This window comes from Mesorhizobium sp. WSM4823 (genome assembly GCF_055811195.1).
This window is the reverse complement of sequence record NZ_JBVVQL010000005.1, coordinates 346396-402091: the sequence shown is the minus strand read 5'-3', so window position 1 is coordinate 402091 and position 55696 is coordinate 346396. Positions and strand designations below refer to the sequence as shown.

General features: G+C 62.3%; 59 protein-coding genes and 1 tRNA gene (2 of these 60 running past the window's edge). 41 read left to right on the top strand and 19 right to left on the bottom strand.

What is annotated here, in order from left to right; translation table 11 throughout:
• From AC0L26_RS16760 to AC0L26_RS16740, 5 genes are all read left to right on the top strand, one after another.
• Positions 1 to 532: the 3' portion of a thymidylate synthase gene (locus AC0L26_RS16760; RefSeq protein ID WP_473633522.1), read on the top strand. 263 nt of this gene lie to the left of the window's left edge; 532 of the gene's 795 nt are visible here — the last part of the coding sequence; its start codon lies beyond the left edge, outside the window; its stop codon occupies positions 530 to 532.
• A 275-nt stretch (positions 533 to 807) separates the two neighbouring features.
• Positions 808 to 1605 (top strand): molybdate ABC transporter substrate-binding protein, encoded by a 798-nt coding sequence (gene modA, locus AC0L26_RS16755; RefSeq protein WP_473633521.1) that lies wholly within the window; start codon positions 808 to 810, stop codon positions 1603 to 1605.
• A 16-nt stretch (positions 1606 to 1621) separates the two neighbouring features.
• Positions 1622 to 2326 (top strand): molybdate ABC transporter permease subunit, encoded by a 705-nt coding sequence (modB, locus tag AC0L26_RS16750; protein ID WP_473633520.1) that lies wholly within the window; start codon positions 1622 to 1624, stop codon positions 2324 to 2326.
• Positions 2323 to 3435 (top strand): molybdenum ABC transporter ATP-binding protein, encoded by a 1113-nt coding sequence (modC, locus tag AC0L26_RS16745; protein WP_473633519.1) that lies wholly within the window; start codon positions 2323 to 2325, stop codon positions 3433 to 3435. Before modB ends, modC begins: the two co-directional genes overlap by 4 nt.
• Before the next feature lie 90 nt (positions 3436 to 3525).
• A complete protein-coding gene (locus AC0L26_RS16740; RefSeq protein ID WP_473633518.1) occupies positions 3526 to 3897 on the top strand; it encodes a winged helix-turn-helix domain-containing protein in 372 nt (123 codons plus the stop codon).
• Between the two features lie 4 nt (positions 3898 to 3901).
• On the opposite strand, the gene cobF is transcribed toward AC0L26_RS16740, so the two are convergent.
• Positions 3902 to 4678: a precorrin-6A synthase (deacetylating) gene (gene cobF / locus AC0L26_RS16735; protein ID WP_473633517.1), complete on the bottom strand. Its 777-nt coding sequence runs from the start codon at positions 4676 to 4678 to the stop codon at positions 3902 to 3904.
• 129 nt (positions 4679 to 4807) lie between these two features.
• On the opposite strand from cobF, the gene AC0L26_RS16730 reads away from it, so the two are divergent.
• From AC0L26_RS16730 to AC0L26_RS16695, 8 genes are all read left to right on the top strand, one after another.
• Positions 4808 to 5821: a DUF4424 domain-containing protein gene (locus AC0L26_RS16730; protein ID WP_473633516.1), complete on the top strand. Its 1014-nt coding sequence runs from the start codon at positions 4808 to 4810 to the stop codon at positions 5819 to 5821.
• Complete coding sequence (locus AC0L26_RS16725; protein ID WP_473633515.1) at positions 5821 to 6339, top strand: dihydrofolate reductase; 519 nt, start codon at positions 5821 to 5823, stop codon at positions 6337 to 6339. Before AC0L26_RS16730 ends, AC0L26_RS16725 begins: the two co-directional genes overlap by 1 nt.
• A gap of 143 nt (positions 6340 to 6482) precedes the next feature.
• Positions 6483 to 7586 carry an FtsH protease activity modulator HflK gene (hflK, locus tag AC0L26_RS16720; RefSeq protein ID WP_354490730.1) on the top strand — a complete coding sequence of 368 codons (1104 nt, stop codon included), beginning with the start codon at positions 6483 to 6485 and terminating at the stop codon, positions 7584 to 7586.
• The gene (hflC, locus tag AC0L26_RS16715; RefSeq protein ID WP_354490732.1) at positions 7586 to 8530 is read left to right on the top strand and encodes a protease modulator HflC; all 945 of its coding nucleotides are present in this window, start codon (positions 7586 to 7588) and stop codon (positions 8528 to 8530) included. The genes hflK and hflC overlap by 1 nt, the downstream gene beginning before the upstream one ends.
• A 6-nt stretch (positions 8531 to 8536) precedes the next feature.
• Complete coding sequence (locus AC0L26_RS16710) at positions 8537 to 8725, top strand: DUF2065 domain-containing protein (protein ID WP_473633514.1); 189 nt, start codon at positions 8537 to 8539, stop codon at positions 8723 to 8725.
• 149 nt (positions 8726 to 8874) lie between these two features.
• Positions 8875 to 10389 carry a DegQ family serine endoprotease gene (locus AC0L26_RS16705; RefSeq protein WP_352932176.1) on the top strand — a complete coding sequence of 505 codons (1515 nt, stop codon included), beginning with the start codon at positions 8875 to 8877 and terminating at the stop codon, positions 10387 to 10389.
• A gap of 71 nt (positions 10390 to 10460) precedes the next feature.
• Positions 10461 to 10868, top strand: a complete 408-nt coding sequence (locus tag AC0L26_RS16700) for a putative toxin-antitoxin system toxin component, PIN family (RefSeq protein ID WP_473633513.1) — start codon at positions 10461 to 10463, stop codon at positions 10866 to 10868.
• On the top strand, positions 10865 to 11125 hold the full coding sequence (locus AC0L26_RS16695) for a type II toxin-antitoxin system HicB family antitoxin (protein WP_192355700.1): 261 nt from the start codon (positions 10865 to 10867) through the stop codon (positions 11123 to 11125). The genes AC0L26_RS16700 and AC0L26_RS16695 overlap by 4 nt, the downstream gene beginning before the upstream one ends.
• On the opposite strand, the gene AC0L26_RS16690 is transcribed toward AC0L26_RS16695, so the two are convergent.
• Positions 11126 to 11689, bottom strand: a complete 564-nt coding sequence (locus AC0L26_RS16690; RefSeq protein ID WP_473633512.1) for a GNAT family N-acetyltransferase — start codon at positions 11687 to 11689, stop codon at positions 11126 to 11128.
• Positions 11686 to 12588, bottom strand: coding sequence for a phosphoserine phosphatase SerB (serB, locus tag AC0L26_RS16685; protein ID WP_473633511.1), 903 nt, complete (start codon positions 12586 to 12588; stop codon positions 11686 to 11688). Before serB ends, AC0L26_RS16690 begins: the two co-directional genes overlap by 4 nt.
• Between serB and miaA the strand changes: the two genes are divergently transcribed.
• A complete protein-coding gene (gene miaA / locus AC0L26_RS16680; RefSeq protein WP_473633559.1) occupies positions 12578 to 13546 on the top strand; it encodes a tRNA (adenosine(37)-N6)-dimethylallyltransferase MiaA in 969 nt (322 codons plus the stop codon). The two genes, serB and miaA, sit on opposite strands and share 11 nt — an antisense overlap.
• 104 nt (positions 13547 to 13650) lie before the next feature.
• A complete protein-coding gene (locus tag AC0L26_RS16675; protein WP_473633510.1) occupies positions 13651 to 14442 on the top strand; it encodes a GGDEF domain-containing protein in 792 nt (263 codons plus the stop codon).
• 217 nt (positions 14443 to 14659) lie between these two features.
• Here the strand turns inward: AC0L26_RS16675 and AC0L26_RS16670 are convergent, their stop codons facing one another.
• Entirely contained in the window at positions 14660 to 16498 is a 1839-nt protein-coding gene (locus tag AC0L26_RS16670) for an ATP-binding protein (RefSeq protein ID WP_473633509.1), read from the bottom strand.
• A gap of 154 nt (positions 16499 to 16652) precedes the next feature.
• Here AC0L26_RS16670 and AC0L26_RS16665 point away from each other — a divergent pair, with 154 nt between their 5' ends.
• From AC0L26_RS16665 to AC0L26_RS16650, 4 genes are all read left to right on the top strand, one after another.
• Positions 16653 to 17219, top strand: coding sequence for a helix-turn-helix domain-containing protein (locus AC0L26_RS16665; RefSeq protein WP_473633508.1), 567 nt, complete (start codon positions 16653 to 16655; stop codon positions 17217 to 17219).
• 4 nt (positions 17220 to 17223) lie between these two features.
• The gene (locus AC0L26_RS16660; RefSeq protein WP_473633507.1) at positions 17224 to 17532 is read left to right on the top strand and encodes a hypothetical protein; all 309 of its coding nucleotides are present in this window, start codon (positions 17224 to 17226) and stop codon (positions 17530 to 17532) included.
• Between the two features lie 49 nt (positions 17533 to 17581).
• Complete coding sequence (locus AC0L26_RS16655; RefSeq protein ID WP_473633506.1) at positions 17582 to 18109, top strand: GNAT family N-acetyltransferase; 528 nt, start codon at positions 17582 to 17584, stop codon at positions 18107 to 18109.
• 267 nt (positions 18110 to 18376) lie between these two features.
• Entirely contained in the window at positions 18377 to 18901 is a 525-nt protein-coding gene (locus AC0L26_RS16650; protein ID WP_352932161.1) for a DUF1269 domain-containing protein, read from the top strand.
• 52 nt (positions 18902 to 18953) lie between these two features.
• Here the strand turns inward: AC0L26_RS16650 and AC0L26_RS16645 are convergent, their stop codons facing one another.
• Positions 18954 to 20756 (bottom strand): NAD(P)-binding domain-containing protein, encoded by a 1803-nt coding sequence (locus AC0L26_RS16645; protein WP_473633505.1) that lies wholly within the window; start codon positions 20754 to 20756, stop codon positions 18954 to 18956.
• 461 nt (positions 20757 to 21217) lie between these two features.
• On the opposite strand from AC0L26_RS16645, the gene AC0L26_RS16640 reads away from it, so the two are divergent.
• The 10 genes from AC0L26_RS16640 (at position 21218) to AC0L26_RS16595 (ending at position 33364) form a co-directional block, all read left to right on the top strand.
• Complete coding sequence (locus AC0L26_RS16640) at positions 21218 to 22378, top strand: PcfJ domain-containing protein (RefSeq protein WP_473633504.1); 1161 nt, start codon at positions 21218 to 21220, stop codon at positions 22376 to 22378.
• A 293-nt stretch (positions 22379 to 22671) separates the two neighbouring features.
• Positions 22672 to 24453, top strand: a complete 1782-nt coding sequence (locus tag AC0L26_RS16635) for an acetolactate synthase 3 large subunit (protein WP_473633503.1) — start codon at positions 22672 to 22674, stop codon at positions 24451 to 24453.
• A gap of 84 nt (positions 24454 to 24537) precedes the next feature.
• Positions 24538 to 25110, top strand: a complete 573-nt coding sequence (gene ilvN / locus AC0L26_RS16630; protein ID WP_095483396.1) for an acetolactate synthase small subunit — start codon at positions 24538 to 24540, stop codon at positions 25108 to 25110.
• Between the two features lie 149 nt (positions 25111 to 25259).
• Positions 25260 to 25856 carry a LysE family translocator gene (locus AC0L26_RS16625; RefSeq protein ID WP_473633502.1) on the top strand — a complete coding sequence of 199 codons (597 nt, stop codon included), beginning with the start codon at positions 25260 to 25262 and terminating at the stop codon, positions 25854 to 25856.
• Between the two features lie 167 nt (positions 25857 to 26023).
• A complete protein-coding gene (locus AC0L26_RS16620; RefSeq protein ID WP_473633501.1) occupies positions 26024 to 27250 on the top strand; it encodes an efflux RND transporter periplasmic adaptor subunit in 1227 nt (408 codons plus the stop codon).
• Positions 27247 to 30408 (top strand): efflux RND transporter permease subunit, encoded by a 3162-nt coding sequence (locus AC0L26_RS16615; RefSeq protein ID WP_473633500.1) that lies wholly within the window; start codon positions 27247 to 27249, stop codon positions 30406 to 30408. The genes AC0L26_RS16620 and AC0L26_RS16615 overlap by 4 nt, the downstream gene beginning before the upstream one ends.
• Positions 30409 to 30474: 66 nt before the next feature.
• The gene (nthA, locus tag AC0L26_RS16610; RefSeq protein WP_473633499.1) at positions 30475 to 31080 is read left to right on the top strand and encodes a nitrile hydratase subunit alpha; all 606 of its coding nucleotides are present in this window, start codon (positions 30475 to 30477) and stop codon (positions 31078 to 31080) included.
• The gene (nthB, locus tag AC0L26_RS16605; RefSeq protein ID WP_473633498.1) at positions 31077 to 31736 is read left to right on the top strand and encodes a nitrile hydratase subunit beta; all 660 of its coding nucleotides are present in this window, start codon (positions 31077 to 31079) and stop codon (positions 31734 to 31736) included. Before nthA ends, nthB begins: the two co-directional genes overlap by 4 nt.
• Positions 31723 to 32091: a nitrile hydratase accessory protein gene (locus tag AC0L26_RS16600; protein WP_473633497.1), complete on the top strand. Its 369-nt coding sequence runs from the start codon at positions 31723 to 31725 to the stop codon at positions 32089 to 32091. The genes nthB and AC0L26_RS16600 overlap by 14 nt, the downstream gene beginning before the upstream one ends.
• A 145-nt stretch (positions 32092 to 32236) precedes the next feature.
• Positions 32237 to 33364, top strand: coding sequence for an ATP-dependent DNA helicase (locus tag AC0L26_RS16595; protein ID WP_473633558.1), 1128 nt, complete (start codon positions 32237 to 32239; stop codon positions 33362 to 33364).
• 28 nt (positions 33365 to 33392) lie between these two features.
• Here the strand turns inward: AC0L26_RS16595 and AC0L26_RS16590 are convergent, their stop codons facing one another.
• Positions 33393 to 33797: a SpoIIAA family protein gene (locus tag AC0L26_RS16590; RefSeq protein ID WP_473633496.1), complete on the bottom strand. Its 405-nt coding sequence runs from the start codon at positions 33795 to 33797 to the stop codon at positions 33393 to 33395.
• A 113-nt stretch (positions 33798 to 33910) separates the two neighbouring features.
• On the opposite strand from AC0L26_RS16590, the gene AC0L26_RS16585 reads away from it, so the two are divergent.
• Together AC0L26_RS16585 and AC0L26_RS16580 are read left to right on the top strand one after the other, a co-directional pair.
• Positions 33911 to 34651 carry a pyridoxine 5'-phosphate synthase gene (locus tag AC0L26_RS16585; RefSeq protein WP_473633495.1) on the top strand — a complete coding sequence of 247 codons (741 nt, stop codon included), beginning with the start codon at positions 33911 to 33913 and terminating at the stop codon, positions 34649 to 34651.
• Between the two features lie 103 nt (positions 34652 to 34754).
• Positions 34755 to 36668, top strand: a complete 1914-nt coding sequence (locus AC0L26_RS16580) for a potassium transporter Kup (RefSeq protein ID WP_473633557.1) — start codon at positions 34755 to 34757, stop codon at positions 36666 to 36668.
• A 53-nt stretch (positions 36669 to 36721) separates the two neighbouring features.
• Here AC0L26_RS16580 and AC0L26_RS16575 read toward each other — a convergent pair whose 3' ends face one another.
• Positions 36722 to 37612, bottom strand: a complete 891-nt coding sequence (locus AC0L26_RS16575) for an SDR family oxidoreductase (protein ID WP_473633494.1) — start codon at positions 37610 to 37612, stop codon at positions 36722 to 36724.
• Positions 37613 to 37748: 136 nt separating this feature from the next.
• Between AC0L26_RS16575 and AC0L26_RS16570 the strand changes: the two genes are divergently transcribed.
• Together AC0L26_RS16570 and AC0L26_RS16565 are read left to right on the top strand one after the other, a co-directional pair.
• Positions 37749 to 38153 (top strand): winged helix-turn-helix transcriptional regulator, encoded by a 405-nt coding sequence (locus tag AC0L26_RS16570; protein ID WP_473633493.1) that lies wholly within the window; start codon positions 37749 to 37751, stop codon positions 38151 to 38153.
• 89 nt (positions 38154 to 38242) lie between these two features.
• On the top strand, positions 38243 to 39481 hold the full coding sequence (locus AC0L26_RS16565) for an FAD-dependent oxidoreductase (RefSeq protein WP_473633492.1): 1239 nt from the start codon (positions 38243 to 38245) through the stop codon (positions 39479 to 39481).
• On the opposite strand, the gene AC0L26_RS16560 is transcribed toward AC0L26_RS16565, so the two are convergent.
• The gene (locus AC0L26_RS16560; protein WP_473633491.1) at positions 39429 to 40205 is read right to left on the bottom strand and encodes a glutathione S-transferase family protein; all 777 of its coding nucleotides are present in this window, start codon (positions 40203 to 40205) and stop codon (positions 39429 to 39431) included. The genes AC0L26_RS16565 and AC0L26_RS16560 overlap by 53 nt on opposite strands.
• 98 nt (positions 40206 to 40303) lie before the next feature.
• Here AC0L26_RS16560 and AC0L26_RS16555 point away from each other — a divergent pair, with 98 nt between their 5' ends.
• Positions 40304 to 40762, top strand: a complete 459-nt coding sequence (locus AC0L26_RS16555) for a MarR family winged helix-turn-helix transcriptional regulator (protein WP_473633490.1) — start codon at positions 40304 to 40306, stop codon at positions 40760 to 40762.
• Between the two features lie 34 nt (positions 40763 to 40796).
• On the opposite strand, the gene AC0L26_RS16550 is transcribed toward AC0L26_RS16555, so the two are convergent.
• Positions 40797 to 41225, bottom strand: a complete 429-nt coding sequence (locus tag AC0L26_RS16550; protein ID WP_473633489.1) for an anthrone oxygenase family protein — start codon at positions 41223 to 41225, stop codon at positions 40797 to 40799.
• Positions 41226 to 41387: 162 nt separating this feature from the next.
• Here AC0L26_RS16550 and AC0L26_RS16545 point away from each other — a divergent pair, with 162 nt between their 5' ends.
• On the top strand, positions 41388 to 42041 hold the full coding sequence (locus AC0L26_RS16545) for a TetR/AcrR family transcriptional regulator (protein ID WP_473633488.1): 654 nt from the start codon (positions 41388 to 41390) through the stop codon (positions 42039 to 42041).
• 137 nt (positions 42042 to 42178) lie between these two features.
• Positions 42179 to 43198 carry a ketol-acid reductoisomerase gene (ilvC, locus tag AC0L26_RS16540; RefSeq protein WP_473633487.1) on the top strand — a complete coding sequence of 340 codons (1020 nt, stop codon included), beginning with the start codon at positions 42179 to 42181 and terminating at the stop codon, positions 43196 to 43198.
• Positions 43199 to 43376: 178 nt separating this feature from the next.
• Here the strand turns inward: ilvC and AC0L26_RS16535 are convergent, their stop codons facing one another.
• On the bottom strand, positions 43377 to 43661 hold the full coding sequence (locus AC0L26_RS16535) for a PilZ domain-containing protein (RefSeq protein ID WP_352932121.1): 285 nt from the start codon (positions 43659 to 43661) through the stop codon (positions 43377 to 43379).
• A 203-nt stretch (positions 43662 to 43864) separates the two neighbouring features.
• Entirely contained in the window at positions 43865 to 44443 is a 579-nt protein-coding gene (locus AC0L26_RS16530) for a BA14K family protein (protein WP_352932119.1), read from the bottom strand.
• 166 nt (positions 44444 to 44609) lie between these two features.
• On the opposite strand from AC0L26_RS16530, the gene AC0L26_RS16525 reads away from it, so the two are divergent.
• Together AC0L26_RS16525 and AC0L26_RS16520 are read left to right on the top strand one after the other, a co-directional pair.
• Complete coding sequence (locus AC0L26_RS16525) at positions 44610 to 45722, top strand: endonuclease/exonuclease/phosphatase family protein (protein WP_473633556.1); 1113 nt, start codon at positions 44610 to 44612, stop codon at positions 45720 to 45722.
• A 172-nt stretch (positions 45723 to 45894) separates the two neighbouring features.
• On the top strand, positions 45895 to 46623 hold the full coding sequence (locus tag AC0L26_RS16520) for a hypothetical protein (RefSeq protein ID WP_473633486.1): 729 nt from the start codon (positions 45895 to 45897) through the stop codon (positions 46621 to 46623).
• 92 nt (positions 46624 to 46715) lie between these two features.
• Here AC0L26_RS16520 and AC0L26_RS16515 read toward each other — a convergent pair whose 3' ends face one another.
• The 4 genes from AC0L26_RS16515 to AC0L26_RS16500 form a co-directional block, all read right to left on the bottom strand.
• Positions 46716 to 46958, bottom strand: a complete 243-nt coding sequence (locus AC0L26_RS16515; protein WP_352932113.1) for a hypothetical protein — start codon at positions 46956 to 46958, stop codon at positions 46716 to 46718.
• A gap of 128 nt (positions 46959 to 47086) precedes the next feature.
• Positions 47087 to 48304 carry an ABC transporter permease gene (locus tag AC0L26_RS16510; RefSeq protein ID WP_473633485.1) on the bottom strand — a complete coding sequence of 406 codons (1218 nt, stop codon included), beginning with the start codon at positions 48302 to 48304 and terminating at the stop codon, positions 47087 to 47089.
• Entirely contained in the window at positions 48301 to 49014 is a 714-nt protein-coding gene (locus AC0L26_RS16505) for an ABC transporter ATP-binding protein (protein ID WP_473633483.1), read from the bottom strand. The genes AC0L26_RS16510 and AC0L26_RS16505 overlap by 4 nt, the downstream gene beginning before the upstream one ends.
• Positions 49015 to 49018: 4 nt before the next feature.
• Positions 49019 to 50308, bottom strand: coding sequence for an efflux RND transporter periplasmic adaptor subunit (locus tag AC0L26_RS16500; RefSeq protein WP_473633482.1), 1290 nt, complete (start codon positions 50306 to 50308; stop codon positions 49019 to 49021).
• 114 nt (positions 50309 to 50422) lie between these two features.
• On the opposite strand from AC0L26_RS16500, the gene AC0L26_RS16495 reads away from it, so the two are divergent.
• From AC0L26_RS16495 to AC0L26_RS16485, 3 genes are all read left to right on the top strand, one after another.
• Positions 50423 to 51334, top strand: a complete 912-nt coding sequence (locus tag AC0L26_RS16495; protein WP_473633481.1) for a PhzF family phenazine biosynthesis protein — start codon at positions 50423 to 50425, stop codon at positions 51332 to 51334.
• 104 nt (positions 51335 to 51438) lie between these two features.
• A tRNA-Lys gene (locus AC0L26_RS16490) sits at positions 51439 to 51514 on the top strand.
• Between the two features lie 384 nt (positions 51515 to 51898).
• Positions 51899 to 52072, top strand: coding sequence for a hypothetical protein (locus tag AC0L26_RS16485; protein ID WP_473633480.1), 174 nt, complete (start codon positions 51899 to 51901; stop codon positions 52070 to 52072).
• 87 nt (positions 52073 to 52159) lie between these two features.
• On the opposite strand, the gene AC0L26_RS16480 is transcribed toward AC0L26_RS16485, so the two are convergent.
• The 4 genes from AC0L26_RS16480 to AC0L26_RS16465 form a co-directional block, all read right to left on the bottom strand.
• A complete protein-coding gene (locus tag AC0L26_RS16480; protein WP_473633555.1) occupies positions 52160 to 52696 on the bottom strand; it encodes an MgtC/SapB family protein in 537 nt (178 codons plus the stop codon).
• 107 nt (positions 52697 to 52803) lie between these two features.
• Entirely contained in the window at positions 52804 to 53814 is a 1011-nt protein-coding gene (gene cobT / locus AC0L26_RS16475) for a nicotinate-nucleotide--dimethylbenzimidazole phosphoribosyltransferase (RefSeq protein ID WP_473633479.1), read from the bottom strand.
• A gap of 24 nt (positions 53815 to 53838) precedes the next feature.
• Positions 53839 to 54606, bottom strand: a complete 768-nt coding sequence (locus tag AC0L26_RS16470) for an adenosylcobinamide-GDP ribazoletransferase (protein WP_473633478.1) — start codon at positions 54604 to 54606, stop codon at positions 53839 to 53841.
• Positions 54603 to 55696, bottom strand: the 3' portion of a protein-coding gene (locus AC0L26_RS16465) for a cobyrinate a,c-diamide synthase (RefSeq protein WP_473633477.1). It continues 220 nt past the right edge of the window; only the last 1094 of its 1314 coding nucleotides appear in the window; its start codon lies off the right edge, out of view; it ends in the stop codon at positions 54603 to 54605. Before AC0L26_RS16465 ends, AC0L26_RS16470 begins: the two co-directional genes overlap by 4 nt.

Here is a 55696-nt window from a genome sequence, read left to right as displayed (position 1 = left end):
CGACCTCGGTCCGGTCTATGGCAAGCAATGGCGCTCCTGGCCGGACGGCCATGGCGGCGCCATCGACCAGATTGCCAATCTCTTGAAGGAGATACGCAAGAATCCTAATTCCCGACGGCTGATCGTTTCAGCGTGGAACCCGGCCGAAGTGGAAGCCATGGCGCTGCCGCCCTGTCATTGCCTGTTCCAGTTCTATGTCTCGGAGGGCAGGCTTTCCTGCCAGCTCTACCAGCGTTCCGGCGATATCTTTCTCGGCGTGCCGTTCAACATCGCTTCCTATGCGCTGCTCACCCTGATGGTGGCGCAGGTGACGGGGCTGAAACCCGGCGATTTCGTCTATACGCTAGGCGATGCTCATCTTTACGCCAACCATTTCGAGCAAGCGCGCGAACAGTTGCGGCGCATGCCCAAGGCGCTGCCGACGCTGTGGATCAATCCGGAGGTGAAGGACCTATTTGCCTTCCGCTTCGAAGATTTCCGGCTGGAAAATTACCTCGCCGATGCGACAATCAAGGCGCCGATCGCGGTGTGAGCCGCAAACATCGAGCTTAATCGACCCCATCTCGAAATCGCTCGGCTGCTGTCCGCCCGTCGATGCCCACAACATCCGATTGTTTTGACCCACGGCATCGGCCTGTAGCGCCGCGCTGTATCCACCTCAATTGATCGCGAGCGGTGGCAACAACACGCAATGCCATTGGCCGGGCCATTATCCGGGCCAAGTCTGGCAAAAAGCCTTCCTTTGTTATATTCATGTGGATATATCGATTAGCAGACTCGCTGATCGAATTTTCCGGGGAGAGTTTCATGCTGGTGCGCAAGGGTTTCGGATTGAAGGCGGCCGCCATTGGCGGTTTCACGATGATGTTGATCGCCGCTATGCCGGCTGCCCACGCGGATGACAGACTGATCGTCTTCGCCGCGGCGAGCATGAAGAACGCCCTGGACGCCGTGAACACAGCCTGCGAGGCCGATGTCGGCGAGGCGGCGATCGTCTCCTATGCGGCAAGTTCCGCGCTGGCCAAGCAGATCGAGGGCGGCGCTCCGGCCGACGTCTTCATCTCGGCCGATCTCGACTGGATGAAATATCTGTCCGACAAGAAGCTGACCAAGCCGGATACGGAAGTGAAATTGCTCGGCAACCAGATCGTGCTGGTGGCGCCGAAGGATTCGACGGTCGAAACCAGGATCGAGAAGGGTTTTGATCTTGTCAGGTTGGTCGGCGACGGCAGGCTTGCCATGGGCGATTTCAAGGCGGTGCCGGCCGGCAAATACGGCAAGGCGGCACTTGAATCGCTCGGCGGCTGGTCCTCGGTGGAAGGCAAGGTGGCGCAGGCCGAGAATGTGCGCGCCGCGCTCAAGCTGGTTTCGACAGGCGAAGCAGCACTCGGCATCGTCTACGCCACCGACGCCCATGCCGAGCCCGGCGTCAAGGTGATCGGCACCTTCCCGGAGGATTCGCACCCCCCGATCGTCTACCCGGTTGCCGAGATGGCGGATTCGAAGGACAAGGATGCGCCGGCATTCCTGAAGTGCCTGCAGTCCGCCAAGGCTGGCGCGCTCTTCAAGGCGCAGGGTTTTACAGTTCTGACGCCAAGCAACTGAGGCACGACGCCGAGAGATGAACTGGCTGCTGGACCTCACTCCCGACGAATGGAATGCGGTCCGGCTGTCGATCAAGGTGGCGACGGTGGCAATGATCGCCAGCCTGCCGCCTGGCATATTGATCGCGCTTGTGCTTGCCCGTGGACAATTCTGGGGCAAGACGCTGCTTAACGGGCTGGTGCATCTGCCGCTGATCCTGCCGCCGGTGGTTACCGGCTATCTGCTGTTGCTCTCTTTCGGCCGGCGCGGCCCAGCCGGCGCCTTCTTCGCCGAGCATTTCGGCATTGTTTTCTCTTTTCGCTGGACGGGTGCCGCACTCGCCTGCGCCATCATGGGCTTTCCCTTGATGGTGCGGGCGATCCGGCTGTCGATCGAGGCGGTCGACCGCAGAATTGAGGCGGCGGCCGGAACACTCGGCGCCAATCCGCTGTGGGTGTTTGGGACCATCACGCTGCCGCTGATCCTGCCCGGGCTGATCGCCGGGGCGATCTTGTCGTTCGCCAAGGCGATGGGCGAATTCGGTGCGACGATCACCTTCGTTTCCAACATTCCCAACGAAACGCAGACGCTGCCGTCGGCGATCTATACGTTCACGCAGGTGCCGGGCGGCGATGCCGGCGCCCTCAGGCTGACGCTGATCTCGATCGTCATCTCGATGGCGGCACTTGTCGCTTCGGAGGTGCTGGCGCGTCGCGTCGGCAAGCGGATGGACATCGAATGACTGTAATGGTCGACATCAGCCATCGGCTTGGTGATTTCGGGGTCGAGGCCCGCTTTGAGAGCGCCGGGCGGTTGACCGCGCTGTTCGGGCCTTCGGGCTCCGGCAAGACGTCGCTGATCAATATGATTGCAGGTCTGATCCGGCCCGACAAAGGCCGGATCGAGGCTGATGGCCGTGTGCTGGTCGATACGGATGCGGGCCTGTTCATGCCGAAGCACAAGCGCCGCATCGGCATGGTGTTCCAGGACGCGCGGCTGTTTCCGCATATGAACGTTGCCAGCAATCTGCGCTACGGCCGCTGGTTCACGCCGACGGCAGAACGCTATGCGGATATGAATGCGGTTGTCGACCTGCTCGGCATCGGTCCTTTGCTTGACCGGCGGCCGGCAAAGCTCTCCGGCGGCGAGAAACAGCGCGTGGCGATCGGCCGGGCGCTGCTCGCCAGCCCGAAAATGTTGCTGATGGACGAACCGCTGGCTTCGCTCGACGAGGCCCGCAAGGCGGAGATCCTGCCCTATATCGAGCGGCTACGCGACGAGACGAAAATCCCGATCGTGTATGTCAGCCATTCGATCTCGGAAGTGGCGCGGCTGGCAAGCGACGTGGTGGTGCTGGCGCAAGGTAAAGTCGCTGCTTGCGGCCCGACCGGGGCGATCATGCAGCGGCTCGACCTGTTGCCGGCGGAAGAGCGCGGCGAGGGCGGTGCGGTGCTGGATACCGCGGTGCTGCGCCACGACGAAGTCTTTGGCATGACCGTGCTTGGCTCGGCGGCGGGCGAGATCCGCGTGCCGCGTCTGGCAACTCCGGTCGGCGCGCCGGTACGCATCCGCATCCGTGCCCGTGACGTGATGATCGCCACCGAACAGCCCACTGGCCTCAGCGCGCTCAACATCTTGCCGGGCACGATCGTGGCGATAGAGCCGGGCGGGGGACCTACGGTCGAGATCGGCATCGACTGCAATGGCGCAACCGTGCTTGCCCGAATCACCGAGCAATCGCGACAGACGCTGAAACTTCGGCTCGGCCGAAAGGTCTACGCCGTGGTCAAGACGGTAAGCTTCGACCGGGCGAACACGAGCGCCGGCCTGCCTGTCGAGGCGGAGGGATGACCGGCTGATGACCGTCGCTATATCGATTTGGAATAGCGGTATTGCTGGAGAGGTTCTAGTATGGCTGCGGCGTGACTGCGGAGGAGTGGAATGCCGTCGCTGAGCTTGCGGATAAACCTCGATCCAGACGGGCGCATCGGGCCGGGCAAAATCGAGCTTCTGGAGCAGATAGCCGCCTTCGGCTCGATCTCGGCAGCGGCGCGCGGTATGGAAATGTCCTACAAGCACGCCTGGGATCTGGTCGAGGACATGAACCGGGTGTTCGGCAAGCCGTTGGTCGCGGCGCAGACCGGCGGGAAAAAGGGTGGCGGCGCCCAGTTGACCTCGGTGGGGCTTGCGGTGGTCAGCCGCTTTCGCGCCATCGAACGGGCTGCCGCTTCGGCGGCGGAAACGCATATGGAGGCATTACAGGCGGAAATCGACGCGGGTGAGGTCGGTGGAATTGGTACCGGCCGAGCGTAACCCCTTATTCCTCCTCCGGCTCGCCGGGCTTGCGCAGCAGATACGTATCCATAATCCAACCCTTTTTCTGGCGGGCTTCCTCGCGGGTCTTTGCGATTTCGTCGCCGACGTCGCCAAGGCGGCCGGAAATGAGGATCTCGTCTGACGTGCCGAGGTAGGCTCCCCAGTGGATGACGAGGTCTTTGTCGTCCAGCGTGTTGAAGGCGCATTTGCCGTCCAGCATGACGACGGTGCTGCCGGCATTATCGGGCAAACCTTCCTCGGTGAGCCGACGGCCGGTAGTGAGCAAGATGGAGTCGCCGATGCGGTTCAGCGCCATTTTGTGGCTGGCGGCGAGCACCTGGACGGCGGTGATGCCGGGAATGACGTCCAAAGCGAATTCGACATTGCCCCTGAGGCGCACGCGCTCGAGGATGCGCAGCGCGCTGTCATAGAGCGAGGGATCGCCCCAGATCAGGAAGGCGCCGCAGCCATCTTGCGAAAGCTCATCGCGGATCAGGCCCTCATAGATCGCAGCGATCGCCTCGTGCCAGTCATCGACGGTCGAGCGATAGGAGGGCGCCGGCTCGGCCCGCACCGGCACGTCGAATTCGACGCGACGCGAGTTTGGATTGGTGACGAATCGGTCGCAGATCTGGCGACGCAGTTCGGCGAGATCGTTCTTCTTCGCGCCCTTGTCGGGAATGAACAGCACCTCGGCGCGGTTCAAGCCGTCGATGGCCTGCACGGTCATATGGTCGGGATTGCCGGCGCCGATGCCGATAACAAGAAGCTTGCGCATAGGCGAACTCCTGCCCGATCCGAACGTCGGTGTCCAGACAAGCCATGGCTGTGCGCAAGCGCGGAAGGGCTTTGAAGCGCGACATCGAAACGGCTAGAGTCATGCCGGTATTTCGCCAAGGGAGCTTCCATGTTCCGTTATGTCCTGACCGCAGCGCTGGCGCTCCCGGCCACGCCCGCATTCGCCAATGATTCGATCGCCGAATTGGGAACGGGCGGCCTAATCCTGTCGCGCAGCGACGCCGTCGCCATGGAGAGCGAAGATCTCTACATTTCGCCGGAAAAGGTGACGGTCAACTATGTCTTCCGCAACAACACCGACAAGGACGTCGACGCGATCGTCGCCTTTCCGATGCCCGACATCGAAGGCGACCCCAACGAGATGCCGGCGATCCCCGACGGCCAGAGCGACAATTTCCTCGGCTTCGAGGTGACGATCGACGGCGTGGCGGCAAAACCGCAGCTCGAGCAGAAGGCGTTTGCGCTCGGCATCGATATCAGCGCCGATTTGAAGGCACAGAACGTGCCGTTTTACCCATTCGGCGATGCGGCCAAGGTGGCATTGGCAAAGCTGCCGCAAGCGGTTGCCGACGATTGGGTCGATCGCGGCCTCATCATCGAGGACACTGCCGACGACGGTTCCGGCATGAAGACCGTTTATGTGCCGTTCTGGCAATTGCGCTCGACCTATTGGTGGCGCTCGACCTTTCCAGCCAACAAGGCAGTCCGCGTCGCCCACCGCTACAAGCCGAGCGTCGGCGGCACGTCCTCGGTCAGCTTCTTCTATGACGGCCAGTTCCAGGGTCAGTATGCCGCCTACAAGAGCCGCTACTGCATGGACCAGACGTTCGAGAATGCGATCCGCAAGGCAGCGAAGGGCAATCCCGATGGCACTCCGAAATATTTCGAAAACCGCATCGCCTATATCCTGACCACTGGCGGCAACTGGGCGACGGGCACGATCGGCAAATTCAAGCTGACCGTCGACAAGGGCGATCCGAAGAACCTAGTCTCGTTCTGTGGCGAAAACGTCAGGAAAGTCGGGCCGACGCGCTTCGAGATGACGGCAGAAAACTTCTATCCCGAGCGCGACATCAACATTTTGCTGCTGGTGCCTACCGGCGGCGATGGAAGCGGCGGCTGATGGACGTCGCGATCTATGTCGCCATCGCCGAGAACGGCGTGATCGGGCGCGATGGCGGGTTGCCGTGGCGGCTTTCCAGCGATCTCAAGCGGTTCAAGGCCGACACGATGGGCAAACCTATCATCATGGGTCGCAAGACCTACGAAGGTATCGGCCGGCCTCTGCCCGGAAGGCTCAACATCGTGGTGACCCGCGACGGGGCCTGGCGCGCCGAGGGTGTCGAAGTCGTGCATTCGCTCGACGACGCGATCGGTCTGGCGAAGGTGCGCGGACGCTGCATGGCCGGCGCCGACGAAATCTGCGTTATCGGCGGCGGCGAGATTTATGCCCAGGCGCTGCCGCTGGCCGACCGCTTGCATGTCACCCATATCCTTGCCGAGGTCGACGGCGACGCGCATTTCCCGCCGATCGACCCGGATTCGTGGCGCATCGTCCGCTCGCAGGACGTTCCTGCCGGTGAAAAGGACAGCCATGCGACACGCTATTCGGTTTACGAGCGACGCCGCGACGTGCATTGAGGGACGATAAAAGGGTCGCGACGGTCCAAGACGGACGGCGACGACAACCGATCGCGTTGAAAGCGTGCTGTCGCGTCCCTATAGAAGGACGATACTGGATTTTGCGTCGTCAGGCCGGCGCGTGAGGGAGCGAAAGGACATTCATGCCCTGGAATGACAAAAGCGGCGGAGGCGGCGGCCCGTGGGGCGGCGGCAACAATCCAGGACCCTGGGGGCAGGGACCGAAGGGACCCAGCGGTCCGCAGGGCTCGCCTCCCGATCTCGAAGACATCATCCGGCGCGGCCAGGACAGGTTGCGGCGTGCTTTGCCGGGAGGCGGTGGCGCCAGCCCAGCCGTGTTCGGGCTGATCGCGGCAGCGCTCGTCGTGCTGTGGGCGTTCAAAGCCGTCTATACCGTGCAGCCGGACGAGGTTGCGGTCGAACTCAGATTCGGCGTGCCAAAGGCGGAGCTCTCGCAGCCCGGCCTGCATTTCCATTGGTGGCCCATCGAAACGGTCGAAACCGCCGTCATCGCCGAACAACTCGTCGATATCGGCGGCGGCACGACCTCCGGCAACGGCTCAGGCCTGATGCTTTCTGGTGACCAGAATATCGTCAATGTCCAATTCTCTGTCGCCTATCAGGTCTCCGATCCGAGGGCCTATCTGTTCGATGTGTCCGATCCCGACGGCATGCTGCGGCAGGTCGCCGAAAGCGCCATGCGCGAAGCCGTCGGCCGTCGGCCGGCGCAGGACATCTTCCGCGATGATCGCGAGGGCATTGCTGCTTCCGTGCGCGAAATCATCCAGACGACGCTGGACGGCTATAAGGCCGGCCTGAACGTCAACGCGATTTCGATCGAGGATGCCGCGCCGCCGCGCGAAGTGGCCGACGCCTTCGACGAAGTGCAGCGCGCCGAGCAGGACGAGGACAAGTTCGTCGAGCAGGCCAACCAGTATTCCAACCAGAAACTCGGCCAGGCGCGCGGCGAGGCCGCACAGATCCGCGAGGAGGCGGCCGGCTATAAGAACCGGGTCGTGCAGGAGGCCGAAGGCGAGGCGCAGCGCTTCATCTCGGTCTATGACGAATACGCCAAGGCGCCTGACGTGACGCGCCAGCGGCTTTATCTGGAAACGATGGAGAGGGTCCTGAAGGATTCCAACAAGGTCATTGTCGAGCAAGGCAACGGGCAAGGGATCGTTCCCTATTTGCCGCTGCCGGCATTGCAGCAGAAGGCGCCGGCGCCGGTCCTCGGAGGAAACCAGTGATGGCCAACCGTCTTCCCATCATTGCCGTCATCGCCGCGGTTCTCCTGTTCCTGCTCTATTCGTCGGTCTTCGTCGTCAATGCTCGCCAGCAGGCGCTGGTGCTCAGGTTTGGCGAGATCGTCGACGTCAAGAGCCAGCCGGGCATCTATTTCAAGGCGCCGTTCGCGTTTTTCGATGCTGATAGCGTGCAGTTGATCGAAAACAGGGTGCTGCGCTTCGACCTCGACAACATCCGCGTCCAGGTTTCGGGCGGCAAGTTCTATGAGGTGGACGCCTTCATCGCCTATCGGATCTCGGATCCGCGTGTGTTCCGCTCCGCGGTTTCCGGTCAGATCGAGCTGGCCGAGGCACGGTTGAGGACGCGTCTCGACGCCGCCTTGCGCCGTGTCTACGGTCTGCGCGACTTCGAGGCAGCGCTCTCGGAAGAGCGAGCCGTGATGATGCGCGAAGTGCGCGATCAGCTGAGGCCCGACGCTACATCGCTCGGCCTGCAGATCGAGGATGTCCGCATTCGCCGTACCGATTTGACGGCGGAAGTCTCGCAACAGACATACGACCGCATGAAGGCTGAGCGTCTGGCCGAAGCCGAGCGGCTGAGGGCACGCGGCAACGAGGCGGCGCAGCGCATCAGGGCTCGCGCCGACCGCGAAGTGGTGGAGATCGTCGCCGAGGCACGGAGGGAGTCTGAAATCCTGCGTGGTGAAGGCGAAGCTCAACGCAGTGCCACCTTCGCGAACGCCTACCAGCGCGATCCGGCCTTCTTTGATTTTTACCGATCGATGAATGCCTACGGCACGGCGCTGAACAGCACCGGAACGACGATGGTGCTGTCGCCGAATTCGGAATTCTTCCGTTTCTTCCGCAATCCCGCCGGCGGGGATACGCCGGCAGCGCCGCCCGCAGCACCTGCTGCACCAGCAGCGCAGCCAGGCACCGGCCAGTAACGGCCGGTGCAGGATTTTCTGGCAGCAATAGGCCTGGTTCTCGTCGTAGAGGGCCTGGTCTATGGCGGCTTTCCCAACCTTGCCAAGAAACTTGCCAGCGAAGTTCTGACAACGCCGGAGAATGCGCTGCGGATCGCCGGCCTGGCCGCAATCGCCGTTGGCGTCGGCCTCGTCTGGCTGGTGCGCGGCGGGTAACGTGATCGGTCTATGATTTCGGGATAACGCAGGATTTATCCTATGCCGATAGCCATAGCCGCAAACGTGCCGTATTTCTTGCCAACATGGCTCGACGCTGCGTTTTCGGCGAGGCGCTTTTCTTTTCAGAGACACCGGGAGACTTCTCGATGACATCCAACAGCTTTTTGCGCGCGGCGAGGCGGACGTTCACTTCGGGTGCAGCAGCACTTCTTATCGGCGCCTTTACCGTGCCGTCGCTGGTGACGCCGACAGTCGCTGCGGACGGCCCGGCCTCCGTTGCCGATCTCGCGCAGGGCCTGCTGGGTGCCGTGGTCAACATATCGACTTCGCAGAGGGTAAAGGGCACCGAGGGGCCTGGTGCTGTGCCGATGCCGCAGCTTCCGGAGGGCTCGCCCTTTCAGGATTTCTTCGACGACTTCTTCAAGAACCGTCCTGGCGAACAGGGCGATCGTTCGCAAAAGGTGCAATCGCTGGGCTCCGGTTTCGTGGTCGATGCCGAGCAGGGCATCGTGGTGACGAATAACCACGTGATCGCCGATGCCGATGATATCGAGGTGAATTTCTCCGACGGAGTGACGCTGAAGGCGACGCTGGTCGGCACCGACACCAAGACCGACGTTGCGGTGCTGAAGGTCGACCCGAAAGGGCACAAACTGACCGCGGTGAAATTCGGCGATTCCAGCAAGATGCGTGTCGGTGACTGGGTGATGGCGATCGGCAATCCGTTCGGCCTCGGCGGCACCGTGACTGTGGGCATCGTGTCGGCCCGCAACCGTGATATCAATTCCGGTCCCTATGACGATTTCATCCAGACCGATGCCGCGATCAACCGCGGCAATTCCGGCGGACCGCTGTTCAACAGCGCCGGCGAGGTGATCGGTATCAACACGGCGATCATCTCGCCGTCCGGCGGCTCGATCGGCATCGGCTTTTCGATTCCCTCGCAGCTGGCGTTGGGCGTCGTCGACCAGCTCCGCCAGTTCGGCGAGACGCGGCGCGGCTGGCTCGGCGTGCGCATTCAACCGGTGACGGAAGATATTGCCGAAAGCCTCGGCATGGCGACCGCCAAGGGCGCGCTGGTCGCTGGCGTCATCAAGGGAGGGCCGGTCGACAACGGCACCATCCTGGCGGGCGACGTCATCATCAAGTTCGACGGCAGGGACGTCAATGAAATGCGCGACCTGCCGCGCGTCGTCGCGGAAAGCTCGGTCGGCAAGGCTGTCGACGTGGTCATCGTGCGCAAAGGTGTCGAGCAGACCGTGAAGGTGACGCTCGGCCGGCTCGAAGATGGCGAAAAGCTTGCCAGCGGCGAGGACGGCAACACCGATCAGGACAATGGCGACAAGGCGCCTGCCGTTGCGACGGCCGCCGTGCTCGGCATGACCATTGGCGAGCTCAATGATGAGACGCGGACGAAATTCGGCATCGCCGCTGAAGTCTCCGGCGTCGTCATCACCGAAGTCAGCAAGGATTCGGCCGCTGCCGAACGCGGGATCCAGGCCGGCGAGGTGATCACCGAGATCGCCCAGGAATCGGTCGCCACACCCAAGGATGTCATGGACCGGATTGCTGCATTGAAGGAGCAGGGTCGCAAGAACGCGCTGCTGATGCTGGCATCGAAATCCGGCGAATTGCGGTTTGTGACGATCCGGATGGATTGAGTCCGGGAACTTCAGAGGCACGTTGAAATATCCCATGGGATGTACTATTTTGACCTGTGAAGCGGATTGTATTGGACACAAACGTTCTGACCGCAGGTCTGCGCAGCAGGAGTGGTGCGTCATTTGCCGTTTTGTTGGTCGCAAATCGACAGTTTCGCCCATTGGTGACAACAGCACTGTTTCTTGAATATGAAACCGTGCTGACCCGCCCTGAGCAAACGGCAATTCACGGATTGTCGTTTGCAGATCTGGATCGTTTGCTGGCCGGCTTTGCTGTCTTGGCAGAGCCGGTCGAACTGCACTTTCTCTGGCGCCCGCAATTGAATGATCCGAAGGATGAAATGGTGCTTGAGGCGGCGATCAATGGCCGGGCAGACGCATTGGTCACTCACAATCGCCGCGATTTTGTGACTGCGGCAGGCCGTTTTAAAGTTCCAGTCGTCAGTCCCGCGGAATTGTTGGAAGGATTTCGAACATGAGCAAGGCGACTTATCCGTTGAAACTTCCCTTGTCGATCAAGGAGGCGGCTGCGCGTCTGGCAAAGGCTGATGGTGTGTCGCTAAACCAGTGGATCGCTTCGGCCGTGGCTCAAAAGGTTGGAGCTATGGAGACAGCGGCCGATTTCCTGCGTCGACGAGCTGGTGATGCATCGGGCGATGATTTCGCGAAAGTACTCGATCGAGTCGGCGTTAAACCGCCGCAACCCGGCGACGAACTTCCGTTTGACAAGCACTGATCAGGATTGGTTTTTTCGCCATTCCTTGGCTGTCAGCCTGTAGAACACATGCCGCTTAAGTCTGGCATGGCTGTCCGGGATGCCGGGATGATCGAAATCGCTGGCCGGGTCGGCGATCATGCCCAGGCGCTGCATGACGGCTGTGGAACGGCTGTTATCCCTAACGGCGAAGGATACGATTTCATCGAGGCCTAGCGTTTCGAAGCCACAGGCGAGCCAGGCTTCGGCCGCCTCGGTGACGTAGCCATGGCCCCAGAATTCGGGCGCCAGCCGCCAGCCGATCTCGACTGTGCCGCCCGGCAGTAAGGGCAAATGATCGGTGTCGAGGAGGCCGACGAAGCCGATGCATTGGCGCGTTTCAATTAGCTCGGCGGCAGCGAAACCATAGCCATCCTCGGCGATCCAGGCGCGGAACTCGTCCATTTTGGCGTCGGCGGCAGCGCGGTCGCGGCGAAATGGAAAGAATTCCATGACGCGTTCGTCGGAATTGATCCGGTGGAAGAGCTCGCGGTCGCGATCCTCCCAGTTGCGCAGGATCAGGCGCTCGGTGCGGATCGGCTTCACGCTGCAAACTCCTCCTGCCGGTAACCCTGCAGATAGAGAAGCGCGGTCAGGTCGCCGTGGTCGATGCGGAATTTTGCCTCCGCCGCCACGACCGGCTTGGCATGAAGCGCCACACCGGTGCCGGCAAGGTGGATCATGTCGAGATCGTTGGCGCCGTCGCCGACGGCGATGGCGTCCGCGGTCGTCAGCCCGAGGCGCGCCGAAATCTCGAGCAGCGCCTCGGCTTTCGCGGCGCGCCCCAGGATCGGCTCGGCCACCAGCCCGGTGAAGCGGCCATTCAGCTCGAGCAGGCTGTTGGCGCGGTTCTCCTGAAAGCCGAGCACGGCGGCAATGCGTGAGGTGAAGACGTTGAAGCCGCCCGACACCAGTGCAGTCCATGCACCGTTAGCCCGCATGGTCTGGACAAGCGCGCGGCTACCGGAGGCCAGCGTCAGGCGGTTGGCGATGATGCGGTCGACCACGGCAGCGTCGAGGCCTTTCAGCAGCGCCACTCGCTCACGCAAGGCCGGCTCGAAAGCGATCTCGCCGTTCATCGATCGCGCCGTGATGGCGGCGACGCGATCCTTGATGCCGATCTCGTCGGCAAGCTCGTCGATGCACTCCTGGTCGATGACAGTCGAATCCATATCGGCGATGAGAATTTTCTTTCGCCGTCCCTCGGTCTGCTGAACGATCACATCGACCGGCTCGGCAGCGAGCACGGCGCGCAGGCTGGCGGTCGCTTCAGCGGCTTCGGTCCCATCGGGCAAAGCGAATTCGCAAGCGATGCCATCGGCGAGCCAGCGAACAGTGCTTGCGCCGACCGACCGTGACGCCATATTCGCAAGCGCCGGCGACAATGCGCGGCCGGCGGGATGGGACACAAGCGTGGCGATCAAAGGCGTGGCGATCAGCGGCATCGAAAATTCCGGCGGGCAGGCGGGCGAGGGCCGTGTTAAGAACGCGATCCTGATAGCCGGGCCAACTGCCAGCGGCAAGTCCGCCCTTGCGCTCGATCTCGCCGAGCGCAAGGGCGGCGTCATCGTCAACACCGATTCCATGCAAGGCTACTCGGTGCTCGACGTGCTGACGGCGCGGCCGACCGCTGCCGAGCTCGCCCGCGTCCCGCATTATCTCTATGGGCATGTCCATCCCTCCACCGCATATTCCACCGGCGCCTGGCTGCGCGACGTGACGAAGCTGATCGACGAGGGCACGTTCTTCGAACGGCCGGTGATTTTCGTCGGCGGCACCGGGCTTTATTTCCGGGCGCTTGTGGAAGGCATTTCGGAAATGCCCGACATTCCGCAGCAGGTCCGCGACCGCTGGCGCTACGAACTCCAGGAGCAGGGCGCAGCCAAGCTGCACCGCATCTTGATGCGCGAGGATTCCGCGGCCGGGATGATGCTGAAGCCGACCGACGGCCAGCGCATCGTGCGGGCGCTGGAGGTGCTCGACGCATCGGGCCGTTCCATCCTCAAATGGCAGGCGGCGAGAGGCCGATCGCTGATCGACAGGGACAGCGCACGCTTCTTGGTGATCGAACCGGACCGGGCGGCGCTGGTGGAGCGGATCGGGGCGCGGTTCGACCGCATGCTGGAGAAGGGTGCCCTCGATGAGGTCAAGCAACTCACCAGTCTTGGTCTCGATCCCGATTTGCCGGCCATGAAAGCGATCGGCGTTCGCGAGCTCCAGACCGCAATGGCCGGGGAGCTGAACTTTCCCGAAGCGATCGAGCGCGCAAAGATCGCGACGCGACAATATGCCAAGCGCCAGGCGACCTGGTTCAGGCATCAATTGGGTCCGGAATGGCTGAGACAGCGCCCCGGTGATCGTGTGGAATCCACGATCTCGGATCCGTTTTCCGGTGCAACCTGAAAAGTTGATCTGGAGGGGAGACTTCCCGTCGAAGTTGTCCTAATTAACCCTCCGTAAGGTCGTCCGTGCCATAAGGTCTGTGGGAATTTTCCAACGGGGAGCAGATGCGTTTTCACAAGGCGGAATCAGCCTTTTTCGTCTTCATCTTCGTAATCCTGGCCGCCGGCCTGGTGACGCTTCACGCCTATGGGCTTCTGCAGGCCTTCGCGGCCGAGATCGATACGCCTTCCGGGATTGAGAAGATCGTCTATCTCAACAAGCTGTTGTTTGTGACCGGCGTTCTATTGGCGACTGCGCTGTTCTTCGGCATTTTCTTTATCTATCCGCTGATCCGCAGGCAGGCTACGGAAGAAGGCAAGTTGCGCGCCATGACGGTTTCGCTCAGCGCCCGTTCGGAAACGCTGGAGCATGCGGCACTGACCGACAGCCTGACCGGCATGCAGAATCGGCGCTATTTCGACGATGCACTGAAGGAATATCTCGAGGAATTCGGCCGCATCGAAAAGCCGGTCGGGCTGATGATCCTTGATCTCGACCATTTCAAGCAGGTCAACGACACCCATGGTCATGATGTTGGCGACGAGGTGTTGCGGGCGGTCGCCAACTGTCTCAAGGACATGACGCGCTATCACGACGTCGTGGCGCGGCTGGGTGGCGAGGAGTTCGCGGTGGTCACGCCCAATATGGATGCCGAACTTCTGTCCAAATTCGCCGAGCGCATTCGCAAGGCGATCGCCAACATGTCGATATTGTCAGGCAATGTCCGCCTGAAGATCACCACCAGCGTGGGCCTTGCCGTCTGGGACCGCAAGGAAACCGCCGAAGAGTTCTATCGCCGCGCCGATCGCCAACTCTATGAGGCGAAGAGGCAAGGCCGAAACCGCGTCTGCGCCTGAAATCCCGTCACTAAATTCGTGATGCTGGCCGTCTGACGCCGCCTTCTGCGCTTCCGGTGCGCACGGACTCAAACGTCCGCTCCGCTCCGGTTCTCGAAGTCGACACCAGCCGACTCAGCCTGACGAATTTCCTGACGGGATTTACCCAAGCTGGCCGATTAAGCAGAGCGCATGGAAGCTCAAAATCTGTCCGGCGGAAGGACGTAGTGGCGCCGGCTCAATCGTTCTGCGGGCGCAGGCCGAAGGTTGCCGGTTTCAGGCCATAGCGCATGTCGAAATCGTCGTCCGGCTGGACGCGTGCGACAGTCGGGGCAGGTGGCTTGCGATAGTTGGGATCGCCGGCCTGCCGGCTGGGTTCCACGACTTCGGCGAAAGCCATCGCCTGCTGCGGTTTCGGCACGTTGCGCAGCCTTTCGACGATCGCCACCAGGTCGACATCGTTCTCGATGTCGGATAGCACGGCTTCCTCGCGTTTGGCCGTGCCGGGGATCAGATCCTCGGACAGCTTTTCGAATTTCAGCCGCATGGTCGTCGCCACCCCTTCGCCGAAGGCGATGGCTTCGCGCTGGCCCATGGAGGACAGGAACGCCAGCGTGGACGCCGAGGAATCGGCGATCGCCGAGCGGATGATCGCCTGGTCCTGCTCGTTGGCAAGCCGCATGGCAAAAAAGGTCGAGCACTGCGACAGGATGGTGGGATCGAGCTCGCCCGGGCGCTGGGTGACGACGCCGAGATAGCAGCCATATTTGCGGCCTTCCTTGGCGATGCGCGACAGTGCATGCCGGGTCGGCGCGAAACCAAGGCGCGGATCGGCCGGCATGTAGCGGTGGGCTTCCTCGCACAAGAACAATAGCCGCAGCCGGCCTTCGCTCCACAGCGCAAGGTCGAAGGCCAGGCGCGCCAGCACCGAGCAGACCGAATTGACCACTTCCGACGGCATGCCGGCCATCTCGAAGCAGGTCACCGGGCGGCCGTGATGCGGCACGCGAAAAATGTTGCCGATCGTCTCGTGGATGGTGTCCTCGATCAGGCGCGAACCGAACATGAAGCGGTAGCGCGGATCCGCAGCCGCCGATTCGATGCGCGTCCTCAGCGATCTGAGAGTGGGACGGTCGTTCCGGCTTTCCAGCAACCCCATGCGCTCGTCGATCTGCTTGAGGAGGTCGGCAATGCGGTATGGCACCGGCGTGTCCGCGGTCATCGCATCGCTGCCGCGCCTGAGATACGTGGCCGAATTCGGATTGCGATACAGGTTTTTGGCGGCGGGTATGAGATCACGCAAGGCATCGACCTCTTCCGGTACGATCTCGCGTCCGCGAAACAGCACTTCGGCAAATTCCTCGAGCTTGAACATCCAGAAGGGCAGGTCCAGCGTCGTCGAATCGATCCTGACGCAGTGTTCGGGCAAGGAGGCGGCGAACTCGTTGTGCGGATCGAGGATGAGGACACGCAGGTCGGGCCGGGCGGCGATGGACTTGCGCAAAAGCAGCGAGACGGCGGTGGATTTGCCGACACCGGTGGTGCCGACAATGGCGAAGTGGCGCGCCAGCGTGTCGTCGATGGCGATGTTGGCGTCGATCGTCTCGTCCTGCGACAGCGTGCCGATGGTGATCGAATGGCGTCCAGCGAGGTCATAAACCGCCTGCAGGTCGCGGCTGCGGATGCGGTGGGCGATGGCGCCGATATGTGGATAGCAGGTGATGCCACGGTCGAAAACCGGCTTGGCGCCGGGCTCGACGCCGTCGCGCACCTCGCCGATGAGTTCGATGCTGACCTCGATCGGGTTCTGGCCCTCATTGCTCCAGGCGCGATCCGACTTGCCGATGCCGTAGACCAGGCCGACGGTTCGCGTGGTGCCGAGGTTGATGGAAATCATCTTGCCGACGCTCCAATGGCCGGTGACCGTGCCTTCGGCATCGGCGGCATAGGCGCTGATGGTAGCGCGCGCACCGTCGCACTGGACGACATTGCCCAGAATGCGCTTGTCGTTCTGCTCCGCCTTGCGGCGCTCCTGCAATGTCGGCTCTCCGACGGAGGTTTCGCGCTCGACAAGCATGGACAGGCTGTTTCCCATTTCCCCAGGAGACCGACGTTACATCGGCGGGGTTAAGGCGGGGTGAGGTTGAATGGTGTAGCGGGTGTTAAGCTATTCGCGAAAATTGAACCGATCGGCCCCTTGCTCCAAGACAGAATTTCGATATACCGGATGCATGACTGATATTGCGAACGATATTTCCTCAAGCATCGGCAGGAGAATACGCTCCGAAAGAGCATTGAGGGACTGGTCGCTGGCGGAGCTCGCGGACCGCTCCGGCGTGTCGAAAGCCATGCTCAGCACGATAGAGCGCGGCAAGACGAGCCCGACCGCCACACTTCTGGTGCGCATCGCGGCGGCCTTCGGCATGACGCTTTCCACCCTCATCGCGCGGGCGGAGCTGCAAGGCGGCGGGCTGCTTCGCGAAGGCGGTCAGCCGGTCTGGCGCGATCCCGCCACCGGCTATATCAGGCGGCATCTTTCGCCGGTCTCGGACATGCCGCTCGAACTGATCCGGGTCCAATTGCCGGCGGGGGCCAAGGTAAGCTTTCCGGCGGCGTCCTATGCCTTCATCAGACAACAGATATGGCTGATTTCCGGACGACTGGAATTCACCGAGGGCGATATCGTCCACAGTCTCGAACCGGGGGACTGCTTGGCGCTTGGCGCGCCGTCGGATTGCACATTTCGCGCTCTTGGACCGGATGCCGCCGACTATCTGGTCGCGCTGGCAAGAGGCTGAACGCATGGCACGCCGTCCCAAACGCTCCGACAATGGGGGACCGCCACTCGACGACTACAAGGGCCCCCCATGGGGCAAGGGCGACCCTTACGTCTTCCTTGCCTGGCAGGCTGCGTATGCCAAGGCGTGGAAGGCGCCGAGCCGCGACGTGATGCTGATGCGGATGGAAAAGGCCGAGCGGCTGGGCCTGACCTATGAGGAATATACGCTCGAAATTCTGGAACGCGGGCTGCATCTGCAGCCAAAGGACACCGATCGCATTGCCGCGATCAAGGCAGTACGAAAGCGACGCCGAGTCAGTGGTCTTGATTGACGGCTGGAACACGCCGATCGCTCCATCGCAGTCAAAGGACATCGCACGCATGAGCTCCATCGAAATCAAGGCTCTGACCCAGGCTGCAGGAGCCCAAGCAATGCTGGGCGATATGCTGATCGAGACGGTTGCCGCCGGCGGATCGGTCAGTTTCATGCACCCGCTGGCGCCGGAAGCGGCAGGCTCCTTCTGGACCAAATCGCTTATGGCGGCGGCAAGAGGCGAACGAGCGGTGCTGGGCGCCTGGGACGGTGAGGTTCTGGTCGGCACCGTCACCTTGCTGCTCGACTGTCCCCCCAACCAGCCGCACCGGGCCGAGATCGCCAAGCTGATGACCCGCGTCGCTCGTCGCGGCCAAGGGGTGGCGACTCGCCTGATGCAAGCGGCCGAAAGCCTCGCTGTCGAGAAGGGCCGCACGCTGCTGGTGCTGGACACGGCGGCCGAGGACGGCGCTTCCGGCCTCTATGAGAGACTGGGATTCACGCTGGCCGGCGAGATACCGGACTATGCATTGAAGCCGCATGGGGGACTGACCGGTACGCTTATCTACTGGAAGCGCATCGGCCAGACCCGGTGACGCTCGGCTGTCGCAAGGCTCCGTTTGATTTTTCTACAGATAATCGCACGGGTAAGTATCTCGAATAGCATGGCCGGGCAGATAGACAGTTAAGTACTGCTTCGAGTATCTTTCGGCCTTTCGCAGTGCCGCCCTACGGCCGTCCGAAGATGCGCCGTGCGCGCATCGCCGGTTGAGCGACACGAAGCACACACAATACCTGTCACGAAGATTTCGTAGGATGCAACAAAACTGCCGAGCATTTGCAAGCCAGCAAGGAGCTATTCCATGTCCGATTTGATCGCCATCGTCTATTCGACCGAAGCCAAGGCGGAAAAGGTGCGCAAGCGGCTGTTCGAATTGCAGAAGGAATACCTGATCGAACTCAGCGATGCGGTGATCGCGGTGAAGCAGGAGAGCGGTGACGTCAAGCTCAATCAACTCTTCAACCCAACCACCGCTGGAGCGGTCTCCGGCAGCTTCTGGGGGCTCCTCGTCGGAATGATCTTCCTAATGCCGGTCGTAGGAGCGGCGGTTGGCGCTGCCTCGGGCGCTCTTGGCGGCGCGCTGAGCGATTTCGGCATCAACGACAAGTTCATGAAGGAACTCGGGTCAAGCCTGCAGCCCGGCAACGCGGCACTGTTCGTGTTGGTCCGTAAGATGACAGCCGACAAGGTGCTCGAGGATCTGAAAGGATCGGGCGGCACCGTGCTGAAAACCTCACTCGACCACACCAAGGAGCAGGCCCTGCGCGACGCGCTGGCAGCCACGCAGAACCAGCCGGTATCCGCACCCGACGCTCCTGCCGCCTGATTACAGAGGAGGCGCGGCATTCGCCGCACCTCCCTTCTGTACTACCGCGCTGCTATCCCTTGTGATGGACTTGCTGCAGCCCGTAGACCGGCGTTTCGATGCCTTCGTGCCGTGCCTTCAACTGCAGGGACAGGAATTGCGAATAGTGGCGCGACTGGTGCAAATTGCCGCCATGGAACCACAGCGCCTCCTGTTGCGTCGGCTTCCACATATTGCGCAATTCGCCCTCCCAGGGGCCGGGATCCTTGGTGGTGTTGGAGCCGAGGCCCCAGCATTTCCCGACCTTATCGGCAACGTCCCTGGATATCAGGTCGGCCGCCCAGCCGTTCATCGAGCCATAGCCGGTGGCGTAGACGATGAGGTCGGCCGGCAGGTCCGATCCGTCACTAAGCAGGACCGAATGCTCCCGGACCTCCTTAACCTCGACGCCGCTTTTCAGCTTGATCGACCCGTCGATGATGAGGTCGGAAGCGCCGACATCGATGTAGTAGCCTGAGCCGCGCCTGAGATATTTCATGAACAGGCCGGAATCGTCATCGCCCCAGTCGAGCATGAATCCTGCCTTTTCCAGCCCCTCGTAGAATTTGGCGTCTCGCTTCTTCATCTCGGCGTACGCCGGGATCTGGAATTCATGCAGGATCTTGTAGGGCAGGGACGCAAAGACGAGGTCGGCCTTGGCCGTGGTCATCCCGCCTTGCACGGCTTTTTCCGAGTAGAGCGAACCCAGTCCGATTTCCATCAGCGTGTCAGATCTGGAGATATGGGTGGTCGAGCGCTGCACCATGGTGACATCGGCGCCGGCCTCCCAAAGGGCTGCGGCGATGTCATGGGCTGAGTTGTTCGAGCCGATGACGACGGCGCGCTTGCCGGCATAGGCATCCGGGCCGGGGTGCTTCGAGGAATGGTGCTGATCACCCCTGAAGTTGTCCATGCCCTTGAATTTCGGCATGTTGGCTTTGCCTGACTGTCCCGTCGCCAGCACCAGCTGCTTCGGCTTCAACGTGATATCTTTGCCGTCGCGGTGGACGACGACCGTCCATTCCTTCTTCTCGTCGTCATAGGTGGCGCTCTTTGCCTCCGTAGAGGACCAATAGTTCAGCTCCATGACCTTGGTGTACATTTCAAGCCAGTCGCCGATCTTGTCCTTGGGCGAGAAGACCGGCCAGTTCCGGGGGAAGTCGATATAGGGCAGATGGTCGTACCAGACCGGGTCGTGCAGGCAGAGCGACTTGTAGCGCTTTCGCCATGAATCGCCGGCGCGCTCGTTCTTCTCGACGATGATGGTCGGCACGCCGAGCTGCCTCAGCCGAGCGCCTAACGCGATGCCGCCTTGGCCGCCGCCGATGATGAGCGTGTGCGGCTGACTGACAAAGCCGAGTTCGGCGGCTTCTTTCTCGCGCTCCTCCTTCCAGGTCGGCCGGTTTTTTCCGTGCCCGTGCTTGGCGCCCATCGGTCGGGCGAAACCGGCGGGTTCTTCGTGCCCCTTCAGCTCGACCATGGTGGTGAGCAGCGTCCAGATCTTGCCGTTCTTCAGCCTGATATGGCCGAAGCCGCGCGCCACCTCCGTTTCGAAGCTGATCCAGCCTTCGAGCAGCCCGTCGCTCTCGCTGGCGTCTTCGCCCTTGGCGATTGCCCAGTTCGAAGGTTTTGTCTTCGCCAACTGGCTCATCAGCATGTCGCGCACCTGGTCGCGACCTTCCATAGTCTTGATGTTCCAGGTGAAGGTCACCAGGTCGCGCCAGTAGCAGTCTTCCTGAAAGCACCCGACCGCCTTGTCGATATCACCGGCCGCAAGCGCTGCGCCGAATTGGTCGAGCAGGTCGGAGAGTTTCTTGGTTGGGGCCTTGTCGAGCATCAATTTCCTCCCGTGAAGTCCTGGTCGTCATCGTGGTTTTGCCGGACCCTCCCAGCCCGGCTGACCGGAGTATCGCGGCAAACTATGCGCTGCGTCACGTCGTCAAATAGTTTGGTGTAGTTTCAATGGGTTATCGCAAAATTATGGCGTGCGCTGGTCCGCTCGGCGGCGAGCCATTCGCCCCACATTTCGCGCGCACCGAGGAGCCGAGAGTTCGCTGCCGACAATCGTGGCTGCCTGAAGACCAAAGTTGCACCTTTGCAACACCCCATCAGACCATTGTAAATGTTGAAAGAATGGCTCTTGCGTCCAGTTTCCCGTGAGCTTAGGGAACCGCCCGTTCCTAACCCGTCCTCCTGAAAGGAGACCCTTGTCAATGACCCGGCAACCTAGATCGACACATTCCGTGCCGACGCTGGAATTGCGTGCGGCTGACAGGGTACTAATCAGGAAGAATGGCCATGGCGAAGTCCATGATCCAGCGCAGGCAGGAAGCCGAGCGCGAACGCATTGAAGCATATGCCATAACGCTGCGGCGGGTTTCTCCCGTCGCGCGTCCCGCTCCGGATTTTGAGCGGGCGCTAGACGAGGCACGGCGGGGCTTTGCCGGTATAGCGATCCGCGACGGTGCGCTGTGGCGTCCAAAGCTGAAGACGCGCGACCGCGCGCGCTTGCGGCTGGCCGCGGCGCGCCATCTTTATGCGTGTTACCCGGTTTCGGCCGCGCTCGAGGGCATCTGGCTGGACAGTTCGGGGCTGGATGCCAGCGAGATTGCGCTCCGCAAGGCCTGGTATATCGCGGTAGCGCGTGGCGACTCGCTCTACAAGGCGGGCGCCAATGCCTGGCTGTCCCGCAAAGAGGTCCATTGCTTCTTGAACCTGTGCGGCGATTTCACGTTCGACGAGGCGTTTTGGTTGGCGATCGCCCGGTCCTATACGGATGATCCGGGGTTAGCGGCCCGACTTGCGCGAACGAAAATTGCGCGCACGCCGCGCGGGGAGTTGGTCTTCTGGCGCGAGGTGACGCGATTTTTCTGCGGGCATCCAGCGTCGAAGGAGGACATCGATGATCTGTGCGACTATATCGGTGCCATGCGCCAGCGTGATGCAGCGTACAGCCTGAAGGGTCGTACGCTCGCCTCGTTGCGCCGGCAAATGTTGGAATGGCATCGCGACATTGCCGCGATCGAACGCATCGAGGCAATGCGCCGCCGCGCTGCCGGGCGGGCTCCGCGTACTGCCGGAATGCAGTCGCAGGGCCGCACCTGGGACGGCTCGCGCCTTGAGGACTGGGAATGGCAGCCATCCTCCAAGGAGGCGAAGGCCCATGGCGAGCGTTTCTTCGTTCGCCAGCTCAAGACAGCCGAGGATCTGGTTGCCGAGAGCCGAGCGATGCATCATTGCGTCTCGATGTATGCGGCCAAATGCATTGCCGGAGACGCTTCGATATGGGTGCTGCGGCGCGCAGCGCTCGGCAAAATCGAGCGGTTGTTGACGATCGAGCTCGGCCCGCAAAACCGTGCGGTGCAGGTGCGCGGTTTCGGCAATCGTCTCGCCTCGCTGGAGGAGCGCAAGATTGTCGAGCGCTGGGCTAAGGCGAGGGGCGTGGTGCTCAGGGCCTGAAACGGAAGACCCGCGCGGCGGAAATGCCGCGCGGATTGCACAAGGGGGAATGTGCCGCCGTCAGGCGTCGTGTGCACATTGGCCGTTGACAGCGGCGCAAAACCAATTCTATTGTCCGCCACCATGAAAAAGGCACTTATTCTCGTAGGAAAGCGCGTGGGCAAGGCGGTGTAACCGCCGGGCGAAAACCTCCCATGCGCAGACACAGGCTCCCTCGGGGGCCTTTTTTATTGCCCGAAACACGACTAAACGACCAGCAATCGCCCGATGGCGGACAGTACGGGATCAGACCGATGAGCAGTGGACAGAACGAGCGGCGCGAAATGACCGGTGCCGAAATGGTGGTGCAGGCGCTGAAGGACAATGGCGTCGAACATGTTTTCGGCTATCCGGGCGGCGCGGTTCTCCCGATCTATGACGAAATCTTTCAACAGGACGATGTCGAGCACATCCTCGTCCGTCACGAGCAAGGCGCGGGTCATGCGGCGGAGGGCTATGCGCGCTCGACCGGCAAGGCCGGGGTCATGCTGGTGACCTCGGGGCCGGGCGCCACCAACGCGGTGACGCCGCTGCAGGATGCGCTGATGGATTCGATCCCGCTGGTCTGCCTGACCGGTCAGGTGCCGACCTCGCTGATCGGCTCGGATGCCTTCCAGGAGTGCGACACGATCGGCATCACGCGGCCCTGCACCAAGCATAATTGGCTGGTGAAGGACGTCAACGATCTCGCGGCAATCATCCACGAGGCGTTTCATGTCGCGACGACAGGACGTCCTGGTCCGGTCGTCGTCGACATCCCGAAGGACGTGCAGTTCGCCAAGGGCATCTATGTGCCGCCGCAGACGGCGCCGCGCACCAGCTACCAGCCAAAGGTCCAGGGCGACCTGGACAAGATCAAGGCGGCGGTCGAACTGATGGCGGCCGCCAAAAAGCCGATCCTCTATACCGGCGGCGGCGTCATCAATTCCGGCCCGGAGGCCAGCCATCTGCTGCGCGAACTGGTCGACCTCACCGGCTTTCCGATTACCTCGACGCTGATGGGTCTTGGCGCCTATCCGGCGTCGGGCAAGAACTGGCTGGGCATGCTCGGCATGCACGGCACCTATGAAGCCAATATGGCGATGCATGATTGCGACGTCATGGTCTGCATCGGCGCGCGCTTCGACGACCGCATCACTGGCCGGCTCACCGCGTTCTCGCCGAACTCGAAGAAGATCCATATCGACATCGATCCGTCGTCGATCAACAAGAACGTCCACACCGACGTGCCCATCATCGGCGATGTCGGCCGGGTGCTGGAGGATCTCGTGCGGCTGTGGCGGGCGACCGCCAAGGCCGACAAGAAGGCGCTTCACCCGTGGTGGGAGCAGATCGCGAAATGGCGGGCGCGGGATTCGCTCGCCTACAGGATGAACCACGACGTGATCATGCCGCAATACGCCGTCCAGCGGCTTTACGCGCTGACCAAGGACATGGACACCTACATCACCACCGAGGTCGGCCAGCACCAGATGTGGGCGGCGCAGCACTATCACTTTGAAAAGCCGAACCGCTGGATGACATCGGGTGGGCTCGGCACGATGGGCTACGGCCTGCCGGCGGCGCTCGGCGTGCAGATCGCGCATCCGGATGCGCTGGTCATCGACATTGCCGGCGATGCCTCGGTGCAGATGACGATGCAGGAGATGAGCGCGGCGGTGCAGCACGACGCGCCGATCAAGATCTTCATCCTCAACAACCAGTATATGGGCATGGTGCGGCAGTGGCAGCAGCTTCTGCACGGCAACCGGCTGTCGCATTCCTACACGGAAGCGATGCCGGATTTCGTCAAGCTTGCCGAAGCCTATGGCGGCCACGGCATTCGCTGCGAGAAGCCGGACGAGCTGGACGACGCGATCAAGGAGATGATTTCGGTGAAGAAGCCGGTGATCTTCGACTGCCGCGTGGCCACACTTGCCAACTGCTTCCCGATGATCCCGTCAGGCAAGGCGCACAACGAGATGCTCTTGCCGGACGAGGCGACCGACGAAGCGGTGGCCAATGCCATCGACGCCAAAGGCAGGGAACTGGTGTAGCGCGCAAGCCGAGGCAGGGCTTGTCTAGAGAAGCCGTGCGGAAACAGATAATTAGCTCAAAAGTTTGAAATCGAGATTCATGTCATGAACGCACAGCTTCAACCAACCGGTTCCGCTTACTTCATCGCCAAGGAAACGGAAAAGCCGGAGACCCACACGCTTTCCGTGCTGGTCGACAATGAGCCGGGCGTGCTTGCCCGGGTCATCGGGCTGTTTTCCGGACGCGGCTACAACATCGAGAGCCTGACGGTTTCCGAAACCGAACATGAGAAGCACCTGTCGCGCATCACCATCGTGACGCGCGGCACGCCGCATGTGTTGGAGCAGATCAAGCATCAGCTCGAGCGCATCGTGCCGGTGCACCGTGTCGTCGATCTCACTGTGCGCTCGCACGAGCTCGGCCAGGACCGGCCGCTTGAACGCGAACTAGCGCTGGTGAAAGTGGCCGGCACCGGCGAAGCCCGCGTCGAGGCGCTGAGGCTGGCCGATGCCTTCCGCGCCAGCGTCATCGACGCCAACACCGAGCATTTCATCTTCGAGATCACCGGCAAGGGCTCCAAGATCGACCAGTTCATCGCCATCATGAAGCCGCTTGGCCTAGTCGAAATCTGCCGCACCGGCGTGGCGGCGTTGAACCGCGGCCCGCAAGGAATGTGATCGTCCGGCGCTTGAGTCCAGTGCTTCGGCGCCGCCTGTATTTATTCTGTCGCCTTGATCCTGATCTTCTGGCCCGGCTGCCGCCGTGAGGTGGCCTTTGTGCGTCTGAGGTAAAAGGACAATATTGCTGACCCGCCTGGGAGGAAGCCATGACCCTCGACGCATTCCTTGCCCTGCTGGTCTACGCCTTCGTAACCTCGATCACGCCGGGTCCGAACAACTTCATGCTTTTGGCTTCCGGCGTGAATTTCGGTTTCGCCAAAACCATTCCGCACATGCTGGGCATCAGCATCGGCTTTCTCGTGTTGTTGCTGGCCGTCGGCTTCGGTCTGGGCGCGGTGCTAACTGCGTTTCCGGTTCTGCACACCGGGTTGAAGATCGCGGGCGGCGCGTATTTGCTTTACCTCGCCTGGAAGATCGCCATGTCGCGTTCGCTCAGCGGCAAGGGCGAGGCCAAGGCGCGACCGATGCGTTTCATCGATGCGGCAGCGTTCCAATGGGTCAATCCCAAGGCTTGGGTCATGGCGATCACTGCCATGGCCGTCTACGCCAATCCGGAGCACCCGTTCTTGTCGGTGGCGTTGATTTCGATAGCCTTCACCATCGTCAACCTGCCGAGCGTTTCGGTGTGGGCAGGTTTCGGCACGGCGCTGCGCGGTTTTCTCTCTGATCCGGTGCGGCTGAAATGGTTCAACATCGCCATGGGCGTGCTGCTCGCAGCGACGCTGTGGCCGATGCTGCGATAGCTTTCGAATTATTGTGCACTGCACATTAAATCTTCGTAATGCCGGCTTTTGGCACTTTTTCGCCTTCGGCGCCTTCTATCTATCTGGTGCACCTGCGGCACGAGGCTGCGAGTTACGCCAAGATATGACCACCGAACCACGGCGTGTCGGACAGAAGGCTTTTGACGATGCGTGGAAAGATCGTGCTTGCGGTCGCCTGCCTTGTCGCGGCTGGGCTCTATCTTTCGCCCGCTGCAACGGACAAGCTCCGGCAGGTGCTGTCAGCGGGGCAGGCGGCGCCTGACAAACCGGCGGCCGCCGCAAATGCCGCACGTTCGACCTCGGTGGTTGCCGCCACCGCTTCGACGGCCGATTTCCCGATCCGGCGCTACGCCATCGGCTTTGTATCCTCCCCCGCAGTGGTCAGCGTGAACGCGCGGATCTCGAGCCAGATCACATCGATCGCCGTCAAGGACGGCCAGATGGTCAGGGCTGGCGACCTTCTATTCTCGCTGGACGATCGTGCTCTGAAGGCGCAACTGGCCCGTGACCAGGCGACGCTCGCCAAGGACCTAGCACTGCTGGCCAGTGCCACGGCCGATCTTGAACGCGCTAAGAATCTTGTCGCCAGGCAGGCCGGCACGCAGCAGACCTATGATCAGGCGATCGCCGCGCAGAAGTCCGCTGCCGCCACGGTCGATGCCGACAAGGCGACAATCGATGCGGACGAGGTCCAACTTGGCTTTGCCACGATCACGGCGCCGATTGCCGGCAGGCTTGGCGCGGTCAGCGTCGCCATCGGCGATCTCGTCACCACCAGCAACGGCAGCAGCACGTCGACCCCGCTGGTGACCATCACCCAGGTGGACCCGCTGCAGGTGAACTTCAATCTTCCGGAAAGCGATCTTGCCTTGCTGCATAAGGCGCTGGCGGCGCCGCAGGTAGGCGCAGTCACGCTGACCAGGGATGGCGATCCGACACCGATCGGCAAGGGGCCCCTCGATTTCGTCGATTCCAGTGTCGACACGGCGTCCGGCACGATCGCGACGAGGGCCAGCGTGCCCAATGCCGATCTTTCGCTGTGGCCGGGCCAATATGTGAACGTCGTACTCGATGCCGGCATCATGCCGCAAATGACCTCCGTTCCCACGGTTGCGGTCCAGCCCAGCCAGAAGGGGCCGTTCGTCTATGTGATCAAGCCTGACAACACGGTGGAGATGCGCCCCGTGCAGGTCGCACTGACCGAAGGCGACAACAGCGCTATCGGCGAGGGGCTAAAGAGCGGCGAACGTGTCGTCGTCGAGGGCCAAACAAGGCTGAAGAACGGCTCGCCGGTCCGCGAAGCCGAAGCTTCGGCCGGGCCTAGTGATCAAGCGTCTCCCAAGGTTGCCGAGACTGGCGGGCCGCCCCCATGATCTCCGAATTCTGCATCCGCAGGCCCGTCGCCACCCTGCTCATGTCCTTTGCGCTCGTGTTGGGCGGGCTGTTCGCTTACAAGTTCCTGCCGGTGGCCGCTCTGCCGAGCGCCGAGTTTCCGGTGGTCAACGTCTCGGCCTCGCTGCCCGGCGCCTCGCCGGAAACCATGGCGACTTCGGTGGCAACGCCGCTGATCAAGCAGTTCGCCACCATCGCCGGCATCGATTCGATCTCGACGACCAACTCGCTCGGCCAGACCTCGATCGCCATCCAATTCGTGCTCGACAGGGGTATCGATGCAGCCGCCGCCGACGTGCAGGCGGCGATCGCGAGAACGCAGCGGCAATTGCCGCCCGAGATGACCAGTCCGCCGAGCTACCGCAAGGTCAATCCGGCCGATGCGCCGATCCTGCTGATGTCGCTGGTCAGCGACACAGTTCCGCTGACCGATCTCGATGCCTTCGCCGAGAATGTGATCTCGCCGTCGCTGTCGACGATCGAGGGTGTGGCGCAGGTCTCGATCTTCGGCCAGCAGAAATACGCCGTGCGTGTCCAGATCGATCCGACGGCGCTCGCCGCACGCGGCATTTCAATCGACCAGCTGCAGACGGCAATCGCCTCGGCCAACAGCAACACGCCGCTCGGCGTGCTGCAGAACGACAAGCAGCAGCTGACGATCACAGCCAATACTCAGCTGACCAACGCGGCGGGATTTTCAAACATCATCATAGCCACCAGGAACGGCCATCCGGTGCGGCTCGGCGAGGTGACCCGCGTCATCGATTCGGTCGAGACCACGACGACAGCCAGCTGGTACGACGGCACCCGCGCCATCATCATGGCCGTGCAGCGCCAGCCCGATGCCAACACCGTCGATGTCGTCGATCGCGTCAAGGCGATGCTGCCGTCCTTCCAGGATCAAATGCCGGCGGCGGCCAGCATACAGTTGCTCAATGACCGCTCGACTTCGATCCGCGAGGCGGTCGACGACGTCCAGTTCACGCTGCTGCTCACCATCGCGCTGGTGGTGATGGTGATCTTTCTGTTCCTGCGCCGGGTAACGGCGACGATCATCCCGGCGGTGGCGGTGCCGATCTCGCTGATCGCCACGCTCGGCGCCATGTTCCTGTTTGGCTTTTCCATCGACAACATTTCGCTGATGGGTCTGACGCTGGCGGTTGGCCTCGTCGTCGACGATGCGATCGTCATGCTGGAGAACATTTTTCGCCACATGGAGGAGGACGGGCTCTCGGCCTTCGACGCGGCGCTCAAGGGTGCGCGCGAAATCGGCTTCACCATCATCTCGATTTCGATCTCGCTGGTGGCTGTATTCATCCCCGTGCTTTTGATGGGCGGAGTGATCGGGCGCATCTTCAACGAGTTCGCGGTGGTGGTGACAGTCGCCATCCTGGCGTCGATGTTCGTATCGCTGACGCTGACGCCGATGCTGTGTTCGCGGCTTTTGTCTGTGAAGGCCGAGCGCGAGGCAGTGCAGGGCGAAGGTCACAGGCACAATGTCTTCATGCGGGGCTATGACTGGCTGCTGATCTTTTGCCTGCGGCACAGTTTCCTGGTTTTTCTCGTCTTCGTCGGGACGGCCGCACTGTCGGTCTGGCTGATCCAGACCTCGCCGAAGGGCTTCTTCCCGCAGGAGGATATCGGCCAGATTTCGGTGACGACCACCGCGCGCCAGGACATTTCGTTCGACGCCATGGTGAAGCTGCAGGGGCAAGTGGCTGATGTCTTTACCCATTCACCTTACGTCTCGCATGTAGGGTGGTCGGTAGGCAGCGGAGACAACGCGCTCAACCAGGGCCGGCTCTATGTGCAATTGAAGGACAAGGACCAGCGCCCCGCCATCGACAAGGTGCTTTCGGATCTGCGGCGGCAACTGGCCAATGTTCCCGGCATCGAAACCTTCATGCAGCCGGTGCAGAATCTACGGCTCGGCGCGCGCGCTTCGGCCAGCGCCTATCAGCTCGTCGTGCAGGGTCTCGACATCGGCGCGGCGGACGTTTGGGCGCAGAAGCTCACCGACGCGATGGCCGCCGACCACAGCGTCTTCACAGATGTCACCAATGATTTGCAGAATAACGCCTTGCAGGCGTCGCTGGTGGTCGACCGCGACAAGGCGGCGACGCTCGGCGTCGACACCGATACGTTGCGCTCCAGCCTCTATGGCGGTTTCGGCACCGAGCAGGTGTCGACCATCTTCGGCTCCGCCGACAGCTACGAGGTGATCATGGAGCTCGACCCGAGAATCGAGTGGTCGCCAGAAAGAATGCTGGCGATCAAGGTGAGAACGTCCAGCGGTAGCCTGGTGCCGCTCGGCGCTTTCGCCCGTGTCGATCGGACCGCCGGTGCCTTGACCGTCAATCAGCTCGGCCAGCTTCCGGCGGTGACCATCTCCTACAATCTGCCGCAGGGCGTCGCGCTCGGCGACAGCGTGACCCGCATCAATGCGCTGAAGGAAGAGATCGGCATGCCGGCGACGATCTCGACCACCTTTTCTGGCACGGCGAAAACGTTCCAGGATTCGCTTGCCAACCAGGGCCTGCTGATCGGCGGCGCGATCCTGACCATCTACATCGTCCTCGGCATCCTCTACGAAAGCTTCATCCACCCGCTCACCATCCTGACCGGACTGCCGTCGGCCGTGCTCGGCGCGCTTGTTGCGTTGCGGCTTGCGGGAATGGACTTGTCGGTGATCGCCGTCATCGGCATCCTGATGCTGATCGGCATCGTCAAGAAGAACGGCATCATGATGATCGACGTCGCGCTCGAACTCAGGCGTGAGGGGATGTCGCCGCTCGAATCCATTCACAAGGCCTGCCTGATGCGCTTCCGGCCGATCATGATGACGACGCTGGCGGCGCTGATGGGCACGATCCCGATCGCGCTTGGGACCGGCGCCAGCGCGGAACTGCGCCAGCCGCTCGGCGTGGCAGTGGTCGGCGGCCTGGTCGCTTCGCAAGCGCTGACGCTGTTCGTCACGCCGGTGATCTATGTCTACATGGAGCATCTTTCCGGCTGGCTTGTCGGGCTGTGGCCGAGGCGTCGGGACGAGCAGCTACCCGTCGAAGCCATCGACCAGCCTTCGCTGTTCGAGGGCGGAGAAGCGTTGCAGGGCGAGCCGCAGAAGGCGGCAGCGGAATAGAGGCCGATAGGGCTGGCCCAAGCCGCGGCGCTTGCGGCGGGATGCGTGCAGTCGTAATTTGCAGCCATGTCACATGATCATAACCACGATAACGAGCTTGATCCTTTTGCCGCCCGGGTGCGCGCGCTGGAGACGATCCTTACCCAGAAAGGGCTGATCGATCCGGCCGCGATCGACGTGATCGTCGACACCTACGAGACAAAAATCGGTCCGCGCAACGGCGCGCGGGTGGTGGCGAAGGCCTGGGCCGATGCCGGCTTCGCCGCCTGGCTGAAACGCGATGCGACGGCGGCGATCGAATCGCTGAGCTATACCGGCCGGCAAGGCGAGCACATGCAGGCGGCGTTCAATTCAGAGGAGACGCACAACCTTGTCGTCTGCACGCTGTGCTCCTGCTATCCGTGGTCGGTGCTCGGCTTGCCGCCGGTCTGGTACAAGTCGCCACCCTATCGTTCGCGCGCGGTGATCGATCCGCGCGGCGTGCTCGAGGAGTTCGGGCTGACGCTACCCGCGACAACAAAAATCCGGGTATGGGATTCCACCGCCGAGCTTCGCTATCTGGTCGTGCCGATGCGGCCGAAGGGCACCGACGGATGGAGCGAGGAGCGGCTGGCGGATCTGGTGACGCGCGACGCGATGATCGGTACGGCGCTGGCGAAGGAGCCGGCATGAACGCACCGCATGATCTCGGTGGGCAGATGGGGTTCGGGCCGGTCGCACCCGAAAAGGACGAGCCGTATTTCCATGCCGCCTGGGAAAGGCGGGCGCTGGGTGTGACGCTCACCGCCGGCGCGATGGGTGCTTGGACCATCGACGAGAGCCGGCATGCGCGGGAATCGCTACATCCCGCCGACTATTATGCCTCCAGCTACTATCAGATATGGATCAAGGCGCTGGAAACCTTGCTGAAGCGGCATGGCTTCGTCAGCGACCGCGATCTGGCCGCGGGCAACGCGGTCGATCCAGCGGCGACGCCAAAGCGGGTGCTGAAAGCCGAAAACGTGCCTGATGTGTTGGCCAAGGGCGGCCCCTGCGACCGACCGATCGCTACGCCGGCGCGGTTCAAGGCAGGCGACCTGGTGCGCACGAAGAATTTCCATCCGACCGGCCACACAAGGCTGCCGCGCTACGCCCGTGGCAAGCAAGGCGTCGTCGAGGCGGTGCGCGATGGTTTTGTCTTCCCTGATGCGAATGCGCATGGCCAGGGCGAGAACCCGCAATGGGTCTATACAGTGGCTTTCGACGGCGCGGAGATCTGGGGCGAGGGCGCCGACCCGACGCTGACCGTGTCGATCGATGCCTGGGAGAGCTATCTTGAGCCGGCGTGAAGAACTGCCGGCGGGTTTCGACGAGCCGGTCTTCGCCGAGCCATGGCAGGCGGAAGCCTTCGCCATGGCGGTTGCGCTGCACGACAAGGGCCTGTTTTCCTGGAGCGAATGGGCGGACGCCTTGTCTGCTGAGGTCAAGAAGCCCGGCGCCGCAACCGATGGCCACGATTATTACGAGCACTGGCTCGCGGCGCTGGAAAATTTGCTGTCGACCAAAGGGGTTGCCGGCAAGGGCGACGTCGATGCGCTCGCCGCTGCCTGGGAACGCGCCGCGCATGCAACGCCGCATGGCAAGCCGATTCTGCTCGAGAACGATCCCAGGTCGACCGAAGGTCGTGGCTCCCGGACCGGCTAGGTCATTGCGGACAGGCGTTTGTTCTCTTTACGTTCCTGTTTCTGCCTGATAGCTTTCATTGGTGTCGGTGCGGCCCGCCGCCGATGATCTGATGACGGTGGCCGTCGGCCTTGTCTTTCCCTCGCGAATCCGGTCTCTCGCGCTGATGGAATTCTCTCCTCAACAGGACGATGCGCTGAAGGCGGTAGCCAACTGGCTCAAGACCGGAAAGCCGCAGCTCTTCCGGCTGTTCGGCTATGCCGGCACCGGCAAGACGACGCTGGCGCGCTATTTCGCCGAACATGTCGACGGCCAGGTGCAGTTCGCAGCCTTCACCGGCAAGGCGGCGCAGGTGCTGCGTTCCAAGGGGGCGGTCAATGCCCGCACCATCCATTCGCTGATCTACCGGCCTAAGGGCGAGGAATCGGTGGCGGACGAAGTGACCGGCAAGACCTCGATGTCGCCGACTTTCTCGCTCAACCGGCAAAGCCCGATCTCGCGTGCCAAGCTCGTCGTCATCGACGAATGCTCGATGGTCGACGAACAGCTCGGCCGCGACCTGATGAGTTTCGGCACGCCGATCCTCGTCCTCGGCGATCCCGGCCAGTTGCCGCCGATCTCGGGCGGCGGTTTCTTCACCGACCATGAGCCCGACATCCTGCTCACCGAAATCCACCGTCAGGCGCGCGACAATCCGATCCTGCGGCTGGCGCTCGACGTGCGCGAGGGGCGCGAATTCATGCGCGGCGACTATGGCACGGCGCAGGTGATCGGCAAGGAAGACGTCACTCAGGAGCTGGTGCTGAAGGCGGACCAGGTGCTGGTCGGCACCAACAGGACGCGGCGTCGCTATAATCAGCGGCTGCGCGAGCTGAAGGGGTTCAATGCCGATTATCCCCAAGCAGGCGACAAGCTCGTCTGCCTGCGCAACGACCCAGCCAAGGGGTTGCTCAACGGCTCGCTGTGGAAGGTGATGACCTCGTCGCGCGAGACGGTGAAGCCCGGCATCAATTTGCTGGTCTCACCGGAGGAGGACGATCCGGACCGCGGCGTCGCCAAGATCAAGCTGCTCAAAGCGGCGTTCGAGGAACCAGACGCCGATATTCCCTGGCAGCAGAAAAAGCGCTTCGACGATTTCGACTATGGCTACGCGCTGACCGTGCACAAGGCGCAGGGATCGCAATGGAACGAGATCGTGCTTTTCGACGAAAGCTGGGCGTTCAAGGAAACCCGCCAGCGCTGGCTCTATACCGCGATCACGCGTGCGGCCGAGCGGCTGACGATTGTCAGATAGGTGGAGCCGCCCGGGGACTGGAGCTGCATCACCGTGGGGCAAGCGGTTTGGCGCCGAGCCATTCCCAGGCGGATGCTTCGTCTTCTGCCTCGAAATGCCTGAGCTCGACCGGAGAGGAAGCAGACAACAAGCTCTGCGCGTCGGGTATCCAGTTCGGCTCGCCAACCGCAGCGCAGCGGCCGACATGCTCCACGGCATGGGTCGTGCCCTGTTCAAGCGTTTCGTCCGACACATCGCCCCAATCGACGCCATCATGATCGATCAGGCGCACCAGCACGTCGATTTTCGGGTGCAACGCGTATGCCGCCTCCAGCAAACCGAACAGGTTTTCCGCGTCGGCTCCCGTTACATGGCCGACGACATCGATGGCGAACAGGTCGTCGCGGTCGGCGTCGATGCGGCGAACCGCAGGCACGGCTTCAAGGTAATTCACGGGGTCTTCCTCTTGCTGGACATCATCCGTCCCTCTGGAACACCGGAAACCCCCTGTCCGTTCCCGCCAAAGGCGGTATAGATGGCCGCTAATACATCCGGACCAGAGAAGCCATGCCTGCAAAACTCTCCGTCAATCTTAATGCCATCGCCATGCTTCGCAACCGGCGAGACCTGCCATGGCCGAGCGTCACAGGGCTCGGGCGCATCGCACTTGCCGCGGGTGCGCATGGACTGACGGTGCATCCGCGACCCGACGAGCGGCACACAAGGCATTCCGACCTGCCGGAGATCAGGGCGCTGATCGACGACGAATTCCCCAAGGCAGAGTTCAATATTGAGGGCTATCCGAATGAGGATTTTCTGGCGCTTGTGGAAAAGCACCAGCCGGAGCAGGTGACGCTGGTGCCGGACGACCCTGCCCAGGCTACCTCCGATCATGGTTGGAACTTCGTTGCCGACGCGGCGTTCCTGACACCGATCGTCAAGCGCCTGAAAAAGGGAGGCTTTCGCGTATCTTTGTTTTCCGATTCGGATCCAGCAGGCGTGAAGGCCGCGCGCGACACCGGCGCAGACCGGATCGAGCTCTACACGGGTCCGTATGGCAGCTATCATTCCGATTCCGCAAAAGCGGCAAAGGAGTTGGAAAGATTGGGAAAAACCGCGGATGCCGCACTTGCCGCCGGGCTTCAGGTCAATGCCGGGCACGATCTGGTGGTGAGCAACCTGCCGGCATTGGCAAAGCGCATTCCGGCATTGGCCGAAGTGTCGATCGGACATGGGTTGACAGCCGATGCGTTGGAGTATGGCATGGCCAGCACGGTCAAAAGATTTCTGAAGGCCTGTGGGTGGTAGAGATGGAAGCCTCGCTTTGCGGACATGGCAGCCATCACGTTGGGGCACTTGATATTGCATCGCAGCAAGCGTAGAGCACCGCGCGCTTATCGGAGTGTTGTCCATGGCCCTTACCAATAGTGGTAGTGAGGCAGAACCCGTCGAACAATCAAGCCATTCTGAGGTTGGACAGCACAGCACCAAGGTACTGATGCTGGGCGCACTCGGCGTGGTCTATGGCGACATCGGTACCAGCCCGATCTACGCGCTTCGCGAGGCACTACATGCTTCGTCCGGCACCGATCCGCGCAGTGCCGTTCTGGGCATTCTGTCGCTGATCGTCTGGGCACTGACGATCATCGTGACAATAAAATATGTCGCTTTCGTGCTTCGGGCGGACAATAACGGCGAGGGCGGCACTCTGTCGCTCATGGCGCTGGCCAGGAAAGCCTATCCGGCTGGTTCCGGCATCATTCTTGCCATTGGTCTCTGCGGAGCCGCATTGTTTTTCGGCGACGCGATCATAACGCCGGCCATCTCGGTGCTTTCAGCGGTGGAGGGCCTGAGCGTCGTGACCCCGGCGTTCGATCCGTACGTGGTTCCCATTACATTGGTGATTCTTGCCGTCTTGTTTGCCGTGCAGCGCTTCGGGACCGGTAGAGTGGCCTCCGTTTTCGGGCCGGTGACGGGGCTCTGGTTTCTGGCGATCGGCATTGCCGGATTGCTGCATATTTGGGACGATCCCTCGGTGCTTTTGGCGATCAATCCCTATTATGCAGTCGTCTACCTTGCCGAAGCCAAGGCGGGGGCATTTCTCACAGTCGGCGCGGTTTTTCTGGCGGTCACCGGTGCTGAAGCACTGTACGTCGATCTCGGCCACTTCGGTCGCCGTCCAATCGTGCTGGCCTGGTTCTGGATCGTCTTCCCCTGCCTGCTGCTTAGCTATTTTGGGCAAGGCGCATTCGTTCTTGCCCACGGGGGGCTGCCCGATAACCCGTTTTTCCAAATGCTGCCAGATTGGGCGCTGATACCGATGGTCGGGCTCGCAACAGCAGCGACGGTCATTGCAAGTCAAGCCGTTATCTCCGGGGCGTTTTCGCTGACCCGGCAGGCGGTACAGCTCAATCTTCTGCCCAGAATCGAAGTTCAGCATACTTCCGAGATGCAACTCGGCCAAATTTACATGCCGCGCGTGAATCTCATTCTCGCGCTCGGCGTAATGCTGCTGGTCGTCGGCTTTGGCAGTTCGAGTTCGCTCGCTTCCGCCTATGGAATTTCGGTGACAGGCGAAATGCTGATGACGACTATTTTGCTATTCGTGGTGATGCGCTGGCAATGGAAATGGCAGACCGCGCTCGCTGCGGCGCTCGCGCTGCTCTTTGGCACGATAGACACCGGCTTCTTCCTGGCAAATATTGTGAAATTTGTGGAAGGCGGATGGGTTTCGATCGCTGTTGCCTGCATCATGGGGCTGATCATGGGGACCTGGATACGCGGCAGTCGCTATCTATTCGACAAGACGCGCAGGAACGAGATTCCGCTCGATTTCCTTGCCGGCAATCTGTTGAAGAAGAAACCGCAGCTGGTGTCCGGTACGGCCGTGTTCCTGACCAGCGATCCCGTCAGCGCGCCGACCGCGCTGATGCACAGCCTGAAGCATTATAAGGTGCTGCACGAACAGAATGTCATCCTCTCGGTGGTGACGGCGCAGCAGCCCGTCGTGCCCGACAGTGACCGGGTCAAGATGGAAACGATCAACGAGCTGTTCATGCGGGTGACGCTGACCTTCGGCTACATGGAGCAGCCCAACATTCCGCGTGCGCTGGCGATCTGCCGCAAGCAGGGCTGGAAGTTCGACATCATGACGACATCCTTCTTCCTATCGCGGCGCTCACTCAAGGCATCACCCAATTCCGGCATGCCGGTGTGGCAGGACAAGCTGTTCATCGGGCTGGCGCGCACGGCGGCGGATGCGACCGAGTATTTTCAGATCCCGACCGGGCGTGTGGTGGAGATCGGAACGCAGGTGGCTATCTAGAAAAAGGCCGTGCCCTGTCGAAAGGCACGGCCTTTTTTGGAACCGCCGCGGCTTCAGCCAGCCAGAGTTGCTTTGTTCGACTCGAGGAAATTTTTCAGCGATTGCGGCTTTTTACCTGAAAGCGTCTCGATCGCATCGGTCACCATGCCGATTCGTCCCGAGCGCGTGTTGGTGTCGAAGGAAACGATGACGGGGGCGAAGCCTTCGGGGACGCCTGCCGCCTTCAGCCCTTCGGCCAGCGCCTCGTCCGAAAGCTGGATGACCTCGATGGGTTTGCCGGTGACGTCGGTCACCAGGGCTGCGATCTCGGCGACCGTGTGCGCCTGCGGACCCGTCAGCGTGTATATCGTGCTTTCGGTCGCGCCCGAGGCAAGGCCGGCGGCGATCGCTGCGGCCATGTCGTCGCGAGCGCCATGGGCGATGCGGCCGTCCGCGGCCGATGTGTACCACTGGCCCGAGGCAATGGCGTGCGGCAGCGACATGAACAGGTTCTCCTGATACCAGCCATTGCGGAAAATCGTGTAGAGGATGCCGCTCGCCTTGATCGCCTGTTCGGTGCCGTAGTGATCGCCCGCAAACAGCACCGGCGATCCCGGCTCCGGGTTGGGCATAGAGGTGTAGAGCAGATGCGAAACGCCGGCCTGCTTGGCTGCCGCGACCGCGCTCTGATGCTGCTTCAGGCGTTTGCCCTGAAGTGCGAGCTCGTCGGTTGAGATGATCAGGACCCTGTCAGCGCCCGTGAATGCCTCGACGAGCGACTCGGTATCGTCGAAATCGGCCCGCCTGATGGCGATGCCGCGCGCCGCCAGGTCGGCGAGATTTGCCGGATTGCGTGTGGTGGCGATGATGCGTGCGGGCGAGACCTTGAGCGTATTCAAGAGGCGATGGATGACGGCGCGGCCGAGCTGGCCGGAAGCGCCGGTGACGAGAAGGGTTTCGGTCATGGGAGGTCCTGTCGTTGCGCCGGAGCGGCGGGTGCTTATATGGGTCTCAAAAAGAGACCAGCACTAAAATAGGAATTGACCGACCCTCGTAAAGAAGGCAGTTTTGCGGGAGGTAGGCAGGCGTAGGGAACCAGCGATGGACAGCAAGATCGTCAGTCTGAGATCGAAGCTCGAGATCTATAAATCGGGCAGCGGCGGGGGGAACATTGCGGACTGTCCGGTCCGCGACGTGATCCAGGGCATCAGCAACAAATGGAGTTCGCTGTTGATGATGGCGCTGGCCGAAAAGCCGTACCGCTTTGGCGAATTGCGGCGGCTGGTGCCTGACATTTCACAGCGCATGCTCACCCAGACGCTCCACGATTTGCAGCGCGACGGCTACGTCCATCGCGAGGTGTTCCCGACCAAGCCGCCGAGCGTCGAATACAGTCTGACCGATCTCGGACGCTCGATGTTTGGGCCGCTGCACCAGCTGCTTCAGTGGGCCGAGCTCAATCATGGCGCTGTACGCGCTGCGCGGAACGCCTTCGACGCTGTCTAGACCTAACCCCATCGATACCAGAAGCGGCGGCTTGATTTGGCGATACTGCTGAAGGACTGTCCGGCCCGGGCGGGAAGATTCGGCGGGCAATGGGCATTTCTTTGGACATCGCGATTGCCGGGGCAGGCCCGGCCGGACTGGCCACGGCACTCTATCTGAGGCGCGCCGGGCATCGGGTCACCATCTTCGAGCGCTTCGACGAGCCAAAGCCGGTCGGATCCGGGCTGATCCTGCAGCCGACCGGGCTGACGGTGCTTGCCGATCTTGGTCTGCTCGACGACATCCTCGCGTTGGGCAGCCGCATCGACCGCCTGCATGGCGCTGATGCGAAAACCGGCCGCACCGTGCTGGACGTCCGCTATGATGCACAGCGCCGCAGTCGTTTCGGGCTGGCGGTGCACCGGGCGGCTTTGTTCGGCGTGCTTTTCCGCGCCGTCCAGCGCGAGGCGATCGTCATCGAAACCGGCGTCGAGCTCGAGACACTGGAAACCGGCGAGCGCGCAATGCTGGTCTGCGGCAACGGGCGAAGGACAGGGCCATTCGACCTGGTCGTCGATGCCAGCGGTTCGCGCTCCAAATTGCGGCAGTGTGTGCAGAATCCGGGTGAACCGCGGCCGCTCGCCTATGGCGCGTTCTGGGCGTCGCTCGGCTGGCGCGGCGACCGTTTCGATGCGCACGCCCTGCTGCAGCGTTACGACAGAGCGAGCGTAATGATCGGCGTGCTGCCGATCGGCCGGCCGGAGCCGGACGCCGAGGAGATGGCGGCGTTCTTTTGGAGCCTGAAGCCGGCGGACGCCGGGCAGGTGAGGGCGGCAGGCCTTGACGCGTGGAAGGCGAGGGTTGTTCGGCTTTGGCCCGAATGCGAGGCGTTCACGAGCCAGATCGACAGTTTCGAGCAGCTTTCGCTGGCGCGCTACGGCCATCACACGCTCAAGGTGCCGGCCGCAAGGCGATTGGCTGTGATCGGCGATGCGGCGCATTCGACCAGCCCGCAGCTCGGGCAAGGGGCGAACATGGCGCTGCTCGACGCGGCGGCGCTCAACTACGCGCTGCTGCAGACTGACGGCGTCGACGCGGCGCTGGAGACTTATGTCAAGGCGCGGCGGTGGCACGTCCGGGTCTTTCAGGCGCTGTCGCTGATGCTGACGCCGTTCTATCAGTCGGATTCGACCGTGATGCCGTTTGTCCGCGACAGGCTGGTGGCGTCGGTGGCAAAAATTCCACCGGCGCCAAACATCCTTGCCTCGATGGTGGCTGGAACACTGGTCGATCCGTTCAGGCGGATCGGGATTGAGGAAGCGCAGTGGCTGCCTCGGTGCGGCGGATGAGTTTCGAAAGATGCGAACCCCTCGCTTGCAGGAATGCATGAAGGCGCTGTGGATAATCCGGGGTGACAGCGTCCTTCACCGACTTGCGTTCGTGCAATCCTTTGCGCCAGGCCTCGACAAGCGGCTTTCCGCTAAGGATGCCGAAATCGCCGATCCGATCGAAGGCGTCGAAATAGCGGAAGATTGGTCCATAGACAGCATCGACCAATGAAAAGCGCTCGCCAGCGAACCATGGTCCAGCTCGGCCAGCCGCCAGTTCCGCTTCGAGACGATCAAACATCGCCGACAGACCTTCGCTTTCGACAAGGAAGGCGGCCTCGGTCGGTGCGGAATAGAGGCGACCGATGGCGTTGAGGATGGCCGAGCCGTACTCGATCCAGGCGCGATGGCGGGCGCGGGCCAGTGGGTCGGCAGGGTGGAGTGGGTTGATCTGCGTTTCTTCAAGGAATTCGAGGATGACCGCCGATTCGAAGATCGCAGTTTCCTCGCCATCCCGCTGCACGCGCAGCAGCGGCACCTTGCCGAGCGGCGATATCGCCTTGAACCAGGCCGGCTTGTTGGCGAGATCAATGGTGATCCGTTCGAACGGTATGTCCTTTTCGGCGAGCGAGATCGCCGCGCGCTGCACATAGGGACAAAGGTGATGGCTGACGAGAACGAGCTTGTCGGTCGCCAGGCTGCCCGTCTCCGGGATATCGGCGATTTTGCAGATTTCATGTTTCATCGTAGTGCCTCCGGTGTCAATGCAACTGCATCTATATAGATGCAATTGCATGCACTGGCAATCTTGATGCAACTGCATCTATCTCCTATGCTGCAACCATGACGGAGAAAACCAATCCTTCGCCCGCGGCTATCAAGGCCTGGGCGCGCCTGATGCGCGTTTCGCGCCAGCTGGTGGAAAGAGCCGAAGACGCGCTGAAGGACAGCAGCTTACCGCCGCTTGGCTGGTACGACGTGCTGCATGAGCTTGCCGAAGCGGGTGAGGGCGGGTTGCGGCCATTCCAGCTGATCGAGCGCACATTGTTTGCGCAATACAACATCTCCCGGTTGCTGGCGCGGCTCGAAGCCGACGGGCTGGTCGAGAAGCTCAGGGTCGCCGATGACGGGCGAGGACAGACTATCCGTATTACGGGCAAGGGGCGCGAGACGCGCCGCCGCATGTGGGCCGTCTACGGACGGTCGATCGCGGAGCTGGTCGGCGCCAGGCTTTCCAACGACGACCTCGAAATCTTGTCGGCTCTGCTTGGGCGGCTGCGCCATCCAGCCGCCCTGGAGTGATGTGGCCGTTGGCGCTGAAGGTCGATTGCAGCCGTCAGGCACTGCCCCACAGAAATGCCAATGTCGCCAGAACGCCAAGCGCGACGCGGATCAGGTGCAGATTGCCCCATTTGATGATCAATGCCCGGGACTGCGGATTGACGGCGGCCGCGTCCATCGCCTCCAGCACTCGGTTTGTCGGCATCATTGCGATCAGAGTCCATGGCCAGGGCAGGATGATAAACACCGCCCCGACCAGATAGGCGAGACTGCCGGTCTGCCACCAGGCAATGACACCAAGAACACAGGCGACAACGGCGATCGACGCCTGCATCGCGGCGCCGCGCTTGTAGGAAGGCTGCCATTCCTGCAGCAACGCCCGGTCATCGAGACGAAGCCGCGCCGGCTGCTCGGCGACGCTGACATAGATGGCGGCGCCGGCGAAGGCGGCGGTAACGGTCAAGGCGAGCAGGCCGATGAGCATCTTCCCCTCCGTGATACGCCGTTCCGGTAAAAGCCGCCCTTTTTGGAAAGCGTCAAAATTGAGATAGGGGCTTGCACCGGTTCGGACAATACGCCATAGAGAACCGTAACGTACGGTACTGCCTTCTGATTGAATGCCGCTGTCTTCGAGCAGGAAAAGAGTTTGTTGCAGGCAAGCGCCGACATCGAGACCAGCGGGGTGCTGACGGAGCGGCAGAAAGCCGTGCTCGACGCGGCCCTTCGCCTGCTGGTCGAGGAGGGCGATCAGTTGACCATGACCGCCGTGGCGCGGCGGGCGAGCTGTTCCAAGGAAACGCTCTACAAATGGTTCGGCGATCGCGATGGGCTTTTGACGGCAACGGTGCAATGGCAGGCGTCCAAGGTGCGAGTGGTGCCGGTCGACCGCAAGGGGCTCGACCTTGCCTCGTTGACGGCCAGCCTCGAGCGCTTCGCTTCGGATTGGCTCAAGGTGATTTCGAGCGACACCTCGATCGCGCTCAACCGCGTCGCGGTCGGCCATGCCGGATCCGGCAAGGACGATCTCGGCGCCATCGTGCTGGAGAATGGCCGCTTCGCGCTGGCCAGGCGCCTGAAGCCGGTGCTGGACGCAGGCCAGCAGGCCGGGCTTCTCGAGTTCTCGGATGCCGAAGCGGCATTCCGCACCTTTTTCGGGCTGGTCGCCCGCGACGTGCAGATTCGCCTTCTGCTCGGCGACCGGCTGGAAATGACTGATGCGGCGATCGGCGGCGATGCCGTCCGGGCGACGCAGCAGTTTCTCGCTCTTTACGGAGCAAAAACCGGGCCGCAAGGCCCCTAGAGCCGGATGATTCAGGTCAAGTCGACCTGAAATCGGAATCCGGCTCTGAATCAAAGAGATAGAGCATGATGTCGTCCGAAAACCGCTTCACACTTTCGGCATCATGCTCTGAAATTCACAACGGGAAGGAAGAAAAAATGCGTGTCTATTACGATCGCGACGCCGATCTCAACCTGATCAAGGGCAAAAAGGTCGCCATCATCGGCTATGGCAGCCAGGGCAGGGCGCATGCGCTCAACCTCAAGGATTCCGGCGCCAAGGACATCGTCATCGGCCTCAAGGCCGGCTCGGCGACCGCCAAGAAGGTCGAGGCCGACGGGCTCAAGGTGATGAGCGTGGCGGACGCCGCCAAATGGGCCGACCTGATGATGATGGCGACGCCGGACGAATTGCAGGCCGATATTTACAAGAACGAGATCGCGCCGAACATCCGCGACGGCGCAGCGATCGCTTTTGCCCACGGCCTCAACGTGCATTTCGGCCTGATCGAGCCGAAGGCCTCGGTCGACGTCGTCATGATCGCGCCGAAGGGTCCCGGCCACACCGTGCGCGGCGAATACCAGAAGGGCGGCGGCGTGCCTTGCCTGGTTGCCGTCAACCAGGACGCTTCGGGCAACGCGCTCGATCTGGCTTTGTCCTATGCCTGCGGCGTCGGCGGCGGCCGTTCGGGCATCATCGAGACCAATTTCCGCGAGGAATGCGAGACCGACCTGTTCGGCGAACAGGTTGTGCTGTGCGGCGGCTTGGTCGAGCTGATCCGCGCCGGTTTCGAGACGCTGGTGGAAGCCGGCTACGCGCCGGAGATGGCCTATTTCGAGTGCCTGCACGAGGTCAAGTTGATCGTCGACCTGATCTACGAAGGCGGCATCGCCAACATGAACTATTCGATCTCGAACACCGCCGAATGGGGCGAATATGTTTCGGGTCCGCGCATCATCACCGCCGAGACCAAGGCCGAGATGAAGCGCGTGCTGAAGGACATCCAGACGGGCAAGTTCACCTCGGAATGGATGCAGGAATACCGCGCCGGCATGTCGCGCTTCAAAGGCATCCGCCGCAACAACGACAGCCATCAGATCGAGGAAGTCGGCGCCAAGCTGCGTGCGATGATGCCGTGGATTTCGAAGAACAAGCTGGTCGACAAGGCCAAGAACTGATCGAAATCCATTCGTTCCTTGGGCGCTCTCGCGCTTCGGCCCGCGGGCGACTTCGAAGAACAAGCTCGTCGACGAGAATTAATTCGCAATTCATCATTGCACAGGAAAGCCGGTGGTACGATCCGCCGGCTTTTTTGTCCTGGTTCTGTTGTTCCGGATGCGAATTTCGCTCTAGCGTTCAGCCGTAGTGCCAGTGGGGCTTTGGCTCGGTGCCGGTGAACATGACGCCGATGCGATCCTCGCGGCGCCAGCGGACCTCCGCCTTGTAGGCGACGCCGTCGGTCGGCACATAGAGCAGGAACTCGTCGGGAACGCGTGCGTCAATCGAGACCTTCAGTTCGGCGCCGCCGGCATGCATGTTGCGCAACGTGCAGGTGACCTCGGATTTTGTCATGCCAGTCAGGATCGTCGCGCCCTTGAAGACGCGTTGCCGGCGTTGATCCCTGTGTTCGTCTTCAGCCATCGCGCCCAATCCCCGGCGAGTCGTCGCATTTCATGTGGTGCGATCGGCAAGATAATTAGGCCCGCCTGATAAACATAGCGTTATCGTCGGCAGCGAAAACCATCTCGCGATGTCCCGGCCGGACAGGGAATAGTTCAGGAGAAATGGGGCAAGAAGAAACGGCGCCGCGAAGGGGGCGGCGCCGTCCGGAACGCATCAGTCGATCAGCTGTAGGGCGACCAGCACTGCTGGCGTGGACCGCCATAGGGCTGGAATGTGTTGTCCCAGGCGCGATACGAGCGATAGCGATTATAGCACCACCGGACGTGAGCGCTCGACCCTGCACGATAATAGCGGCGCGGTGGCGGCGCATCGTAATAATTGTAGTTGTTGTACATGCTGCCAAGGCCGAGCCCGAGGCCCAGGCCGAGAATCGCCGCACCCGCGCCGTCATCATAGTAGCGGCCGCGGTAATGGCGGCGATGATGACGCCAACGCCAGTCATCCCCGCGATTCCAGTGTCTGCGGTTCCAGTTTCGGCGGTTCCAGTCACCGCGGTCCCAATTACCCGACCTTGAGAAACGGCGGCCGTCGTGGCGACGCCATTGCCAGTTGTCGAAGCGCCGGTCGTTGCCGCCAGCCCAGCTATCGCGGACAGGTGTGATTGTCGGTGCAACCGTGCTGGCGGGCACCGAGATTTCGGGTTGCATGATCGGGCCGGCGGCGGACGGCGCCGTGATGCCGGAGATGAGACCCAGGGCTATCAGCCCGGATTTCACCGTCGAAGAAAAGAGCGAGTTCATTGCACTCTCCAAGAGCTTTCAGGCCCCACGCCCAGAATACCCCGGGGAAGAACATCATTCATGGAACCTCCCGCCTGAACGGAGGATGAACGAAAAGGTTCCCTCAACCATAACGGGCAAGGCAGGCTCTTGTTTTCGGGCGCGCTTGTGGGCAAAGGTCACCGCCATGTCGCTGCGCCTCGCCACCTTCAACGTCGAAAACCTGATGAACAGGTTTGATTTTTCCGGATACCGCAACCAGCTCAACGAAGATCGCACGCTGGCGCTCTTCGATATCCAGAGCGAGGCCGAATACAGGATGCTGGAGCAGGCGCGGGCGATCGCGCAATCCGACGATACGCGCCAGCTCACGGCGCTGGCCATTGCTGCCACCCGCGCCGATATCATCTGCATGCAGGAAGTCGACAACATCGAGGCACTGAAGGCATTCGAATACGGTTATCTGTTCAAGATGGTCGGGCACGGTTATCGGCAGAAATACACCACCGCCGGCAATGATTCGCGCGGCATCGACGTCGCCGTGATGATGCGCAACGAGACCGCACAGGGCCAGCCGATCGAATTCGTGCGTATGACAAGCCACGCCTATGTCACGTTCGAGCAGTTCGGCCTGCACACGCCTGAACTGGCGGCGCTTGGGCACCAGGCCAATCAGCGCATCTTCCGGCGCGACTGCCTTGAAATCGACCTGAAGGTAGGCGGCGTGCCGCTGACGCTTTATCTCGTGCACTTCAAGTCGATGGGCTCGCCCCGCAACGGTCTTGACGGGCGCGAGGCGACGATGCCGCTGCGCATTGCCGAGGCGCAAGCGGTGCGCCGGATCATCGAGGAGCGTTTCGGTGGGGATCACGCAGCCGACAAGCGCTGGGCGATCTGCGGCGACATGAACGACTATCGGCAGCGCGTAAAGGTCTCCGGCGACACCTTTGACGGCTACCGCTTCGAGGTGATCAACGAGAGCCAGTCCTGCCTCAACGTGCTCACCGCCGGTGGTTTTTGCGAGAATGCGGTTGAGCGGCGGCCGGAGATGGACCGCTGGACTTTCTATCATACGCGCGGGCCGGAAGAGCGGCATTTATGCCAGCTCGATTACATTCTGTTGTCGAAGGCGCTGGCCAGCACGAATGCGACGGCCGTTCCCGACATCATCCGCAACGGCCAGCCATGGCGCACGATTTTTCCGGCGGGCCAGGAGGTGGACCGCTTTCCGCGTGCCGGCTGGGACCGGCCGAAGGCGTCGGACCATTGTCCGGTGGCGATCACCCTGGACATGGCATAGAGCGAAACGAGGTCAAATTGGAACTTCTCCCGGGCTGGTTTGGGCCAAATCCATCGGCCTTTGTCTTGTCCGTACTTCCGGTACGGCCTGCGACAAAGCCCGCGATCTTGACCCAAACCATCACCGGCAGAATGCTCCAATTGGACCTCATCTCGCTCCGAGGATCGCTCCGTTGAGTTTCGACCTGCCGCGCAACGTCATCCTGCCGGTCGACGCCGTCGACGTCAGGCTCGACCCCGGCCCGCACCCGTTCGAACGCGATAATGCGCAGGCGATCGCCGAGAACTGGGGCCGTGAGATCGCGGCCAACCCGGCGTTGTTCGACGGCACCGTGGTGCTGCTTTCGGCGCTGAGCTATCGCGATAACAGCCTTGTCGGCCGCTGCCATGCGGTGCGCTATTCGACCTTCATGCTTTGGCGCGGCAATCGGCAGGTGGCTGGCGCCGAGCACGCCTATGCCCATGCCATGCTGGTCGCCGGCGACAATGCGCTGGTGGCGATCCGCATGGCGCCGCACACGGTCAATGCCGGCCGCGTCTATTTCGCCGCCGGCTCATTCGAGCCGACCGATTTCCGCGACGGGCTCGTCGATGTCGACTTCAACATGATCCGCGAGGTGCAGGAAGAAACCGGCCTCGACCTTGCCGGCGTGACACGCGGCAAGCGCTACTATGCCCTATCGACGGCAAGCGGCACGGTGATCTTTCGCCGCTATCGCGTGCCGGCATCCGCCGATGAGATCGCGCAGCGCATCAGCGCCTTTGTTGCCGCAGAGGCTGATTCAGGGGCAGAGCCGGAAATCGAAGGGCCTGTCATCATCCGCACTGCCAAAGACCTGCCGGACGGGCTGATGCCGCACATGAAGCCGCTGATCGAGTGGCATTTTGCCGGCGGGGATTAACGCATCGGCCCGAAAATCGGAATCGATTTTCGGAAAGAGCAGATTCAAAGTGTTAGAGCGCGTTTTGTGCGTCCAACTGGACGCACGCCACTCTAACGACGCGTTTTGCCTGCGGTGGCTTTGCGGTCGTTGCGGGCGGCAACGAAAAACAGGACGATCCCAAGACCCAGCAAGCCCCCCATCGCAATTCCCATCGTCTGGCCGATGACTTGCTGGAAATCGGCGGTAACGCGATCGGGATTGGCCATGCCATAGCTGGCTAGATACCACCAGAGGCCTGCCAAGGCGGCCTCGACGATCACCATCGCCAGAATCAGGCGTTCTTTCTTGCTCATACTTCCCACCCCCTGAGGGTCATATTAGCCCTGACGACTATACTAGCACCGCAGGTTGACTGACGACAGGGAGGAGGCGAAAGACCACCAAAAGAAATTTAAACAGCCGAAACGTCGCGTGACGCCCTCTATTCATGCCTCAACGCGTCGATCGGATCGAGCCTTGCGCCACGCAGAGCCGGGAAGAAGCCGAATACCATGCCAATCAGCGCGGAAAAACCGACCGCGAGCAGCACGACCGCCGGGCTTGGCGCGAACGGGATGGCCAGCGTCAGCGAGGCAAGACCGGCCAGCGCCAGGCCGATCAGGATGCCGATGATGCCGCCGAGCAGCGACAGAACGGTCGCCTCGACCAGGAACTGGATGAGGATGTGCTTTTCATGTGCGCCGATGGCCAGCCTTATGCCGATCTCGCGGGTGCGTTCGGTGACCGACACCAGCATGATGTTCATGATGCCGATGCCGCCGACGAGCAGGCTGACGCCGGCGACCGCGCCTAGCATACCAGTCATCGTCGTGGTGGCGCTCGCCATGGCGTCGGCGATCTGGGTCATGTCGCGGATGGAGAAATCGTCCTCCCGGTCCGGCGTGATGCGGCGCGTGTCGCGCAAAAAGTCCTCGACGCGCGGCAGCAGCTCGGTGGTCGGCGTCCTGTCGTCGGCAGCGACGTAGATCGATTCGATATCGCGGTTGCCGGCGATGCGGCGCTGATAGGCGGCGAGCGGCATCAGCACGACATTGTCCTGGTCCTGGCCGAAGCCGGTATAGCCCTTCGGCTCGAGCAGGCCGATGATCTTGCAGGAGGTGCGATTGACGCGGATGATCTCGCCTTCGGGGTCGCCTGCGCCGAAGAACTGCTGGCGCACCGTTTCGCCGATCAGGCAGACGCCGGTGCCCGAGCGGGTCTCCGAATCGCTGAAGGGGCGGCCCGAAACCAGCTTCCAGTCGCGTGCATCGAGATAGACGCTATCGGTGCCGGTGACACCCGACGTCAGGCTTTCCGTGCCGAAGATGACGCGGACCTGCTTTTGCGAGGCCGGCGAAATGGCGCGGGCGCCGCTCAGATGGGCGACGAGCGCGGCAAGGTCCTTTTCGGCAAGTGGACGAACCACCTGGTCGAGTCCTCCCGGTCCGCCGGGCCCGGCGGGACGGCCGGAACGGACGACGAGCAGATTGCTGCCGAGCTTGGAGATATCGGCCTTTACCTTTTCGGTGGTGCCCGAGCCGATGGTAAGCATGGCGATGACGGCGGCGACGCCGATCACGATGCCGAGCAGCGTCAGAAACGAGCGCAGCACGTTGCGGCGGACCGAAAGCAGCGAGAGGCGGACGGTTTCCCAGATCATAGCGAGGCCATATCGAGATTCACGGTGTCGGAGGCGACGTGGCCGTCGAGGAAGCGAATTGTGCGCTCGGCATAGGCCGCAACGTCGGCCTCGTGCGTGACCATTGCGATGGTGAGGCCAAGCTCGGTGTTCAGCCTGGTCAGGAGTTCCATGATTTCGTGCGTGCGTGCGGTGTCGAGGTTGCCGGTCGGCTCGTCGGCGACGAGCAGGGTCGGCCTTGTGACGATGGCGCGCGCGATCGCCACGCGTTGCTGCTGGCCGCCGGAGAGTTCGGCCGGCGTATGGTGCTCGCGGCCGATGAGACCGACTTCGGCCAGCGCTTTCATGGCGAGGTCATGGCGCTCGCGGGCGGCGACGCCGCGATAGATCAACGGCAGTTCGACATTTTCCACCGCCGTGGTGCGCGGCAGGAGATTGTAGCCCTGGAAGACGAAGCCGACATAGAGATTGCGCAGCATGGCGCGGCGGTTGCGGTCGAGACGGCCAGCATCGATGCCCATGAAGCTGTAGGTTCCGGCCGTCGGCGTGTCGAGACAGCCAATGATGTTCATCGCCGTCGACTTGCCCGAGCCCGACGGTCCCATGATGGCGACGAATTCACTGCTTCGGATGGCAAGGTCGACACCAGCCAGCGCATGGACCGTGGCCTCGCCCTGGCCATAGCTCTTCCAGACCTTGTCGAAGGTGATGAGGGTCGCGCTCGCCGCCACGGTCTTAGTTCCGCTGCTGCGCGGTAATGATTTGGGCACCCTCTCCGAGGCCGGAGGTGATCTCGGTCAGTTCGCCGTCGGTGGAGCCAGTCTTGACGTTGACCGGCCGAGGCCGGCCATTCTCGAGCACGTAGAGCGTGCGTGAGCCGTCGGTAGGGGTCGTCGTCGCCTGGCGCTGGCGGTTGCCGCCCGGACGGCCCATACGGCCCGTGAACAGGTCGCTCAGGCTCCACCCGCGGGCGGCCGCTTGCGCCGGCCGGTAACGGAAAGCCGTCGACGGCACGGTGAGCACGCCCTTGGCCTCTCTGGTGACGACGGAAACGGTGGCAGTCATGCCCGGCCGCAACAGAAGCTCGTTGTTGTCGACGTCGAACCGCGCGTCGTAGGTGACGACACCGTCAGTGGTGACCGAAGCATAGGAGATGTCGCGGATCTCGGCATCGAACGGCCGTTCCGGAAAGGCGTCGACGGTGAAGCGCGCATGCTGGCCGGGCTTGACCGCGCCGATGTCGGCCTCGTCGACCGCTGCCTTCAATTCCATGTTCCTGAGGTCGGCGGCAATGACGAACAGCACCGGCGCCTGCAGCGAGGAGGCGACCGTCTGGCCGGGATCGACCGAGCGCGTCAGGACGATGCCGTCGATGGGCGCATAGATGGTGCTCTTGGCAAGGTCGGTCTGCTGCGCCTTGAGGTCGGCATTGGCGATGGCAAGATTGGCTTTGGCGCTGTCGAGCGCTGCCTTGGAGCGGTCGCGCGTCGCGGTCGCCGCTTCAAGCGACTGGTCCGTCGCCATGCCGCGCTTGGTGAGTGCCGCGGCGCGCACAAGCGCTCTTTCACTTTCGGTGAGGGTTACCGTGGCGGTCTCGACATTGGCGGCCGCCGCCTTGGCGGAAGCCTCGGCGCGTTCGATCTGCACCTCCAGCTTGGCCGTGTCGAGCGCCGCCAGGACATCGCCCTTCTTCACCTGCTGGTTCTCGTTGACCGCCACCGCGCGGACGACGCCGGACAGTTCGCTCGAAATGTCGACCTGGGTGAGCGGTTGCAGCGTGCCGGTCGCCGATACCTCGACCGTGAGATCGGCGACCGCGGCCGGCGCCGTGGTATAGTCGATCTTGGCGGGAGACCCGGCATACCATTGGTAGCCGGCGATGCCAGCCGCGACGACGATCAGAGTAAGCAGGCCATAGAGCCAGAAGCGACGCCGTTTCTTCTTCAGGCCCTGGTGGTCAAGCCCGAGCGCCGTCTCGATGGTGGAAGCGGATTCCACTTTTGGCAGATTGACAATCTGGTCCACGCCGGACCCCTATAATATCAGTGATGTCCCAATCAGTGCACAGATCAGGCCTAATGGTTCAAATATCAAATTAAATTTCGCCCATGTTAGGATTGAGGCAGAAGGCTTACTACGATGCTGACCCGGAATTACTTACTTTACGACGTGTTCACGACCGAGCGGCTGGCCGGCAATCCGCTGGCCGTCGTGCTGGATAGCAAGGGGCTGGACACGGCCGCGATGCAGGCCATCGCACGCGAGTTCAACCTGTCGGAAACGGTCTTTGTGCTGCCGGCGGACAATCCCAAGCACCGCGCCCGCATCCGCATCTTCACGCCCGATTACGAAATGCCGTTCGCCGGTCATCCGACCGTCGGCTCCGCGATCGCGCTTGCCGAAATGGCTGGCGATGGCGACACCGCCGGCATCTTTGTCCTGGAAGAAAACATCGGCCCTGTGCGCTGCGCCGTCAGCAAGCATGATGGCGCAGCCTTTGCCGAGTTCGACCTGGCCAAACTGCCGGAGCAGCTGGAATTGTCCGCCGACCCGGAGGCGATCGGGGCAGCGCTTGGCCTGGGGCCGCACGAAATCGGCTTCGAGAATCACCGCGTCTCGTTCTGGTCGGCCGGCGTGCCCTATGTGACCATTCCGGTCGCCGATCTGGAGGCGGCGGCGCGGATAAGACTGGACAACCAGGCGTGGTCGGAATTGGCACCCCGCAAGAGCGAATGGGCCTTCGCCAGCCCGTATGTCTACTGCCGCGAGACGGTGAACCACGAGAGCGCCTTTCATGTCCGCATGATCGTGCCGGGCAATCCTTCCTATGAAGACCCGGCGACCGGTTCGGCGGCGGCGGCTTTTGCCGGCGCGATCATGCATTTCGATGGCCCGAGAGAGGGTGTTTCCCGGCATTGGATCGAGCAAGGGCTGGAGATGGGGCGGCCTTCGCGCATTCGCCTCGAACTGACGGTCGAAGGCGGCAAACTCGCCGCCGCCCGCATCGGCGGCCATGCCGTCAAGGTGGCGGAAGGCCGGTTGTTTGTCTGATCGCGATCGGCTCGAGGCGATTTGTCGGGAAATGAATCCGGCAGGGCTGGACATGGCGGATGGCGGCGGCTATATGCCCGCCGACGCTGGTTTTACCGGCGAGTGGGTGCGTAGCTCAGTTGGTAGAGCAGCTGACTCTTAATCAGCGGGTCACAGGTTCGATCCCTGTCGCACCCACCATTTAATTCGTTGATTTCCCGCTTTTTCGCTGCTGGAAAGAGTGTTGCGAACATAGCGGCTTCCAGCCCTGACGGTTGGCTTTCAATTCGCGTTCGGCTCCAGCTGCGGCGCGGGCTCGGCCCAGCGGGACTGCAAAAGCGCCATTCCTTCCACGGCGGGATGTTCACACGGACCTTGCGCCAGCCCGGTCGGCTTCTCGGCAATACCGAGGGCTCTATCGTCCAGACGACACGAGAGGTCCGGCGGAGGATCGCGACAGTAAGAGAAGGCGACTGTTCAAAATTTGCCCGAAAGCGTACAAGACTAAATCGTCAGGCATGCAATGGGCGCTGATGCTTAGGAGAAACCACCGCACTCCTGCCCCAAATGCGAGGCATTCGTGTGATGGCAGAAGTACCCAAGCCCGGCCTGACCGACGACCATGTACGCGCGCTTGCGCAAGAGTCAGGTGCTAGCGAGCAGGAAATACGTGACATCGCATCGCTGATCGGTTTCGATCGTGCATCGATCCTTAGAGAAGCGCGTCTGTTGAGCCGTGATCTAAGACCGAAGCTTTAGGACTTAGTTCCTGCCTGATCTGCACACCGGGTCAGCCGTATCGATCTCGCGAATGGGCGTTCTGCCTTGGCACGCGGGGCGTTTTCCTCAGTCTTTGGGCCGCTTGGGCACGTTTTGTTCCGACATGGGCTTTTCTTGTCCGGTGTTCTCGCCAATACCGGACTTGGCGGCAAAACTGTAGAGAAGGCCTGCCACGACAAGCACCAAAAGCGTGCCGAGCGCCGCCACTTGCCACAGACCGAGCCCGCACGCCACGCCAATTGCCCCAGACAGCCACATGCCAGCACCGGTCGTCAGCCCGTGGATCTCGCCTTTCGAAAACAAAATCGATCCGGCAGCAAGGAACGCGACGCCAGCGGTAACCGCTTCGACAACACGAATCGGATCGACCCTCACGGAATCCTGCAGAAACATCGGCGCGTGAATGATTTCAATCGTCAGAATACCGAAAGTAGCGGCTGCCACGCAGACCAGTATATGGGTGCGGAGCCCGGCAGGCCGATTTCGCCATTCGCGTTCGAACCCGATCGCCGCGCCGAAGATCGACGCCAGTAGAAGCCTCGCCGCAATAACGGGAAACGGGACGTATGTCGGATGGCCGAACTCTTGGAAAAGCTGTTGCATGCGTAACCCCGGGCTGACCGGCCACAACGTGCTCGGGCCTGCCCGGTTCCCCAATGCCGCCGTGATCCATCGAGGGCTCGATCGAGACTTGATTCAGGTTGAGGAGATTACTTCTCCGAAACCCCAGCCTCGGCAAAGCTTGCCATGCGGGCATGGCATTCGAGCGCGGAGCGGACGATGTTGACGGCAAGGCAGGCGCCGGAGCCTTCGCCGAGCCGCATGCCGAGGTCGAGCAGCGGCGGCAGGCCGAGCGCCTCGAGCAGGCGGCGATGGCCCGATTCGGCCGAGACATGGGCGGCAAGTGTGTGGGCGAGGCCGGCGGGGTGCAATCTTGCCAGGGGTGCGGCGGCGGCGGTGCAGACGAAGCCGTCGAGCAGCACCGGTACGCCGTGATGTCGTGCGGCTAGGGTCGCACCGAAGATGGCGGCGAGTTCGCGCCCGCCAAGGGCTGCCGCGACCAACAGCGGGTCGGCAAGGGCCTCGGCGTGGCGCTTGAGGCCGGCCTCGATGGCGGTGATCTTGCGTACAAGGCCGGCATCGTCGACGCCAGTGCCGCGCCCGGTCCATTTTTCCGCGCCGCCGCCGAACAAGGCCGCCGAAATGGCTGCCGCCGGCGTGGTGTTGCCGATGCCCATTTCACCGCAACAGACGAGGTCGAGATCTTTCGTCACCGCGCCGTAGCCGGCCGAGACGGCGGCGAGGAAGACTTCGTTGTTCATCGCCGGCACTTGCGTGAAATCGCCGGTCGGGTGATCGAGGTCGAGCGGAATGACGTCGAGCTCCGCACCGGCGATGCGGGCGAGCTGGTTGATGGCGGCACCGCCGCCGGCGAAATTCGCCACCATCTGCACGGTGACCTCCGACGGGAAGGCCGATACGCCCTGTGCGGTGACGCCGTGGTTGCCGGCAAAGACGAAGACTTTGACGCGGTCGAGCTGCGGCATGTCGCGGCCCTGCCAGCGCGCCAGCCATGCGGCTATTGCTTCCAGCCGGCCGAGACTGCCTTGCGGCTTGGTCAGCGTGTCCTGGCGGCGGGCAACGGCACTGGCCGCGGCGTCGCTGCCCAGAGGCAGATCGAGGCAGGCCGCGCGCAGTTCATCAAGCGATTTGAAAGGCATGGGGGCAAAGTCTCCGAAACAGAGTCAGGAAAGGCAAACGGAAGCGACGAGCAGGATTGCGATCTCGCCAAACTGCTGCAGCGCGCCGACCGTATCGCCGGTCTGGCCGCCGATCTGGCTGAGGCACAGCATACGGAAGGCGGCAAACAACAGGCCGAGCAGGATGAGCGCAGCGACCGCGCCACCGAGCCCGAGCGTCAGCAGTGCCACGGCGCCGAGCAGGGCGCCGGCAATGGCGGTTTCGGCCGATACGCTGCCTGCATCGGCCGAGAGGCCGTCGCTGCGAGCCGGCGGCAACAGATGCATGAAAGCACCGAACAGGCCGCGCGAAGTGGTATGCATGGCGATGAGAGCGACGAGAACTTGCGCCGGGCTGGCGAATTCCGAAAGCGCGCTCCAGCGTATCAGCAGCGAGAGACCAAGCGCGCAGGCGCCGTAGGCGCCGATGCGGCTGTCGCGCATGATCTCCAGTTTTTTCTCGCGCGTCTTGCCGCCGCCAAAACCGTCGGCGACATCCGAAAGCCCGTCTTCATGTATGCAGCCGGTGACGAGCAAGGTTGCGGCAAGGGTCAGTGCTGCCGCCGGCCCACCGGGAAGACCGAGCCTTGTCCCGATGGCGTAGACCATGGCGCCAATCAGCGCGACGGCGAGACCGGCGATGGGCGCTGCCCAGATCGCACTGGCCAGTCTGCGATCGCGAAAGTCGAAAACCGGCAGCGGCAGCCGGGTGAAAAAGACAAGGCAGAGCGCGATGTCGTCGACGGCTTGCCGGGGCGAGGGGACTGCGGTCATGCACCTCTCGCAATGGCATGGAAGAATGTGCCGCTGACATGGCCGCGCCGGTAGCCGGAGGCGCCGAGCGGATTGCCCTGGCCATCAGCAAGGTCGGCCAGTGGTTCGTCATTGCCGGCCGCAATCATCTGCGCATAATGGAATTCGTGGCCGCGGATCAGCGTGCCCTGGGGTCCCAGTGGGCAAGCGGCCCGCAGCCGCGCCTCACGGTAGCCGAGATTCATCTTGCGTTTGGCGAAGCTGGTCGAGTGGCCGAGCAGGCCGAGCATCCCGTGCGTCTCGCCCGATGCATCCTCCAGCGCCTCGCCGAGAACCATGAAGCCGCCGCACTCGCCATGCACCGGTTTCGTTGCCGAAAAGGCCACGATGCCTGCCCTGAAATTCGCGGCGCCGGCGAGGCGGCCGGCATGAAGCTCGGGATAGCCGCCGGGCAGCCAGCAGACATCGCAATCGTCGCTGGGCGCTTCGTCGGCGAGCGGCGAGAAGAGGACGATTTCCGCCCCGGCCTTGCGCCAATGCGCGGCGACATGCGGATAGAGGAAGGTGAAGGCTGCATCCTCGGCCAATGCGATGCGCTGGCCGGGCGGCGGCAGTGCGTCGCTGAAGCTGCCCGATGCAGGCGTCAATGGCGCCGCCAGCGCCATGATGGCGTCGAGGTCGAGCGACCTTTCGACCATGTCGGCCAGTCGGTCCAGATGCGCCATTAAATTTTCATATTCACCGGCCTGAACGAGGCCGAGATGGCGCTCGGGAAGGTTGAGCGAGGGGTCACGCAATATGGCGCCGACGACAGGCAGGCCGAGCGCCTCGATGGCGTCGCTGCAAAGCCGCCGGTGACGCTCGCTGCCCAGCCGGTTGAGCACGACGCCGGCCATGCGCACGTCGGGGTCATAGGTAGCAAAACCCTTGGCGACGGCCGCCGCCGTGGTCGACTGCCCGGAAACGTCGAGCACCAGCAGCACCGGCAGGCCGTAGAGCCGGGCAAGATCTGCGGCCGAGCCGGTGCGGCCCGGAGCAGCGGGAATGCCGTCGAACAAGCCCATCGCGCTTTCCAGGAAAACGAAATCGGCATCTTCAGTCGCGGCACCGG

Bases quoted from the DNA above. Each gene is read 5' to 3' on its own strand.
- modA (WP_473633521.1), top strand. From the start codon at position 808: ATGCTGGTGCGCAAGGGTTTCGGATTGAAGGCGGCCGCCATTGGCGGT.
- modB (WP_473633520.1), top strand. From the start codon at position 1,622: ATGAACTGGCTGCTGGACCTCACTCCCGACGAATGGAATGCGGTCCGG.
- modC (WP_473633519.1), top strand. From the start codon at position 2,323: ATGACTGTAATGGTCGACATCAGCCATCGGCTTGGTGATTTCGGGGTC.
- AC0L26_RS16740 (WP_473633518.1), top strand. From the start codon at position 3,526: ATGCCGTCGCTGAGCTTGCGGATAAACCTCGATCCAGACGGGCGCATC.
- cobF (WP_473633517.1), bottom strand. From the start codon at position 4,678: ATGCGCAAGCTTCTTGTTATCGGCATCGGCGCCGGCAATCCCGACCAT.
- AC0L26_RS16730 (WP_473633516.1), top strand. From the start codon at position 4,808: ATGTTCCGTTATGTCCTGACCGCAGCGCTGGCGCTCCCGGCCACGCCC.
- AC0L26_RS16725 (WP_473633515.1), top strand. From the start codon at position 5,821: ATGGACGTCGCGATCTATGTCGCCATCGCCGAGAACGGCGTGATCGGG.
- hflK (WP_354490730.1), top strand. From the start codon at position 6,483: ATGCCCTGGAATGACAAAAGCGGCGGAGGCGGCGGCCCGTGGGGCGGC.
- hflC (WP_354490732.1), top strand. From the start codon at position 7,586: ATGGCCAACCGTCTTCCCATCATTGCCGTCATCGCCGCGGTTCTCCTG.
- AC0L26_RS16705 (WP_352932176.1), top strand. From the start codon at position 8,875: ATGACATCCAACAGCTTTTTGCGCGCGGCGAGGCGGACGTTCACTTCG.
- AC0L26_RS16695 (WP_192355700.1), top strand. From the start codon at position 10,865: ATGAGCAAGGCGACTTATCCGTTGAAACTTCCCTTGTCGATCAAGGAG.
- serB (WP_473633511.1), bottom strand. From the start codon at position 12,588: ATGCCGCTGATCGCCACGCCTTTGATCGCCACGCTTGTGTCCCATCCC.
- AC0L26_RS16675 (WP_473633510.1), top strand. From the start codon at position 13,651: ATGCGTTTTCACAAGGCGGAATCAGCCTTTTTCGTCTTCATCTTCGTA.
- AC0L26_RS16670 (WP_473633509.1), bottom strand. From the start codon at position 16,498: ATGCTTGTCGAGCGCGAAACCTCCGTCGGAGAGCCGACATTGCAGGAG.
- AC0L26_RS16665 (WP_473633508.1), top strand. From the start codon at position 16,653: ATGACTGATATTGCGAACGATATTTCCTCAAGCATCGGCAGGAGAATA.
- AC0L26_RS16660 (WP_473633507.1), top strand. From the start codon at position 17,224: ATGGCACGCCGTCCCAAACGCTCCGACAATGGGGGACCGCCACTCGAC.
- AC0L26_RS16655 (WP_473633506.1), top strand. From the start codon at position 17,582: ATGAGCTCCATCGAAATCAAGGCTCTGACCCAGGCTGCAGGAGCCCAA.
- AC0L26_RS16650 (WP_352932161.1), top strand. From the start codon at position 18,377: ATGTCCGATTTGATCGCCATCGTCTATTCGACCGAAGCCAAGGCGGAA.
- AC0L26_RS16645 (WP_473633505.1), bottom strand. From the start codon at position 20,756: ATGCTCGACAAGGCCCCAACCAAGAAACTCTCCGACCTGCTCGACCAA.
- AC0L26_RS16640 (WP_473633504.1), top strand. From the start codon at position 21,218: ATGGCGAAGTCCATGATCCAGCGCAGGCAGGAAGCCGAGCGCGAACGC.
- AC0L26_RS16635 (WP_473633503.1), top strand. From the start codon at position 22,672: ATGAGCAGTGGACAGAACGAGCGGCGCGAAATGACCGGTGCCGAAATG.
- ilvN (WP_095483396.1), top strand. From the start codon at position 24,538: ATGAACGCACAGCTTCAACCAACCGGTTCCGCTTACTTCATCGCCAAG.
- AC0L26_RS16625 (WP_473633502.1), top strand. From the start codon at position 25,260: ATGACCCTCGACGCATTCCTTGCCCTGCTGGTCTACGCCTTCGTAACC.
- AC0L26_RS16620 (WP_473633501.1), top strand. From the start codon at position 26,024: ATGCGTGGAAAGATCGTGCTTGCGGTCGCCTGCCTTGTCGCGGCTGGG.
- AC0L26_RS16615 (WP_473633500.1), top strand. From the start codon at position 27,247: ATGATCTCCGAATTCTGCATCCGCAGGCCCGTCGCCACCCTGCTCATG.
- nthA (WP_473633499.1), top strand. From the start codon at position 30,475: ATGTCACATGATCATAACCACGATAACGAGCTTGATCCTTTTGCCGCC.
- nthB (WP_473633498.1), top strand. From the start codon at position 31,077: ATGAACGCACCGCATGATCTCGGTGGGCAGATGGGGTTCGGGCCGGTC.
- AC0L26_RS16595 (WP_473633558.1), top strand. From the start codon at position 32,237: ATGGAATTCTCTCCTCAACAGGACGATGCGCTGAAGGCGGTAGCCAAC.
- AC0L26_RS16585 (WP_473633495.1), top strand. From the start codon at position 33,911: ATGCCTGCAAAACTCTCCGTCAATCTTAATGCCATCGCCATGCTTCGC.
- AC0L26_RS16580 (WP_473633557.1), top strand. From the start codon at position 34,755: ATGGCCCTTACCAATAGTGGTAGTGAGGCAGAACCCGTCGAACAATCA.
- AC0L26_RS16575 (WP_473633494.1), bottom strand. From the start codon at position 37,612: ATGACCGAAACCCTTCTCGTCACCGGCGCTTCCGGCCAGCTCGGCCGC.
- AC0L26_RS16570 (WP_473633493.1), top strand. From the start codon at position 37,749: ATGGACAGCAAGATCGTCAGTCTGAGATCGAAGCTCGAGATCTATAAA.
- AC0L26_RS16565 (WP_473633492.1), top strand. From the start codon at position 38,243: ATGGGCATTTCTTTGGACATCGCGATTGCCGGGGCAGGCCCGGCCGGA.
- AC0L26_RS16560 (WP_473633491.1), bottom strand. From the start codon at position 40,205: ATGAAACATGAAATCTGCAAAATCGCCGATATCCCGGAGACGGGCAGC.
- AC0L26_RS16555 (WP_473633490.1), top strand. From the start codon at position 40,304: ATGACGGAGAAAACCAATCCTTCGCCCGCGGCTATCAAGGCCTGGGCG.
- AC0L26_RS16550 (WP_473633489.1), bottom strand. From the start codon at position 41,225: ATGCTCATCGGCCTGCTCGCCTTGACCGTTACCGCCGCCTTCGCCGGC.
- ilvC (WP_473633487.1), top strand. From the start codon at position 42,179: ATGCGTGTCTATTACGATCGCGACGCCGATCTCAACCTGATCAAGGGC.
- AC0L26_RS16535 (WP_352932121.1), bottom strand. From the start codon at position 43,661: ATGGCTGAAGACGAACACAGGGATCAACGCCGGCAACGCGTCTTCAAG.
- AC0L26_RS16530 (WP_352932119.1), bottom strand. From the start codon at position 44,443: ATGAACTCGCTCTTTTCTTCGACGGTGAAATCCGGGCTGATAGCCCTG.
- AC0L26_RS16525 (WP_473633556.1), top strand. From the start codon at position 44,610: ATGTCGCTGCGCCTCGCCACCTTCAACGTCGAAAACCTGATGAACAGG.
- AC0L26_RS16515 (WP_352932113.1), bottom strand. From the start codon at position 46,958: ATGAGCAAGAAAGAACGCCTGATTCTGGCGATGGTGATCGTCGAGGCC.
- AC0L26_RS16510 (WP_473633485.1), bottom strand. From the start codon at position 48,304: ATGATCTGGGAAACCGTCCGCCTCTCGCTGCTTTCGGTCCGCCGCAAC.
- AC0L26_RS16495 (WP_473633481.1), top strand. From the start codon at position 50,423: ATGCTGACCCGGAATTACTTACTTTACGACGTGTTCACGACCGAGCGG.
- AC0L26_RS16485 (WP_473633480.1), top strand. From the start codon at position 51,899: ATGGCAGAAGTACCCAAGCCCGGCCTGACCGACGACCATGTACGCGCG.
- AC0L26_RS16480 (WP_473633555.1), bottom strand. From the start codon at position 52,696: ATGCAACAGCTTTTCCAAGAGTTCGGCCATCCGACATACGTCCCGTTT.
- cobT (WP_473633479.1), bottom strand. From the start codon at position 53,814: ATGCCTTTCAAATCGCTTGATGAACTGCGCGCGGCCTGCCTCGATCTG.
- AC0L26_RS16470 (WP_473633478.1), bottom strand. From the start codon at position 54,606: ATGACCGCAGTCCCCTCGCCCCGGCAAGCCGTCGACGACATCGCGCTC.